Origin of the sequence: Vreelandella profundi, from assembly GCF_019722725.1 — a bacterium.
In the GTDB taxonomy this organism is placed as follows: Bacteria; Pseudomonadota; Gammaproteobacteria; order Pseudomonadales; family Halomonadaceae; genus Vreelandella; species Vreelandella profundi.
Map to the genome: position 1 here is coordinate 57,672 of NZ_CP077941.1, position 55,883 is coordinate 113,554.

Genomic DNA, 55,883 nt, shown 5'->3' on the forward strand with positions numbered 1-55,883 from the left:
AGGCCAACGCGCAGATCATTAGCCTGATAGATGTCGCGTCCGTCGACGGTTACCGTTCCGTCGGCGATACCCAAAATGAGGCGACGGGTAATAATACGCTTAATATTAATACTATAGGTCACTTTTTTAGCCTCAGGCAGGATCTGGCCGCTGAACTTGACCTCACCACAGCCTAGCGCGCGACCGCGACCGGGATGACCTAGCCAGCCCAAATAGAAGCCCACCAGCTGCCACATGGCATCAAGGCCTAAACAGCCAGGCATGACAGGATCACCGGGGAAGTGGCAGTCAAAAAACCACAGGTCAGAGGCGATATCCAGCTCAGCGATCAGTTCGCCCTTGCCATGCGCACCGCCTTCTTCGTGAATGTGCTTGATGCGATCAAGCATCAGCATGTTAGGAGCTGGAAGCTGTGCATTTCCAGGGCCAAAGAGCTCGCCACGCGAGCAGGCCAGCAGTTCTTCGCGATTAAAGGAATGTTGCTTGGTCACTGAATCGTTCCGAGTATCAAAATGGTTGTTGGCCGCATGCGGCACCTAGAGCCGAGGCATAGCACCGGAGCATAACACGTGAGTCTAGCGTCGAAGCTCGGTCCGCAAGGCAAAGCCTAGTCTACTTCCCGAAACCGCTGAATGCACGCCATCCTCTACCCACCATGTATTTTTACCACTCCCTTGCTGCGTCTGAAAGTGCGCAATAAGGGATGATTATTCCATTAAATAGGAGGAGGTTGAGATCTCGTACTTTAAATAGAGCGTTATGGATTGCTAAAGGCGAGGTAATCATTAGAAGCTACTTTGCCGGGTAGTAATATACCGGCTAATGCCATAGCACAGCGTTGCCCATACGAGCGCATGAACGGGAAGAAGCCAGGGGGCTAGACTCACGCCTGCCAACAGTGCGCCGCCGTAATAAGACAGCGGTGCGCTGACGGCGCCGCACAGTGCAGCCAGCCACGGAAGGCGCCATAGCCAGGCAAGCGAGTGATAAACCAGCGTGGCAAACAGTGGCCATAGCATCCACAGCCAAAGCGGTACTAGGCCAAGCACTAGCGCTTGGCTATGAAAATCAAAGCCGCCTAGTAAGCGTAAGCTGCCATCAATGACCAGCCCGAGCAGCGTAAACACTGCGATAAACTGCCATTCTCCTGGCTGCCTGCAGCGCCACAGGTGCCACGTTAATAATCCGCCTCCTGCAACCGCTGCGACCCATGAGCCACCTAGCACGCAGAGCAGCCAGCCCGCCTCAAAGCGCAGGGCGTTAAACAGCAATGCTTGCCATCGGCGAGCTGCCATTTACAGCGCTCCTGTTAAAGGCGTCGGTTTAGCCCCTGGTTTAGCAAGCAGCAGGTGGCAGGTACCAATAGAGCGTTCAATAAAGCCGCCCTCGCAGTAGCACAGATAATAGCGCCACATGCGGATAAAGCGCTCGTCATAGCCTAGCTTGCGCACTTGCTCAAGGCTGGCTTCAAAACGGTGGCGCCATTCGCGCAGCGTGCGCGCATAGTGCGGGCCGATTTCGTCTAATGCCAACACGTTAAACGACGTTTTGCGCATAACGCTGCTTAGCATGGCATGGTGCGAAGGTAGAAACCCGCCGGGGAAGATATAGCGCTTGATAAAATCCATGTCGCGTTTTGCATCTTCAAAACGCTGATCACGAATAGTAATGGCCTGCAGCATGGCCTGACCATCGTCGGTCAGCAGGCTATCCAGCTTGTTGAGGTAGGTGTCGAGATACTGATGACCCACTGCCTCGATCATCTCCACCGAAATGAGCCGGTCATAGCGGCCGGTTAATTCACGATAATCCTGCTTTAGCAGGGTGATTCTGTCGGCCAAGCCCTCTTCCTGAATGCGGCGCTGGGTGTGAGCGTGCTGTTCATCCGAAATAGTCGTCGTCGTGACACGGCAGCCGCGGGTTTTTGCTGCGTGAATCGCCAAGCCTCCCCAGCCCGTGCCAATTTCTAACAGATGATGCTCTGGCTGTACGTCGAGCTTTTCAAGCATCAAATCAAGCTTATAGGTCGAGGCTTCTTCCAGGCTGGCTTCTGGATGAGGGAAAACTGCGCTTGAATACATCCAGTGAAGACGATCTAAAAAAGTCGAAAATAGATCGTTACCAATGTCGTAGTGAGCGGCGATGTTGCGTTTAGAGCCGCTGAGGCTGTTACGCTGAAAACGATAGGCCGCGCCCAGCAGCCAGCGGGCGAATCGGGCGCTGCCGTTTTCCATTTTGCCATTCACCTGCTCAAGGTTGGCAGCAAACAGGCGTACCAGAGCGACCAGATCATCGGCGTCCCAGTCGCCGTCCATATACGACTCGGCAGCGCCAACGGTGCCCCCGAAAGCAAGCCGCTTCCAGGCCCTGGAGTGGCGAATGACCACGGTGACCTGCAATGCGCCTTCCTGGCCCAGGTGGTGGCACTGGTCACCTTCAATCAGCGTGATGCGGCCGCCGCGAAAAGTATTCAGTTGAGCCATCAACCGTGGTTTTAACCAGCGAGTAAAGCGGTCCTGGATCACCGGCTGAACATCAGGTGGTGTGGAATTCAGGGTGGTCATTTTGAGCTCTCCTTGCGCTTAGGGTGGTTATGAATGGGGACACCCTTTAACCATACGCGCAGCGCTTCAAAATGGATGCCTGAGATCGTTTTTAAGCTCATCCATGGCTGGCGAAGCAGTGTTTTAAGTAGCACGGGGCGGGTCGCCGGGGCGGCCGTGAGCATCAGCGTGGCGTCAAAATGGCGCTGCTCGTTTTGCCAGTTTTCCATATGTAAAAAAAGCATGTCTTCCGGGGTATTAAATTTCCAGCGGTAGGTCATGTCCATAGGATTGAAAGGCGATACATGAAGATCTTTATCAAAATGCGCATGATGGCTATGCCGTAAAGGATCCACGGCGCTAGCGTAGCGAGTCCGTTCACGCCAAGGGGTGTTAGTCACTTCGCTTAACACTGCTGCCAGTCGCCCCTGCTGATCAAAGGCGTAATAGACTGAAATAGGGTTAAACATGCAGCCTAACGTGCGCAGCTGGGTCAATATGCAGATTCGGCCACTTGGCGCGCTACCCAGTTGGCGAACGAGCTCTTCGCGTACGGCCGTTTTAAGCGGGCGATCTACCGGGCCGAGATAGTCTTCGCGGCGAAAACGCGCCAGTGCCGGCCGTCGGGCGCTAAATCCCGGCACCTTATCGAACAGTTCTGGCAGCTCATCAAGGTCCAGCCACGCCATCCACACCTGATAGCTGAAGGCGTGCGACTTAGGCATAAAACGGCGGTGGCGCAGAGTGCCGCGATAAATGCGCGAGCGGGGTGTCTCGATCATCCCAGCCCCTCAGCACCTGGCGGCGTCACCAGCTCATGGGCAGGCAGCGCGGAGGGCTCATCGGGTGTCGGAGCCGACTCATCACACCCCAGCGCCTGAGCAACTCGCAGTGCACTCCATACGCCGTCTTCATGAAAGCCGTTACGCCAATAGGCACCGCAAAAGTGAGTGCGCTGAGCCGTGGACGATATCTCTGCGTGGCGAGCCTGGGCGGCCTGACCCTCCAGGGTGAACTGTGGATGCGCGTAGCGATAGCGCCCCAGCACTTTGCTGGGGTCAATGCTGGCGCTGTCGTTCAAGGTGACGCAAAATGTGGTATCGCTTTCTATGCGCTGAAGAATATTCATGTCGTAGGTAACGGAGACACGCTCGTCGCTATCGCGCTTATCCAGGCGGTAATTCCAGCTCGCCCAGGCGCGCTTACGGCGCGGTAGAAGGGCGGTATCGGTATGCAGTACCACCTCGTTAGTTTGATACGGCATGGCGCCGAGCACGTCGCGCTCGGCGTCACTCGCGTCGCCCAGCATCGCCAGTGCCTGGTCGGCATGGCAGGCCAGCACTACCTGATCAAAGTGCTGAGAACCGGACGCGGTGGTAATCGTGACCCCCGCGTTTTCGCGGGTAATACGTGTGACCGGCGTGTTGAGATGAATGCGTGACGCGTAGGGCGCCGTCAAGCTGGGAATGTAGCTTTTTGAACCCCCGATCAGGGTGTACCACTGCGGTCGATGACTGACCGACAGCAGTCCGTGATTGCGAAAAAAGCGCACAAAAAAAGCCAGCGGGAAGGCGCGCAAATCGCTAATGCTCGCCGACCAAATGGCGGCCCCCATGGGCAGCAAATAGTGGCGCTGGAAATCGAGGCTGTAATGATGTTGGTCTAGATACTCGCCCAGCGTCATGTGATCGGGAAGCTGCTGACTGTCTAGCGCTTTGGTCGCCTGTTTATTAAAGCGCATGATGTCGCTTAGCAGGCGATAGAAAGACGGATTGAACAGATTACGCCGCTGGGCAAATAGCGACGTTAAGGTGTGCCCGTTGTACTCAAAGTCGCGCGCCGTTTCGTGCACCGAAAAGCTCATCTCTGTCGCCTGAGCGGCAACGCCCAGCGTCGCCAGCAAACGCTGAAAGTGCGGGTAGGTCCAGTCGTTGAATACAATAAAGCCGGTGTCGATAGCGTATGAGCGACCCTCAACGTCCACGTCCATGGTGGCGGTATGGCCACCCAGGCGCGAGTCGGCCTCAAACAGCGTAACGTCATGCTGGGCGGACAGATACCAGCCAGCGGCCATGCCGCTAATGCCGCTACCGACAATCGCAATGCGTTGCGAGGCCACTGTTTCATGGGCTGCCGTCAAACTCATGACGATTCCTTCTGAGCGCGGGTCATGCGCAGGCCAATTTGGCGGCGTACGGCGGTGGGCAAAATGCCCAGAAACTTGACGAGATACGTGAAGCGGCGCGGAAAATGAATGTCCAGGCGGCCTTTCACTAGCCCTGCAATGATGGCATCGGCCGCTTGTTCCGCGGTTACCTGCATTGGCATGGGAAAGTCATTGCGTTCGGTCAGCGGTGTCTTCACAAAACCGGGGTGGATCACGCTGACATCAATGCCTTCCTGGTCAAGATCTAGGCGCAGCGATTCCAGAAAGTAGCTCACGGCAGCTTTAGATGCCCCGTAAGCTTCCGCACGGGGCAGCGGAAGATAGGCGGAGGCACTAGACGTTGCCGCTAGTCGCGCGGGGAGGCCTTCTTTGCGTGCAGCACGAAGCAGCGGCAGCGCGGCTTCAACGCCGTACAGCGTACCGAATAAATTCGGCTTGAATACCCGCTCGACTAAATCCATGTCGAACTGCTGAGCATTAAGGTATTCGCAGGTGCCAGCGTTAAACAGCGCCAGATCCAGCGCGCCTAAGCGCTCGCGAATGGTCTCACCAGCATCGAGCACCGCCTGACGATCGCTAACGTCCAGCGCCAGATAAGAGGCGTTAGGATGACCCTCGCAAAGCGCCTCCAGCGCTTCAACGTTACGTGCGCTGAGCACCACATGATGGCCTTGGGCAACGAATTTGCGTGCCAGCGCCTCACCAATGCCGGATGTCGCGCCGGTTAACCAAATGCGTTGGGGCGTTTTCCATGTGCTCATCAAACCTCCTAATGCGCCCCAACGCTATATTTAAGCTTAGTTAAGGCGTTTTTTTAACCAGCGAATGATGCTGCCCATCAGCGGTAAATGCTCATAAAGCATGGCGCCAGCATCAAAGTAATCGCGATGTTTAGAAACGCGGCCATCTTCAGCAAACGTTAATGCGCTGCATCCGTCTATTTCTATCGTACGGCCGCCCGCTAGCTTTGGATGCACAAACGCCATGGTCCAAGTCACAAAACCTTGATCGCCCTGACATTGTTGAACGTGATAGGTGAATTGGCAGCGCTCAACGTTTTCATACATGGTGGCAAAATAGCGCTCTAAGGCGTCGCGACCTTCAATGTGATGCAGCGGATCGTTGAAAACAATGTTGTCAGTATATACCTCGTATAGTTTTTCTGTACAGGTGTTGTCTAGCTTGTTGAAGAAGTTACAAAATGCTGTCAGCGCCGCAGAATCAGCCATAAAAGTCTCCCTAACTGCACAGTGAATATAGTAGTGGCTATTTACTGAGCGCTTTAAAGGCATCTAAGGCGCGCAGGCGAGCCGCCTTGTGATCGACAATCGGGGCAGGGTAGTCCACATCGGTGAGTAGATCCTGGCGGGGCGCATGGCGCACCTTTGCCGGCAGCTCAGCCAGTTCGGGCAGCCAATGAGCAATAAACTCACCGTCTGCATCAAAGCGGGTCGACTGGGTCGTGGGGTTAAAAATACGAAAATAGGGCGCGGCGTCCGTGCCCGTTGACGCTGCCCACTGCCAGCCGCCGTTGTTGGCGCAGAATTCACCATCGACTAAGTGGCGCATAAAGAAGGCTTCGCCGCGCCGCCAATCAATCAAAAGATGCTTGCTCAAAAACATCGCCGTGACCATACGCAGGCGATTATGCATCCAGCCTGTGTTGACGAGCTGGCGCATGGCCGCATCGACGAGAGGATAGCCGGTGCGGCCCTCGCACCAGGCCTGAAAGCCTTCGTCGTCATCACGCCAGGCCAGCTGTTTGGTGTGTTCCTGAAAGGGTTGGTAGCGACAGACCTGGGGGAAACCCACCGCAACGTGCTGATAGAATTCGCGCCAGATCAGCTCATTGATCCAGGTGGTTAAGCCCAGGTCGCCATCGCCTAAATGACCGCTATTTTCGGCCATTACCGCTTGTAAACACTGGCGATGAGAGATCATGCCGAGCGCTAAGTAAGGGGAAAGTTCGCTGGTGCCGCGCACCTTAGGCAAGTCACGCTGGGCCTTATAATGGCGCCCACGAAAGCGCAAAAAACGCGCCAAGTTATCGGCCGCAGCGTTTTCTCCTGCCGGCCAAAGGCGCCCATCGACCGGCGTCTCGTTAAGTTCGGGCAGTGAGGGCAGCGGATCGCTGTTAATCGCCAGTTTGGCCTGTACGCTTGGCGTATCGCGCAGCGCAAGCTTATCGGCGGTGATGTTCTTATGCCACGCGTTGGAGAACGGTGTAAAGACGCCATAGTAGCTGCCTTTACCTGTTAGCAGGCTGCCAGGTGCGAATGCCACGCCATCGTGATAGCCATGTGCCGCAATGCCGGCCTGCTTAAAGGCATCCTGTACGGCCTGGTCTCGGCGCCGTTCGTTGAGCGCGTATTGATGATTAAAGTGCAGCTGTTCTACATCGTGCTCACGCGCGATTTCAAGCAATACCGCTGGCGCCTGATCATAGCGCTCAATGTCGCGATGAAGCAGCGGAATATTTAAGCCATTGAGCGCCGTTTTCAGCGCTGCTACGCCGCGCGCCCAAAAATCCAGCTTATTGGCACCGTGGCCGTGGTCTTGCCACTGAGGAATGCTGCGCAAAAAAACCGCTATTACAGGGCCTTTAGCCGCAGCGGCGGCGAGGGCGCTGTTGTCATCAATGCGCAGATCGCTGCGCAGCCAAATCAACTGTCGTTTCATAGGATCTCCGGCGCGGCATAAACAAAAAAAATGGCCGATCACCGCGAGGGCGAACGGCCAAGATAAAAATGAGTGGTTTACAGTACGCCCGCCTCGCGTAGCAGAGGGCGCAAGCGAGCAATCGCCTGGGGCAGATCATCACCCAGCAGGTGTAGCGGCCCATCGCGTAAATCTTCAGCACGCAGGCGAGCAACCTCGCCACACACCCCAATAGGTACGTTGAGCGCCTTAGCCGCGTTAGGCAGCTCGTGCTGGATGTAGCTATCGCTTTCACGCTGGCCACTGGAAAGCAGCACCATCGATGAGTGCAGCCGAGCCACGGCCTGGGGTAGCGCGTCTAGCGGCAATGAGTGATCCAGCATTTGCACGCGGTAGCCCTGCTCGCTGGCCATTAATGCGGACATCAGCACCCACAGAGGCCCCGGATCATCGGGCATCGCATTGAGTAAAATCAGCGGCCCGCGAGTGGTTTGATTGGCATAGTGCAAGCGAATGCCGACCTGGCTGCGTAAAAATGCTTCCAAGGTGCGGCGCACTAGCAGGTCTGAGCTAATCGCCCATTTAGCTTCTAGCGTTAAAATAACCGGTTGCCACAGCTCGTCGATCGCAATGCTTAGCGGGTAGAGCGCCAGACTTTGATGATAAAACGCCTCTAATTTCGCAAGATCTAGCGCTTCTATAATGCCTTGCAGCTGCTGGCGCTGGCTGGACCAGTCACCGGCATCTGTCGCAGGGGCTTCAATTGTTTCTGGCTGGTCAAGCAAGTCGACGACTTGACTGACCGGCACACCACGATTTAACCACTGCAGAATACGTTCGATGCGGGTGATATCGTCCTGGGCATAGAGACGGTGGCCTTTCGGCGTGCGCTGTGGGCGAATAAGCCCATAGCGTCTTTCCCAAGCGCGTAGGGTGACTGAGTTCACACCGGTTAAACGAGACACTTCCCGGATGGGGTAAAGCGGTGTGTCGGGTGGGTGGGTCGCCTTGAAACTCATGGGCGCCAATACCTCTTGTTAGTTAACTGCCGCCGAGTCGTGAGCGTCGGCATCGTCGTGAGCTGCAGCATAGGGCTACAGGCGCCTCGCATTGTTCGCCGCGGCGAAGATGATTCATATCCCATGTAACGTTGTCCGATTAAAAAGCTGAACATGAACACGCTACTTTATGCCCATTTGTACAACTTGTCGCTACTCGGTACAACCTTCATAAGAATTCTTCTTATTAGTAAATATTTGTAACTATTAAACCGACCGGCCTATTAGCGCTTCTCCCAAACGGTGTCCTGATAGCCAGGCATCTTCAACGCGGCCATTGCGAAAACTGTCCCCACATAGCGCCAGCCCGTCTTGGCTGTATAAGTATTCACGGTCGCAGGGCATTGCCGGCTCTGCGTAGCGCCAGCGGTGGGCGCCCATATCTATGATCGATGGCAGCGTGGCAGCGGGTGGAAGAATACTGGTCAGGGCTGCTAATAATTGCTCAGCGACGGCCTGCGATGGCTGCTCAAGATGGGCTTCGCTCCAGTCCAGCTGTGCTAGCAGGCTGATACTTTCCGGCTGAGCGCTGCGCGCAGGCTTGGTATGGTTGCGTGACACTAGGCGCAGCGCGGGGTGCGCGACGCGCGCCATTTGCCAGCCGGGGTCAACGCCATTGATAGCCGGCAGCGGGCCATCAAAAATGGCCCAGGCTGCCCAGCATGGTCTTGGCTTACGCGCTTCACAAGCCGCGGCAAGATCGGCACTCCAGGGCGCAACGAGTTGCTGAGCTTGGGGCGGCGGTGCACTAATGACAACGCGGTCGAAAGGGCCGTGGGTGGCACCGTTCACTTCTACCAGCTGCCAGCCGTTAGGCATTCGCTCAAGCGATGCAATGGGGGTGCTGACATAAAGCGCGACGTTAGCCAGGGCCGTCAATTCGTCCGCAAGATGGCGCGTAATCGCACTCATCCGCGGCATGCCGGCGTAGCGCATTTGGCCATCGTTTAGTCGCTGCCAACCATTTGAGCTAGCCTGATAAGTGCGGGTAGGCCACGCGGCGGCGCAGCCGACAGAGCGCCATTGATCCACCGCACGCTGGAAACCTTCATCGCGAACGCTAAATGCCTGGGCGCCCAAATCCAGCGTTGCGCTTGGCCGGCGTTTGCTCGACATACGGCCACCTGGACCACGCGCTTTATCAAATAGCGTGATGCGGGCTCCGCTGCTCGCCAGTACCTTAGCGCAGGCAAGGCCGGATATGCCTGCGCCGATAACCGCAACGGAGTGGTTAGCCGACAGGGGCGCTTGCGGTGTCGTCATCGTTTCTCTCAATATTTAGACGCGTGTTGGGCGAATTGTAGCAGGTTGGTATAAATGTCGTACAATATAAGAGTCACTTTACGATGCCGCGTGACGCGGTGATGAGTTTGCTCAGGCGACACCCAAACGGCATCAACAGGAGTAATAGCATGCGCGTATTGATAACCGGCGGCAGTGGCTTTGTTGGCCAGCGACTATGCCAGCAGCTTACCGAGCAAGGCCACGAGATACAGGTGGTTTCGCGTAACCCTCATCAGGTACGCGAACGCCTGCCCAGCGGCTGTGACATCCGCGATAGCGCTCAGGCATTTATCGAGTCGCCGCCGGATGCGTTGATTAATCTAGCCGGCGAATCGATTGCTGCCAAACGCTGGAGCGATGAGCAAAAAGCCAAGCTGATTAATTCGCGAAAGGCGGCAACACAACAGCTAGTGGCGCTGTGTGAGCAGCTACAGGCTAACGGCCAGCCGCTGCCTAAGGTGATGGTGTCGGGCTCGGCAATGGGCTATTACGGCGACCAGGGCAACCGTGTGGTGAGCGAAGACACGGTGCCCAACGAGGAGTTTGCCCATCGGCTATGCCAGCAATGGGAGGCCGCGGCCCAGCCGATTGAGGCACTGGGTGTGCGCTTAGCGATTGTGCGGATTGGGCTGGTGTTAGAGGCAGGAGGAGGCAGCCTGCAAAAGATGCTGCCGCCATTCAAGCTGGGTTTAGGGGGCCGTTTTGGCAGTGGCGAGCAGTTTATGCCGTGGATTCACCGCGACGATTTAGTCGCAGCGCTGATATTTCTGGTTAATCAGGACAGCCTCAGCGGTGCCTTTAATGCCAGCGCGCCGCATCCGGTCACCAATGCTATGTTTACCAAAACCTTGGCCAAGCAGCTTAACCGCCCGGCCATTTTCCCGGTACCCGCCTTTGTACTCAAAGCGGGATTTGGTGAAATGTCACGGCTGCTGCTGACCGGTGCCGACATGCGCCCCGCACGCCTGGAGGCCGCTGGGTTTACTTTCCAGTATCCCAGCTTGGACAAGGCGCTTGGGGCTATACTTTGAGCAACAAAAAAGCTTAGCGGTCGGCGTCGACGGTGATAATCACCCGTACTGAATCAAGCCGCAGCCGGGTATTTTCAATCGCGTCGCTGAGCGCTTGGCGCTCGTCCTTTAGTGCCTCAATTTCACCACTGCGCACCGCCGGGTTATGCTCGGCCAGCGCGGTTAAACGAGCCAGCTCAGCATCCAACTGATCGCGCATACGCGCTTCTGCGTTTTCCACAATGCTGGGCAGCTGGCGCTCAGCTTCGCTTTCACCCTGTGTGAGTAGCCCGCGCAGCTGATCGTGACGGCTTTTGATCAGGTCGCGCGCCAGCGATTTATTAACCTTCTGCAGATTTTTACTCAGCCCGGTGAAAGATATTTTGCTGGTCAGGTTAGCGCCTGATTCATCCAACAATATGCGCACGGCGGTGGGTGGCAAGAATCGGTTTAGATGCAGTTTTTTGGGCGCAGGACACTGGGTGCGAAACACCAGCTCGGTCATCAAACGGCCGCTGGGAATAGCGTCGTGGCGCAGCAGCGCGAGCGCCGAGTTACCCATAGTGCCGTCCAGTACGCGCCCCATCATTTCGCGTACCAGCGGGTGTTCCCAGGAAAGCCGCTGCACATCGTCGCGCGCTAGCGCTTGGGCACGGCTATAGGTGGCGGTAAAGCCTTCTTCGCCTTTCACCAGACCGGGCAGCCCATCCAGCATGTGCTGGCTGGGCTGCAGATGCATCAGCCCCTTGCCAATCTCCTGGCTGTCCACTCCGAAAATATCCAGCGCGCGCTCAAGATAGCGCGGCAAGGCGGTGTCGTCGTCGAGCTCGCGGACAGCGTCTATCACCTGCTGAGCGCGGGCAGGGCGGCAGGCATTCAGCTCTAACAGGCGATTGCGCCCCGCGTCATGCTCGGCGAGCTTGGCGTTAAACAGCGTGCGCGTTTCGGCGATGATCTCATTAAGCGATTCGTCATCCAGCAGTGCATCCGCCAGAGCGTCGCCAAAGGCATCATACAAATCGTTGCCGACCCCGTGAGGCGCGCTAAAAGCATCCATACCTTCGTGATACCAGCGCAGCAGGCGCTCGCCAGGGCTGCCTTCAAAGGTAGGAACGTGCAGCTCAATGGCGTGGCGCTGGCCGATACGATCCAAACGGCCAATGCGCTGCTCCAGCTGGTCCGGGTGCTGTGGCATGTCGAACATAACCAGATGGCGGCAGAACTGAAAGTTGCGCCCCTCTGAGCCAATTTCCGAGCACACCAGCACTTGTACGCCTTCATCTTCATCGGCAAAGGCCGCCGCTGCACGGTCACGCTCTATCAGTGAAAGATCTTCGTGGAACACCGGTGCATGGTAGCCACCCAGTACGCGAAGCCCTTCGGCGAGACCTTCTGCAGTTTCACGATGGTGAGCAATGACCAGGACTTTTTCGTTAGCGAAGCCGCTGTCGCTATCATCGCTAAGCTTTTCCAGCAGCCAATTAACCCTAGGGTCGATGTGCCACCAGTCTTCGCTATTGAGCGGGTCGTTACGGAGTTCGCGATAGGCGGCATCCGGATAGATCAGCACATCAGGGTGATCCATCCCGGTCTCGATGAGCAGTTCATCGAGGTAATCGTCGTCACGCTCCAGGCGGCGCACGACGCGGCGGTAAGCTGAGGGCAGCGCAAGCGGGGCTAGGTTTAAGCGCCGCTCAGGAAAGCCCCCTACGTGGCGTCGGCTGTTGCGAAACATCACGCGGCCCGTACCGTGACGGTCAAGCAGTGCTTCGCTCAGCTGCGCGCGCGCGGCATCTTGCTGTTCGCTGCTGGCTTCCACGTTGCAAAGGGTGGCCAGCAGCGCTTGGCTATCACGGTCATCGGCGACCGCGGAAACGACAGCGCGCGCGTCAGGGTTGCCTGGCAGCATCTCTAACGCATCGATGGCGCGGGCAACGTCGGTGTAATGGCCTTCTTCTGCCTGAAAGCGCTCCAGATCGTGGTAGCGCTCGCTATCCAGCAGACGCAGACGGGCAAAGTGGCTCTTGATGCCCATCTGCTCAGGCGTAGCGGTAAGCAGTAATAGGCCGGGAACGGTCGCGGACAGCTGCTCTACACACCGATAGCCGGGGCCGCTGCCTTCCTCGTTCCAGTCGAGGTGATGGGCTTCATCGACAATCAAAAGGTCAAACTGGCTGGCCAGCGCCTGTTCTTGGCGCTTGGGGTTGGCAAACAGCCAGCCTTGGCTTGCTAGTACCAGCTGGGCATTTTCAAACGGGTTCTCGCTGCCGTAGGCCTGGCTTTGGGTTTCATCTAACAGCGAGACCTTGAGCGAGAAGCGGCGCAGCAGCTCGACCAGCCATTGGTGAGTAAGGCTGTCGGGCACCAGGATCAGCGCGCGTTCAACGCGACCGTTCAGCAGCAGGCGGTGCAGAATCAGGCCGGCTTCAATCGTTTTACCCAGACCCACTTCGTCCGCCAGCAGCACACGCGGGGCGTGGCGATGGGCGACTTCATCAGCGATATAGAGCTGGTGAGGAATTAAATCGATGCGTGGCCCAGAAAAGCCCAGCGCGCTGTGCTGCTCAACGCGTTGATAGTGGTGCAGGGTACGAAAACGCAGATCAAACCAGTCGTTACGATCGACTTGGCCGGTCAGCAGGCGGTCGCGGGCCTGGTCAAACTGCATGGTGTCGGCGAGCTTGGCTTCGGGCAGCTCGCGCGTGTTGCCCTCTTTGTCTTCACCGATGTAGGTGATCAGGCCGTGAGATTCTTTGCTGTCATTGACCACGATCTGCCAGCCGTCGGCTGACAGCACGCGGTCGCCGCTACCGAACATCACGCGGGTGAGCGGGGCTTGGCGGGTATTGTAGGTACGGGTTTCCTGGCTGGCACTGAACAAAATGGTAACGCTACGGGCGTCGCAGTTAAGCACGGTGCCAAGCCCAAGCTCAGCTTCGCCGTCACTAATCCAGCGTTGGCCGGGAGAAAAATCGCTCATGATGCCTCGGAGGAGTCTGCAAAACGGGTCGTATACCGCCGGTGGGGAAACCGGCGGCAACAGGGCGGGGGATTCTAACGCAAAGCAGCGGGGGGATTAAGGTGTATCGGTATCAATCTTCTAACCAGCGATCCAAATGGGCGCGGGTAAGTTCACCCACGTGAACATCCAGCGTATTGCCCTGGCGGTCGAACAGCACAGTGGTGGGTAGCCCCGGCGCTTCAAAAAGCGCCATTAATTGCTGGCTGGGATCGCGCAGCGCATAGCGAAAAGTAAGCTGCTGATCGTCCAGGTAGCGCACCGTGGGCAGCAGGTCTTCGCCCTGGTTGACGACGACGACGCTAATCCCCTCACGCTGTGCGGCGGCCTCAAGCAGCGGCATTTCGCGCCGACACGGTGGGCACCAGGTGGCCCATAAGTTGACGATAATGAGATCACCAGTTTCCGTCAGCGAGGGTAGATGCACGTCATTACCGTCCACATCTTCCAGGGTCATGTCCGGCAGGCGATCAACGGCAAAGTCATTGCCCAAAGGCCCAAGCATGACCAGCATCAGCCATAGACTAGATGCAGCGGCCAGCAGTGCCATCGCACCACCCATCGCCATTATCCGTGCGCGCAGGTTCCATGCGGTCCAAGCCAATCCTGCGGCGAGGCCCCAAAGGCCGTGATAACCCGGTTGCCAAACTTTTAGTATTTCAAGCGGTGCGTCGCTGTAGCTATCAAGATTGAGCAGTATGTGACCTGCGCGCGCGCCGATAAGCCAGGCAATAATCAGCCCGTAAAACCAGCGCTGATGGGCCTGGCGTGAAAGTCCTAATAACCATCCGGTGCACAGCAAAAGCAGCAGTGCACAGCCGATGGCATAAAGACGAGGCAGCGAAATTAACAGTGGCCCAAGAGCAATGGCGTTCATGAGTTTCCAATTAAGTTTTCCGTGAAGCAGGTACACTAGCAGACGATACCCTGCGAGCAGAACATTACGGAGACGTTATGCCCCCACCCGCTTTTGATCGGCTGCGCGCGTTAGCGATCGGCTCCCAAGCGATTGGCTTGATCTTGATTATTACCCTGGAAACCGTCATGGGGGACGCTGCCCGTCCCTGGCAGGGCGGTGTGCTCGTCGCTATGCTTGTTACAGCGTCAGCAATCGCGCTGATGCGCCTTTATCGACGTAATCAAGCTCGCAAACGTTGGGCTCAGCGCCTAAAGGATCATGACGATGCCTAGCGCTTGGCGCTGGTCTCAATGGTTCTGCTTATTGTGGCTGTGCAGCCTGCTGGCAGGCTGCACGCACGCGGTGGTGCGCGAACATCATAGCGCGCTTTCCTTAGCCGACGCGCGGGATACTTGGCTCGGCACGCGAGCGCATCAGGCGCTGGCGGAGCAAACAGAGCCCGATGGTTTTGCGTTACTGGCCAATGGTCAGCAAGCGTTTGCCGCCCGGGTCGGATTGATTCGTCAAGCACAGCGCGAGTTAGACATTCAAACCTACCTGCTGGGCGATGGACAAACCACGCGCTTGATTTTATCGCAATTGCTTGAGGCGGCTGAAGAGGGTGTTCGCGTGCGGCTGCTGGTCGATGATATCGGCGCGGTTGGGCAAGGTGAACGCCTAGCGGCACTATCAAGCCACCCAGGGATTCACGTGCGCGTTTATAACCCGCTGCCGGTAGGACGTGGGCATATGCTCACGCGGGTATTGGCGTCCGTTGTGAACCCCGCGCAGCAGCATCGGCGTATGCATAACAAGCTGTGGGTGGCCGATAACAGCGTCGCTATTGTGGGTGGGCGTAACCTAGGCGACGAGTATTTTGATGCCAACGACTCGCGCAATTTTGCTGATTTAGACTTTGCGACCATTGGCGCCGTCGTGCCCGAGCTTTCGCGCAGTTTTGATGTGTATTGGAATCACGGCTTGGCGCAGCCGATTGAGCGCTATCACGCGGTCAATAGCGGTGCTTGGCAAGCGCTTAAAGCCGAGCTTGCGACGTGGTTAGATGATAATGCCGACTCGGAATACTTTAATGAGCTGCGCCACCGGTCGCGTAATGCTCCGCCTTGGGAGACGTTGCACTGGGGAGAAGGGCTGGCTATGTGGGACTCTCCGGGCAAGCTGTCGTCCGCGACACCTGACTGGTCTGACACTCTGCTTGGTGAGTTAACCGAGGCCACCGAACTTAGCCAGCGGCTGGTGATTATTTCGGCCTACTTTGTGCCCACCGAGCCCGGCGTTAAACGCTTAATCGAGCTGGCAGACCGCGGCGTGAGCGTTGAGATTATTACCAATTCACTGGAGTCCACGGATGCCGCCGTGGTGCACGGCGCCTATGCGCCCTGGCGTAAAACGCTGCTAGCGCACGGTGTCCGGCTGTACGAGCTGCGACCAGAGCAAGAAGCTGGCAGCGACGATGGTATGCGCGTGCCCGGCGCCTCTGCCTCAGCGCTGCATATCAAGGCGCTAAGCTTTGACGATCAGCTGTTCGTAGGGTCGTTTAACGCTGACCCGCGGTCTATCTATTGGAATACCGAGCTTGGCGTGCTGGTGCGTAGCGAGTCGTTAATGCAGGCATTTAACGAGCTGGTGGCCGTAGGGCAAGCGCCGTCGTTAAGCTACCGAGTTGATCTGACGCCGGACGGTGAGCTGAGCTGGCGCCTTGAGCGCGAGGGTGAAATGGAGATTTTAACCGCTGAGCCCGGCAACGCTTGGCGTCATTTCAACGCATGGTTAAGCCATACGCTCAAGCTGGAGCGCTGGCTGTAGTGTGTTTGCCGCTGGCTGTAGTTTGTTTGTCAAAGTAGCGTTAGAAACCGGCGCTTGTATTTTTGGCGTTCCAGTTCCAAATTAATAGCAGCCCCGCATATGAGCAGTGGGGCGCATTAAAAAAACAGGCAGGTTTTTTCACTGGGAGCGACAAACAATATGATCAATAAGCGCGTATTAGCCACCGCTGTGGCGGCCTCTTCGCTGGCAATGGCCGGACTCGCTCAGGCCGAGGTGAAAGTTGGCTTTTTGGGCGGCTTCACAGGCGGTATTGAAAGCTTAACGCCACCGATTTTTGCCGGCGCGCAGCTGGCCGTTCAGCAAGTGAATGAGCAGGGCGGCATTTTAGACGGCCAAACGTTAGTAATGCCGTCTGGCGACACCACCTGCTCCGATGCGTCGGCTGCCTCTAATGCCGCCGACCGTATGGTCAATTCTGAGAACGTTACCGCTATTGTCGGGGCGCTATGTACCGGTGCCACGATTGCCGCGGCTAATAACGCTGCCGTTCCTGGCGACGTGCTGATGGTCTCGCCAGCCTCAACGGCACCGGCAGTCACTGAGCTTGATGACAATGACTTAGTCTTCCGGACAGTTCCCTCGGATGCTTTCCAAGGTGAGATGCTCGCCAAGCTATTGCTCGACAAAGGCATCGATGCGGTCGCCGTCACCTATGTCAATAACGACTACGGCCAGGGTCTGTCGGATGCCTTTGGCACGGCCTTTGAAGCCGGCGGCGGTGAAGTGGCTGAAAACCTTGCCCACGAAGATAATCGCGCGGACTACCGCTCTGAGCTGGGTTCGCTCTCGGCCAGTGGGGTTGAGACGCTGGTAGTGCTGGCCTATGCCGATACCTCGGGTCAAACGGTGCTGCGTCAAGCCTATGAAAGCGGCATGTTTACCCAATACGTGGGCGCTGACGGCATGGTGGGCGACAGCCTAATTGAGGCCATTGGCGCTGACGTGCTTGATGGCATGATCGCTACTCGCCCCGGTAGCCCCGACCTGCCCGGTACGGATCTCTTTATTGAAGCGGCGCAGGCTGCAGAGTTAGACCCGAGCGCGGTGTTTGCCGCCCAGGCCTATGACGCCGCGTTCCTGGTGGCATTGGCCATTGAGCAAAATGGCAGCGCTGATCGCGAAGGGCTTTCTGAAGCGCTGCGCAGTGTTTCCAGCGCACCGGGTGAGGTCATTCTGCCCGGCGAGTGGGGAAAAGCGGTTGAGCTGATTGCGGCAGGTACTGACATCAACTACGAAGGCGCCTCCGGCTCCCATGAGTTCGACGACAACGGCGATGTACCCGGCGTAGTCGTTGAAATGGTGGTTGAAGATGGCACCTTTACCAGTAAAGGGCTGGTTGATCTTTAAGCGCACAGTGCCCGTAGTGTGACCACAGGGGCAGTGCCAAACGATCGGTGCTACATGTAGAAATACCCGGCTGAAGCAGCCGGGTATTTTTTTAGCTCAACATTGGCAAGGCTTAGCTGTGGTTCTTGATCTTTTCCGGCAGCAGGCCTTTGGGCGCAAAGCGCAGCACCATCGTGATCAGCAGGCCAATCACCAGTACGCGTGCCTGTAGGGCGCGGCTATCCATATTGCTGGGTGCATCCCAGCCGAAGACGCCCTCACCGAAAGCAACCGCAAGCTGCATCAAAAACAGCGCGAGCGGCTCGGACATAATCCAGATGATGTACACCGCCACGGCACCGAAAATAGTGCCCAGGTTATTGCCCGGCCCGCCAAGAATCACCATGACCAGTACCAGGAAGGTATGATTGAGTGGCAGGTAGCCTTGGGGGTCAAAAAGGCTGTTAAAGGTGCCCAGCATGCCGCCACCTAAACCCATTAGCACGCACCCCAGTACAAAGATTTCTAAGCGGCGCTTATTGATATCTTTGCCCATCGCGGCGGCGGAGACTTCGTTATCGCGAATCGCCCGGATCATGCGCCCCCAAGGGGCATGATAGGCGCGATGAAGAAGAAAGAAGATGGCGGCAATCACTACCGCGGTAAACGAAAGATAAATGGCCCGAGAGAGCGTGAAGCCTAGCTCAGCTGGCCCCGGCGTCGGCCAGGGCAATGGGGATACCGTCGCGGTGCCGCGCGTGAGCCAGTCCGAGTTTTTCAGAAACGCTTTAATGATCTCGGCAATGCCTAGCGTGGCGATGGCAAGGTAGTCGCTGCGTAAGCCTAGGCATATATGGCCGATAAAGTAGCCCACGCCGCCGGCTAATGCGCCGCCAACGATCCAGCCGGTCCAGGCGGGCAGGCCAAAGCCGCCCACAAATCCTGCCCGCGATTGAATTTCACCGGTGACCTCGCGCAGCAGGCTGATCACCACCATATAAAGCACGAGTGCCAAGACAACGGCGATCAATGTACGCAGCTTCTTAGGCACGCCCAGGCGGTCAAGTTTGGTGGCTGCGACGACCAGAAGCGTGGCAGCGATGCCATAGAGCAATACGCGCCCTAGCTCGCCCGGCAGCTCGGTTCCCCAGAAGGCATCGTTCACCGGTACGCTGAACAGCATCGCGCAAAAACCGCCGAGCGCGACAAAGCCCATGACCCCGGCGTTGAACTGGCCGGCGTAGCCCCACTGAATAGTGAGCCCAAGGGCGAGAATGGCGTAGCAGGCAGCTTCCACTAACATTCGCGTGCTGTAGGCGGCGCCCATGGTGGCGTACACCGCTAACACGGCGATTAACAGCACCCCGAACAGAATGAGTTCGCGCAGCGGGAAACGCCGCTCCTGAGTGGCGTCTTTAGGGGTATAGGCAGGGTTGCGCGTTTTGGCTGAATTGCTCATTAGATCACCTTGCCCTTAAAGAGTCCGGTGGGACGCCATACCAAAATGGCCACGAGAATGAAAAACGGCACCACGATTTTGTATTCTGTGCCTACAAAGGCCAGGTTCGACGGTAGCTCCAGCCAGGTCGGCAGGCTGTCGCGGAAAGGGCGCAGCAGTACGTTCCAGTTAAACACCGCTAGGGTTTCTGCAAACCCCACCACAAAGCCCCCGGCAATTGCGCCATAAGGATGGCCCACGCCGCCCACAATGGCCGCAGCAAAAATAGGCAGCAGCAAAAAAAAGCTTAGGTCGGGCTTAAAGGTCACGTCGAGAGACAGCAGGGTGCCGGCAATCGCGGCCAGCGCCCCTGCAATCATCCACGTCACGGTCACAATGGTATTGGTATTAATTCCCGATGCCTGGGCAAGCTCAGGGTTGTCCGACATCGCTCGCATCGCCTTGCCAAGTCGTGAGCGGTGAAGAAAGAGATGCAGTGTGACCACGGCAACCAGCGTCAGCACAAACAGATAGATTTGCGGTTCGGTAATCACGATGGGCGCCCGGGCGCCTTCAAAGGGCAGGGCGAGGCGGAAGATTTCTTTACGGTCATCCACATACAGGCTTTGTCCGCTGGTGCCGGCAAATAACCGGATAAGTCCCTGCAGGATGAGCGTGACGCCCAGCGAGCCAATAACCAGCACGATAGGCTTTACCCCATGGGCACGCAGTGGTTTGTAGAACGCTTTGTCGATGCCTACCGCTAATACGGCGGTCAGCAGCATGGCCAGTGGTAGCATTAAGATCGCGGTGGGAACGCCAATGCTTGCACCTGCGGCTGGAAACAGGGTGGTAAGCAGTAGCACCATGAAGGCGCCGAAGGTCATCATGTCGGCATGGGCAAAATGGGCAAAGCGCATAATGCTGAATATCAGCGTAACGCCGACGGCACCTATGGCATAGATGGAGCCGCTCACGCTGCCCGCAATCACCACATTATTAATAAAAAAAGCCAGTTCGTTCACGTGTTTCTCCCTGAGGCTAGCCGCCCAAAAAGCTTTTAGCGACGTCCGGATCAGCCAGCAGTGCGGCCCCTGTGTCGGTAAAGCGGTTTTGGCCCGCGGCTAGCACAAAGCCTTTATCGGCAATCGCCAACGCCTGTTTGGCATTCTGTTCCACCATCAAAATGCCAACGCCTGCGGCATTGATCTGTTTGACGCGGTCGAAAATTTCATTCATGTACAGCGGTGAAAGCCCGGCGGTGGGCTCATCGAGTAACAGCAGGCTAGGTTCGGCCATGAGCGCACGTCCCATCGCGACCATTTGGCGCTGACCGCCAGAAAGCTCGCCCGCGGGCTGGCGGCGTTTCTCATAAAGCGGCGGGAAGAACTCATATACCTGCGCGAGCATTCGCTTGACGTTTTGCGGCTTTAAAAATGCGCCCATCTCCAGGTTTTCTTGCACCGATAGGCTAGGAAAAATATTTTTCTCCTGAGGCACAAAGCCCATCCCTCGCTGCACCAGCTGGTTGGGCGGCAAGTTGTGAATCGGCTGGCCGAGGAGCAGGATCTCGCCCTGATTGACATGCAAAAGGCCAAAAATTGCCTTGAGCATGGTGGATTTACCTGCCCCGTTAGGGCCGACGATAACGCCAATTTCATCCGCGGCCAGCGTCATGTTTACCCCGTTAAGGATATTCATGCTGCCGTAGCCGCCGTGCACATCGCGTGCGTCGATTAATGGCCGGTGTGCCGTTTCAATGGTTGAAGCCCCGTCTGTTGCAGGGCCGATGTTTGCAGGCATAGTGTAAGGCGTCTCTGCTAGGTCACTTACAGGAAGCGACATCATTGTAATCATTGGGTGTGGCTAGATTAGGTCACGCTCAGGCGGCATCGGTGCCAAAGTACGCTTCGATGACTTCAGGGTTAGTCTGAATATCGCTAATGTGGCCTTCCACCATGACGCTGCCTTGAGCCAGCACAATGACCGGGTCACACAATCGGGCAATCATCTCCATGTCGTGCTCAATGACTAAAAAGGTGTAGCCCATCTCACGATTCAAACGCTCAATATTGCCTATTAAATCGCCCAGCAGCGTACGGTTTACCCCGGCGGCGATCTCATCTAAGAGCACGACTTTGGCATCGCTCATCATGGTGCGGCCTAGCTCAAGCAGCTTTTTCTGCCCGCCCGACAAATTACCCGCCAGCTCGTTACGCACGTGATGAAGGCCAACGAAGTCGATGACCTCCAGCGCGCGGCGGCGCACCTCGGCTTCTTCGCGGCGCACCGTGGCAGGCCGTAACCACGCGCTAAACAAGTCCTCACCGGCCTGTTTGGGCGGCACCATCATCAGGTTTTCCAGTGCGCTCATCTGGCTAAACTCATGGGCAATCTGAAAGGTGCGCAGCAATCCTTTATGAAACCGCTGGTCGGCGCTGAGCGCGGTTATATCCTCACCATCAAGCAGCACACGACCGCTGTCGGGCGATAGTGAGCCGGCAATCAGATTAAACAGCGTCGATTTGCCCGCGCCATTGGGGCCAATCATGCCGGTAATAGAGCCTTTCTCTACTTGAATAGAGCAGTCGTTAATCACTTGTAAGCCGCCGAACGCTTTGTTGACTCGCTGTACTTCAATAAGAGGGGTCATGGTGTCTCCACGCGATGCAGGCGGCTAAGAAGCCGCCTGCGCATTGTTATTAAGTTGTTTGTCGTGGTTTTTTGAGCCACCGCTGGCTGGCAGCAAAGGCGCCAACGATCAGCAGCGCGCCAAAGGTGGGGATAAGATAGCCATTCACCTGGGGAATCGTGCGTAAAAACACAAAGGCGACCGCAGCGGGCGCAACAAAGCGCACGAGGAACCGCCAGCATTTAAACCAAGTGACGTTGGTGCCCAATTCTTTCATGACTTCGCTTTGGGTCAGCGCCCAACCCGCAAACAGGGCAATCATCAGGCCCCCGACGGGCATAAAGATATTGGTCAGCAGCTCAATGAAATCAAACGCAGTGCGCCCAAAGAGAAGGTGGAAAATCGTACCCTTGGCCCACACGTTAAAGCTCACGACGGTTAATAGCCCCATCGCCCAGGCGGCGGTGGCCATAATAGCGACCGCCTGCGGGCGGGTCATATCAAAGCGCTCCACCAGAAAGGCCGCCACCGGCTCAATAAGCGAAATGGACGAGCTGATCGCAGCGCCAAGCACCAATATAAAGAACACGCCGCCCACCAGCGCCCCCAGCGGCATGTTGGAGAACGCTAACGGTAAGGTAACAAACATAAGCCCAGGGCCTTGTCCTGTTTCCAGGCCTGCGCCAAATACCAGCGCGAAAATAGCTAAGCCGGCCACCATCGCCACGGCGGTATCAACAATGGCCACGGCAAAGGCCGTGCGGGTCAGCGAGACGTTGCTGGGCATATAGGCGCCATAGGCCATGATCGCCCCCATCCCTAGGCTCAGGGTGAAGAATGATTGCCCCATTGCCTGAAGCCAGCCCTCTAAGCTGAGGTCGGCAAGATTGAAGGTGAACAAGAACGTTGCGGCGGCGCCCACGTCACCATTGATCACGCTGTAGGCCAGCACTACCAGCAGAATCACAAACAGCGCGGGCATCATGATGCGTAGCCCGGCTTCGATGCCGTTATGAATGCCCATGCCGACGATAAGCGCCGAGGCGGCAATAAATATAGTGTGGTAGAGCGTCATCAGGCCCGGTGCCGCCAGCAGCGCGTCAAAGCCTTGGCTAATCGTTTGCGCGTCGGCCCCGACGAGTGAGCCGGTGAGCATCAGCCAGGTGTAGTGAATCGCCCAGCCGGCAATCACGGAGTAGAAGCTTAAAATTAAAAAGGCAGAGACCGCGCCCAGCCAGCCAATCGATTCCCAGGCGCGGGAAGTGCGGTGGGTTTTAGTGAGGTGGCGCATACCCATAATTGGGCTTTGGCGGCTGGTGCGCCCAAGCATGATTTCGGCAATCAGAATAGGAATACCGACCGCAAAAATCGTCAGCGCGTAAACCAGAATAAAAGCGCCGCCGCCGTTTTCACCGACCAGATAAGGAAAGCGCCATAGATTGCCCAGGCCGACGGCAGAGCCAACGGCGGCCAGAAGAAACGTGCCTTTGTGCGTCCAGACGTTATGACCGCTCATGGGTAAGAGTGTCCAGGTTTGGGTGCAAGAACGGGGATAAGTATCCAAACACCTGTATGAATATCGATAGGCCAGCGTGCCGTGGACGCGCCGAAGCTAACGTTACTGTGCGATAGAATGCGCCGTCTTTCCAGAGCACTAGCGTTTAGGTTGCGTTAAGGGGAGTGGCTTGGCAATTGGCTAGCGGTTAATGAAACCTTGAAAAGCGCGGCGTACAGGCACAAAAAAGCCCGCTTGCGCGGGCTTTCATGGCTTACCTATACGACTAATAGGCTTACTTTTTGCTGTAACGCTTGCGCTCGGTTTCTTTCAGCAGCTTTTTACGCAACCGAATGTGTACCGGCGTTACTTCGACTAGCTCGTCGGAATCAAGGAACTCGATCGCCTGCTCCAATGAGAACTTCACCGGCGGCGTTAACACGATGTTCTCGTCGTTACCGGTAGAGCGCATGTTGTCGAGCTTCTTACCTTTAGTGGGGTTAACCACCATGTCGTTAGCGCGGTTGTTGATACCAATCAGCATGCCTTCGTAAACTTCCGTGGCGTGATCGATAATCAGCTTGCCGCGCTCTTGTAGTGCAAACAGCGCGTAGGCAAGGGCTTTACCGTCGACCATCGAGACCAGCACACCGTTACGACGCTCGATAGAGGCATCAGGCTTTAACTGACCGTAATGATCAAAGCGGCTAGTCAAGATGCCGGTGCCCGACGTGAGCGTCAAAAACTGGCCGCGGAAACCGATCAAGCCACGCGCAGGAATAATAAAGTCGAGACGCACTCGTCCTTTACCATCGGGCAGCATGTTGGTCATCTCGCCTTTACGATAGCCCAGCTCTTCCATGATTGAGCCCTGATGCTGCTCTTCACAGTCGATGATGACTTCTTCGTACGGCTCTTGCTTCTCGCCGTCGATTTCTTTGATGATAACTTCTGGGCGGCCAACGGCCAGCTCAAAGCCTTCACGACGCATGGTTTCGATCAGCACCGAAAGGTGCAGCTCGCCACGGCCCGACACTTTGAATTTCTCAGGGGTTTCGCCCTGTTCAACGCGCAGTGCTACGTTGTGAATCAGCTCTTGCTCAAGGCGATCCTTGATATTACGGCTGGTCACAAACTTACCGTCTTTACCCGCAAACGGTGAATCGTTGACCTGGAAGGTCATCGAAACGGTCGGTTCGTCAACAGACAGCGGCGGCAGTGCCTGGACATTCGCAGGATCACACAGGGTGTCAGAAATCGACAGATCATCGATGCCGGTGATGCAAACGATGTCGCCTGCGGTGGCTTCGTTGGTCTGCACACGCTCAAGACCCATGTGCGTCATGACCTGGCCGATTTTGCCCTTGCGTACGTTGCCGTCAACGCCGATCACTGAGATCTGCTGATTCGGCTTTACCGCGCCGCGCTTGATGCGGCCCAGGCCGATAACGCCTACGTAGCTGTTGTAATCCAGTGCAGAGATCTGCATCTGGAAGGGGCCATTAAGCTCAACTTGAGGCGGCTCAACGATATCGACGATGGCTTGGAACATGGGGTCCATGTTGTCAGCCAGCGCGTCAGGATCCATACCGGCAATGCCGTTTAGGGCAGAGCAGTAGATGATCGGGAAGTCGAGCTGTTCGTCGGATGCGCCCAGGTTGTCGAAAAGATCGAAAATCTGGTCGATAACCCAGTCAGGACGAGCGCCGGGGCGGTCAATTTTATTGACGACCACGATCGGCCGAAGGCCCTGGGCGAACGCCTTTTGAGTTACAAAGCGAGTCTGCGGCATCGGACCATCGACGGCGTCTACTAATAGTAGTACCGAGTCGACCATCGACATAACGCGCTCAACTTCACCGCCGAAATCGGCGTGCCCAGGCGTATCCACGATGTTGATGTGGTAGTCATTACCGTGGCTATCTTGCCACTGGATGGCCGTATTCTTGGCCAAAATAGTAATGCCGCGCTCTTTTTCCTGATCGCTTGAGTCCATGACGCGTTCTTGACCTTCCGCTTTGCGGTCAAGAGTGCCGGACTGGCTCAGGAGTTTGTCGACCAGTGTCGTTTTGCCGTGGTCAACGTGGGCAATGATCGCTACGTTGCGCAGGTTATTAACCGCGCTGGAATTTTGCTGGTTTTGCATGCTGGGAGAGAACTCTTGTGAACACCCGTTTGTCCACGGGTCGGAAAATGCGGGTCGCAAGGGCTGGCAAATGCCGACCATCTTGGCTCAGGGCTTGCGTCCAACGATTATTCTACCATGTTGAAGGCGTCGCTGATATTACTGGCGCACTTATCGACCTTAGTCGCCCCCAGGAAAGTTTTCGGACGGCGGCTCCATCCGCTAGAATAGCGCTTTTCCCACTGGGGCAGGAGCATGACCATCGGTAATCTGATGCGTTTATTAAGCGATGGCGAGGTTCATTCTGGCGAGCAGCTGGGTGAAACGCTGGGTATTTCTCGTGCTGCGGTGTGGAAGCAGTTAAAAAAATTAGAAGTGCTGGGCGTCGATATTATCGCAGTAAAAGGCCGCGGCTATCGACTCTCGCAGCGGCTGGAGCCCTTAGAGGGCGCCAAAATTGTTGAGCGGCTGCCTGCGCAGGCGCGTCATCACCTGACGCGGCTGTTTGTTGAAGACCAGCTACCCTCCAGCAATGAGTATCTGCGCACGCGCTTTGAGCAGGGTGCTGGGCATGGCGAGGTGTGCTTGGTTGAACTGCAAACCGCCGGGCGCGGCCGGCGTGGGCGCGTTTGGTCGACGCCCTGGGGGCAAAGTCTCATGCTTTCGCTAGGCTGGCGGTTTGAATCTGGTGTTGCGGTGCTGGAAGGGCTGAGTCTGGCGGTAGGCGTGGTCGTGGCCCAGGTGCTTGAGCAGCACGGCGTAGCGCCGAAGTTGAAATGGCCGAACGATATTCTGCTCTCTGAGCAGGCGGACGCGGGCGATGCTACCTCGCACAGTGAGCTTGGCAAGCTGGCCGGTATTCTTATCGAAGTCACGGGCGATGCTGGCGGCCCGTGTGAGGTAGTGATCGGCATGGGCATGAATCTATGGCTACCGGCGGCCCAGCGTGCCGCGATTGATCAGCCCGTAGCGGCGCTTTTCGAGCGCCTGCCCGATATCTCGCGTAACCAGCTGGCCTCTGATGTGGTAGCGGGTTTATTGTCCATGCTGGCTGATTTTGAGCGCGTCGGCTTTAGCGCTTGGCGCGATGGCTGGAATGATCGCCATGCCTATGCGGGGCTGCCCGTTCGCGTTATTCAAGGACAGCAAATCAGTGATGCCGTCGCCGGGGACGTGGATGAGAGTGGTAATCTATGGGTTACTGAAAATGGTCACTCTCGACGCCTGGCTGGCGGTGAGATCAGCGTGCGTAGGCGTTTATGATTCTGGATCTTGATATCGGCAATACGCTGTCTAAATGGCGGCTGAAGGATGCCGAGAGTAGCGAGATACGTTCGCGCGGAGCGGTTTGGACGCGTGAGGAGTGGCGTCCCGGGGCCGATATCCCCGATCTTGATGTCGTCGAGGCGGTGCGTATTTCCAGCGTGGCACGAGCGGCGGTGTTAGAAGAGACGGTCGCGTTATTGCGTCGCCGCGTTCGTCATGTGCATGTCGCCCACTCTACGTATGAAGCGCTGGGCGTCATTAATGGCTATGAAGAGCCGGGGCGCTTGGGCGTCGATCGCTGGATGGGGGCGCTGGCCGGCTATCAGCTGGCCGGTGGCTGCTGCGCGGTCGACTGCGGCAGCGCGATTACTATCGACTTTGTACTGCCAGGCGGCAGCCACCTCGGTGGCTATATTATTCCCGGCCTGCGGCTGATGAAAGAAAGTTTAAAGCTGGGCACTCGCAACGTGGCGATTGATCCGGAAAGCGAGGCCGATGAGCTGCTAGAGCCGGGCCGGCGGACGGTTGACGCTGTGAATCACGGTATCTATATGGCGGCGGTCAGTGCGATCAACCGCATTTATAGCGAAGTGTGCGACCAGGAAGGCATTGCGCTGCCGATGCTGCTAACCGGTGGCGATGCGCGGGTAGTATCGCGGGGCGTGCAGGTGCCGCATGCGGTATGGCCCGATATGGTTTACGGCGGATTAGAAGCCTGTTTTCCGATGACCTTGGCTGAACGAGCGGGGAAAATGTCCGGTGCGCCGCGAGTGCCTGAACCCGTTTCGCTAGAAAAGATTCGCGCAGGACTTGCATTCTCAATGCTGCTTTGACAGAATGCAGCGCGCTCTAGGGCGTGTCACAGGCGCACTGCTTTGCTAATAGCGATGCAGTAAGCTTTGATAAATAAGTGGTTATCTGGCTTGACACTGTGATAGAGGTTGGCATAATGTGCCGCCACGTTGGAGAGATTCCCGAGTGGCCAAAGGGAGCAGACTGTAAATCTGCCGCGTAAGCTTCGAAGGTTCGAATCCTTCTCTCTCCACCAGAATTATATGTTATTGACTGTTTTCGATGAGATTACTTTCGATAATATAGAATGAAAAGCCGGTAGCGGGCACGGTTTACAGCCTAGAATTACCAAGCTGTAAATTGGCAGAGCGGCGCAGCGGGTTGTCATTCAAGACAGGTTCGCGGGCGTAGTTCAAAGGTAGAACCTCAGCCTTCCAAGCTGATGGTGCGGGTTCGATTCCCGCCGCCCGCTCCAGTTTTATGTGTTTCGCTCATGTAGCTCAGGGGTAGAGCACACCCTTGGTAAGGGTGAGGTCGACGGTTCAATTCCGTCCATGAGCTCCATATTGCGAAGAAAGCGAGCCAAGCTCGCTTTTTTTGTCTCTGCAGTTAGGCGAAGATTGGTGCCTGAGTGCAGGGTAGGGGTTGCCAGGAGTGGTTTTCTCCGCTACCATGGCGCCCGCTGTTGTCTAGGCGTTTTGTAAAGCGCTTGTGCAGCAGACGATACAGGCCAGTGGCTCAATTGGCAGAGCAGCGGTCTCCAAAACCGCAGGTTGGGGGTTCGAGTCCCTCCTGGCCTGCCAACCTTCCCCAGGTTGGCATGTTATTTTCCAGAATTCCTTTACTGTAGCTGCACCCTAAGGAGTCTCGTTTTATGAAGCCTGGTTCTGTAAAGCACGGTACCGAGGTGCAACAGGCGCGCCATGACGGGCTCAAGTGGGCAGCGGTTATAGCGCTGCTTGTCGTTGCTGTCGTTGGTAATACCTATTTCGCCGATATTGGCCTGCTCTACCGCGTCATTGGCGTAGTTGTGTTGTGTGCGATTGCGGGTTTGATCGCGCTGGCCACTACCAAAGGTCGTGATTTAGTAGAGCTAGCCGTTAGCGCCAAGAAAGAGATTCAGCGCGTTGTATGGCCGACCCGTCCTGAAACCATTCAGACCACAGCCATTGTGCTTGTTGCTGTCGTGGTGGTGGGGCTTATGTTGTGGTTGATCGACACTCTTCTTGGCTGGGCGATGTCCGGCGTCATTGGTTAGGAGTTTTCATGTCCAAACGTTGGTACGTCGTTCACGCATATTCTGGGTTTGAAAAGCATGTCATGCGCTCACTGATTGAGCGTGTGAAGATGTATGGCATGGAAGATCGCTTTGGCGAAATTCTAGTGCCGACAGAAGAAGTCGTCGAAATGCGTGACGGTAAGCGACGCAAGAGTGAGCGTAAATTCTATCCCGGCTATGTATTGGTCGAGATGGAAATGGCCGACGAAACATGGCACCTGGTTAATGAAACTCCGCGCGTCATGGGCTTCATTGGCGGTACCAAAGAAAAGCCGGCGGCTATTACCTCTCGCGAAGCGGATGCTATTTTGCTGCGCGTTAAAGATGGTACTGACAAGCCGCGGCCCAAAACAATGTTTGAGCCGGGTCAGTCAGTGCGTGTTGTCGACGGTCCGTTTGCCGATTTCAACGGCGTCGTTGAAGAAGTTAATTATGAAAAGAGTCGCCTGCAGGTCAGCGTGCTGATCTTTGGGCGCTCTACGCCTGTTGAGTTAGAGTTTTCTCAGGTTGAAAAAGAGTAAGTTCGCAGGTTGAGAAAGAGTAAGCACGATATTCGTGCGAGGCGGCTTAATAGTCGGCTCGCTGGTACCGGGGAGCCTTCGGGCGTTATTACCCAATTGGAGTAAAAACGATGGCCAAGAAAGTACAGGCTTACATCAAACTGCAGGTTGCTGCAGGTAAAGCCAATCCAAGTCCGCCGGTAGGCCCAGCACTGGGTCAGCACGGCGTGAACATCATGGAATTCTGTAAAGCGTTCAACGCCGCGACTCAAGAAATTGAGCCGGGCCTGCCGACGCCAGTCGTGATCACTGTCTACTCAGACCGTAGCTTCACGTTCGTCACCAAAACACCGCCTGCTGCCGTGCTGCTGAAAAAAGCCGCTGGTATCAAGTCGGGTTCCGGTGAGCCGAACAAGAAGAAAGTCGGTACCGTTACGCGTGAGCAGCTTGAAGAGATCGCCAAGACTAAAGAGCCTGATTTAACAGCTTCTAATCTCGACGCCGCAGTGCGCACCATTGCTGGCAGTGCTCGCAGCATGGGCCTAAACGTGGAGGGTCTCTGATCATGGCTAAACTGTCTAAGCGTGCGAAGGTAATTCGCGAGAAAGTAGACACCAATAAAGCTTACTCTATTGAAGAAGCCGTAGCGCTGCTTTCTGAGCTGTCTACCGTTAAATTCAAAGAGTCTGTTGATGTTGCCATCAACCTAGGCGTTGACCCGCGTAAATCTGACCAGGTAGTGCGTGGCGCTACGGTTATGCCTAACGGCACTGGTAAAGATGTGCGTGTAGCGGTCTTTACTCAGGGTGCCAATGCCGAAGCCGCTAAAGAAGCCGGCGCCGACATTGTGGGCATGGAAGATTTAGCTGAGCAAGTGAAAAAAGGCGTGATGGATTTTGACGTCGTTATCGCTTCTCCTGACGCAATGCGCGTTGTGGGTCAGCTGGGTCAAATCTTAGGCCCGCGTGGCCTGATGCCTAACCCTAAAGTTGGCACCGTGACGCCTGACGTCGCAACAGCGGTTAAGAATGCTAAAGCTGGTCAGGTGCGTTTCCGTACCGACAAAAACGGCATCATCCACACTACCCTGGGTAAAGTGGATTTTGACGTAGCAGCGATTAACGGTAACTTGGAAGCACTGGTTGCCGACCTTAAGCGCCTCAAGCCGAGCGCGTCTAAAGGCATTTACTTCAAAAAAATGACGCTGTCCACTACTATGGGCCCGGGTCTAACAATCGATCACTCTGCTTTCGCGTAAAGCAGGCGGTCATTGGTTTTTTGAAAGAATAGAGCAAGAACTTTGCGGTCCCCCGTTTGGTGACTACCACTGGCCGGGGCATCGTCAAAGACCGCAGGTGCCGCACTTAGTACGTACAGCTTGTACGCACAAGGGCGGCTTAATTGCCCCATAAGCGCCTGCGCAGATGGTGTGGCCGCCAGTTGGTTAAAGCTTTAAGCAGCTTTCTGGTGAGCACCATCCCTAAGGCTTCTCACGCTGTTTAGCCGTATGGCAAGCCAGCGTGGGGAGAGATGGTAACCACCGGAACCTTCTTGGGTTCCGGCACGAAGGAGTGATCACTGTGCCACTAGCACTTGAAGGCAAGAAAGCGATTGTTGCCGAGGTCAGTGAAGCGGCCAAGGGCGCACTCTCCGTCGTAGTTGCTGATTCTCGCGGCGTCACGGTTGGTAAAATGACCGATCTGCGTAAGCAGGCGCGTGAGAACGGTGTAGAGCTTCGTGTTGTTCGTAACACGTTGGCTCGCCGCGCACTCGAGGGCACTCAGTGGGAGTGCTTAAACGATAGCTTCGTTGGTCCTACGTTGTTGGCCTTCTCTACTGAACACCCGGGCGCTGCCGCTCGACTGTTCAAAGAGTTTGCTAAAGTAGACAAAAACTTCGAAGTGAAAGCGCTGGCCTACGAAGGTGAGCTGATTCCGGCTGCTGACATCGATCGTCTAGCAACCCTACCGACTTACGACGAAGCAATTGCCAAGTTGATGTCGGTAATGAAAGAAGCCTCCGCTGGCAAGCTGGTTCGTACTCTGGCCGCCCTGCGCGATCAGAAGCAAGAAGCAGAAGCTGCATAAGCAGCGTTTCTTGCAGGCAGCGTGAACTGTTTTATCAGCGTGCTGCCTGAGCCAAGCAATGAATCCTGAGTTCTCGGCTGACCGAGACTCCCGCAAAGTTAGGAATGAGACAATGGCACTGACCAAAGACGATATCATCAATGCAGTAGCCGACATGTCCGTAATGGAAGTTGTCGAGCTGATCGAAGCAATGGAAGAGAAATTCGGCGTTTCTGCAGCGGCTGCCGTTATGGCTGGTCCTGCTGCTGGCGGAGAAGTTGCTGAAGAACAGACTGAGTTTGACGTTGTTCTGACCTCTGCTGGTGAGAAGAAAGTTAACGTGATCAAAGCCGTTCGTGAGATCACCGGTCTTGGCTTGAAAGAAGCTAAAGGCGCTGTTGATGGCGCTCCTGCGACCATCAAAGAAGGCCTGTCTAAAGACGACGCTGAAGCTGCTAAAGCTAAGCTGGAAGAAGCGGGCGCCACCGTCGAGCTCAAGTAATTTTTGTGCGGACGGCTTTGCGCGCTGCGTAAGCTTCCACGGCTGGCGGCGGGATATCCCGCTGCCGGCCTTTTTCTGTTGTAACTGATGTTTAATAGCAGCAGCGACAGAAATGTAAGAACGTTATTGAATATAGTGTTATCGACTACAGTGTTATCGAACTAGATTTTCGACGGCGAGCTACCGATTTAGGAGCTTGCTGTCTGCGTCTGACGAAGCCCGCCGGGCAGCGATGACCACGCATCGGTCACCCATGGTGAACAAGCTGGGGAATACAGATGGCTTACTCATATACTGAGAAAAAACGCATCCGCAAGGATTTCGGCAAACTGCCCCAAGTGATGGATGTGCCTTACTTGTTGGCTATCCAGCTTGATTCCTATTACGACTTCCTCCAGCAAGATCGTTCGCCCGACGAGCGTCACGAAGTCGGCCTGAACGCGGCGTTTAAGTCCGTGTTTCCGATTGAGAGCTTTTCCGGCAATGCGGCGCTTGAGTATGTCAGCTACCGTTTCGGCACGCCGGCGTTCGATGTAAAGGAATGCCAGCTACGCGGCGTCACTTACTCCGCTCCGCTGCGCGTCAAGGTTCGCTTGATCATCTATGATCGCGACTCTTCGAACAAAGCAATCAAAGATATTAAAGAGCAGGAAGTCTACATGGGGGAAATCCCCCTGATGACCGAGAACGGTACCTTTGTTATCAACGGTACTGAGCGGGTTATCGTTTCCCAGCTCCACCGCTCGCCCGGTGTGTTCTTCGATCACGACAAAGGTAAGAGCCACTCTTCCGGCAAACTGCTCTACTCAGCCCGCGTTATTCCTTACCGTGGCTCCTGGTTAGACTTTGAGTTTGATCCCAAAGACAACGTCTTTGTGCGTATTGACCGTCGCCGTAAACTACCGGCTTCGGTACTGATGCGTGCGTTGGGAATGAACACCGAAGAGATTCTTGCTGAATTCTTTGAAACCAGCGTCTTCCACATTGAGAAATCAGGTTTCTCTGTGGAGCTGGTGCCGTCGCGTCTACGCGGTGAAACCGCTACGTTTGACATCAAAGATACCGCCGGTGAGACGATTGTTGAAGAAGGTCGCCGGATTACCCAGAAGCACATTCGTCAGCTTGAAAAAGCCGGCCTTGAGCGCCTGGACGTGCCGATGGAGTATCTCTTTGGTAAAACGCTAGCCAAAGACCAAATCGACACTAAAACCGGTGAGCTGATCTGCCCGTGTAACACCGAGATCACCCCGGAAGTGTTGGAGCGTATGGCTCAGGGCGGCATTGCGCTGATTGAGACCCTGTACACCAACGATCTAGACTGCGGTTCTTTCGTTTCCGATACCCTGAAGCTGGATGCTACTAACTCCGCGCTTGAAGCATTGGTCGAAATTTATCGCATGATGCGTCCCGGCGAGCCGCCTACTAAAGAGTCTGCCGAGACGCTGTTCAACAACTTGTTCTTCTCTGAGGACCGCTACGACCTGTCGGGCGTTGGCCGCATGAAGTTCAACCGTCGCCTGCGTCGTGAGACTGACACAGGATCCGGCGTACTGGATCGTAAAGACATTCTTGACGTGCTGCGCGAGCTGATCAGTATTCGTAACGGCTTCGGTAACGTTGACGATATCGATCACCTGGGTAACCGCCGTATTCGCTGTGTAGGCGAAATGGCTGAAAACCAGTTCCGCGTTGGCTTAGTGCGCGTAGAGCGCGCCGTTAAAGAGCGTCTTTCCATGGCGGAAAGCGAAGGCCTGATGCCCCAAGACTTGATCAACGCCAAGCCCGTAGCGGCGGCGGTGAAAGAGTTCTTCGGTTCCAGCCAGCTTTCGCAGTTTATGGACCAAAACAACCCGCTTTCTGAGGTTACCCACAAGCGTCGTGTGTCCGCACTCGGCCCCGGTGGTCTGACCCGTGAGCGCGCTGGTTTTGAGGTGCGTGACGTACACGCCACGCACTACGGGCGTCTATGCCCAATCGAAACGCCAGAAGGCCCGAACATCGGCCTGATTAACTCCTTGGCGACGTATAGCCACACCAACAGCTACGGCTTCCTAGAAACGCCGTACCGGAAAGTGGTTGATCGCCAGCTGACTGACGACATCGTTCACCTTTCGGCGATCGAAGAGGGCGATTTCGTTATCGCTCAGGCGTCGGCAGCGGTCGATGAGTCTAACAAGCTGACCGATGACCTGGTGCAGGTGCGTCACCGCGGTGAAACCACCTTTATGCGTCCCGAGCAGGTCACCCTGATGGACGTATCACCTCGTCAGGTAGTTTCGGTCGCTGCGGCATTGATTCCGTTCCTGGAGCACGATGACGCCAACCGTGCCTTGATGGGTTCTAACATGCAGCGTCAGGCGGTACCGACACTGCGTGCTGATAAACCGCTCGTGGGTACCGGCATGGAGCGCTTTGTTGCTCGTGACTCCGGTGTCTGTGCGGTCGCGAACCGTGGCGGTGTGATTGACTCCGTTGACGCTCGTCGCGTGGTCGTACGTGTCAATGAAGATGAAATCATCGGCGGTGAAGCCGGCGTTGATATCTACAACCTGACCAAGTACACCCGCTCGAACCAAAACACCTGTATGAACCAGCGCCCTATCGTGCGTCCTGGTGACAGCGTGGCGCGTGGCGATATTCTTGCCGACGGCCCGTCAGTGGATATGGGCGATTTGGCGCTTGGCCAGAACATGCGCATCGCGTTCATGCCTTGGAACGGTTACAACTTCGAAGACTCCATCCTGCTTTCTGAGCGAGTGGTTCAAGAAGACCGTTTCACCACGATTCACATTCAGGAACTGACCTGCGTGTCTCGCGACACCAAGTTGGGCTCGGAAGAAATCACCGCCGATATTCCTAACGTAGGCGAATCCGCGCTCTCCAAACTGGATGAAGCCGGCGTCGTTTACATCGGTGCAGAAGTAGGCCCCGGCGACATTCTGGTCGGTAAGGTAACGCCGAAGGGTGAAACCCAGCTGACGCCAGAAGAGAAGCTGCTGCGTGCCATCTTCGGTGAGAAAGCGTCTGACGTTAAAGATACCTCGCTGCGTGCCCCTACCGGCATGAAAGGGACGGTCATTGATGTCCAGGTCTTCACTCGTGATGGCGTAGAGAAAGATTCGCGCGCGCTGACCATTGAGCGGATGCAGCTTGATGAGGTTCGTAAGGACCTTCAAGAAACATACCGTATTGCCGAAGAAGCGACGTTTGAGCGTCTTCAACGCACCTTGGAAGGCCAAGCGGTTAACGGCGGCCCGAATCTTAAGAAAGGCGATGTGCTTGACGATGCCTATCTTGAAGAGTTGCCGCGTCAGCAGTGGTTCAAACTGCGTATGCAGGATGAGTCGTTTAACGAGCTGCTTGCCCAAGCCGACGAACAGCTAGAAAACCGTCGTAAAGAAATGGACGAACGCTTTGAAGATAAGAAGCGCAAGTTAACCCAGGGCGATGACCTCGCGCCGGGCGTACTGAAAATCGTCAAAGTCTATATGGCCGTCAAACGTCGCATTCAGCCAGGCGACAAGATGGCCGGTCGTCACGGTAACAAAGGTGTTATCTCGGCGATTATGCCGATCGAAGATATGCCGTTCGATGAGAAGGGCGAGCCGGTCGACGTGGTGCTTAACCCGCTGGGCGTACCGTCACGTATGAACGTGGGTCAGATTCTTGAAACCCACCTAGGTATGGCGGCACGTGGTTTAGGCGTCAAGATTGAAGCCATGCTGCGCGATGCACGCGGTCAACAAGTTGCCGAGATTCGCGACTTCTTGGGTCAGATCTACAACACGCCAGGTACTCGCGTTGAAGATCTCGATTCGCTGACCGACGATGAAATCATCGCGTTAGCGAAGAACCTGAAAGGCGGTGTGCCTATGGCAACGCCGGTGTTTGACGGTGCTAAAGAGCACGAAATCAAGCATCTGCTGAAACTGGCGGACATTCCTGAGTCGGGTCAGATGGCCCTGTTTGATGGCCGTACCGGTGACGTCTTTGATCGTCCGGTTACCGTCGGCTACATGTACATGTTGAAGCTTAACCACTTGGTAGACGACAAGATGCACGCGCGTTCTACCGGTTCTTACTCGCTGGTTACCCAGCAGCCCTTGGGTGGTAAGGCGCAGTTCGGTGGTCAGCGCTTCGGTGAGATGGAAGTGTGGGCGTTGGAAGCTTACGGCGCGGCATACACGCTACAAGAAATGCTCACCGTCAAATCGGACGACGTCGAAGGCCGCACCAAGATGTATAAAAACATCGTGGATGGCGACCACACCATGCAGGCAGGCATGCCGGAATCCTTCAACGTACTCGTGAAGGAAATCCGCTCGCTGGGCATCGATATCGAGTTAGAGAGCTAGGAGCCGTCCCCATGAAAGATTTGGTGAAAGTACTCAAATCGCAGTCTCAGTCCGAAGAATTTGACGCGATCAAGATTACCCTGGCGTCGCCGGACATGATTCGCTCCTGGTCGTTTGGCGAGGTGAAGAAGCCTGAGACCATTAACTACCGTACCTTTAAACCGGAGCGGGACGGCCTGTTCTGCGCCAAGATTTTTGGCCCGGTAAAGGACTACGAGTGCTTGTGCGGCAAATATAAGCGCATGAAGCATCGCGGTATTATCTGCGAAAAATGTGGCGTTGAAGTCACCAAAGCCGCCGTGCGCCGTGAGCGCATGGGGCACATTGAGCTTGCCTCACCGGTTGCTCACATTTGGTTTCTGAAGTCATTGCCGTCACGTATCGGCATGTTCCTCGATATGACGCTGCGTGATATCGAGCGCGTGCTGTATTTCGAAAGCTTTGTGGTGATCGATCCAGGCATGACCACGCTAGAGCGCGGTCAGCTGTTGAACGACGAGCAGTACTTCGAAGCGCTAGAAGAGTTTGGCGACGACTTTGATGCCCGCATGGGTGCCGAAGCCGTTCAAGAACTGCTGAAAGACATCGATCTGGAAGAAGAGATTAATCACCTGCGTGAAGAAATTCCGCAGACTAACTCCGAAACCAAGATCAAAAAGCTTTCTAAGCGCCTGAAACTGCTTGAAGCGTTCTACCACTCCGGCAACGCGCCGGCGTGGATGGTCATGGAAGTGCTGCCCGTGCTGCCGCCGGATCTTCGTCCGCTGGTACCGCTGGACGGTGGCCGCTTCGCGACCTCTGATCTGAACGACCTTTACCGTCGTGTGATCAACCGCAACAACCGTTTGAAGCGTCTGCTGGATCTTAATGCGCCGGATATCATCGTGCGCAACGAGAAACGCATGCTTCAGGAAGCCGTTGATGCGCTGCTCGATAACGGTCGTCGTGGCCGTGCGATCACGGGCTCTAATAAGCGTCCGCTGAAATCACTTGCCGACATGATCAAAGGTAAGCAGGGCCGTTTCCGTCAGAACTTGTTGGGTAAGCGCGTCGATTACTCTGGTCGTTCGGTGATTACCGTGGGCCCGACGCTGCGCCTGCACCAGTGTGGCCTGCCGAAGAAAATGGCGCTTGAGCTGTTCAAGCCGTTTATCTACTCGAAGCTTCAGTCGCTGGGCTATGCCTCAACGATTAAAGCCGCTAAGAAGATGGTTGAGCGCGAGCTGCCGGAAGTATGGGACATCCTTGCCGATGTTATCCGCGAGCACCCGGTACTGCTTAACCGTGCGCCGACGCTTCACCGTCTGGGTATCCAGGCGTTTGAGCCGCTGCTGATCGAAGGTAAAGCGATTCAGCTGCACCCGCTGGTCTGTGCTGCCTACAACGCCGACTTTGACGGTGACCAGATGGCGGTACACGTACCGCTGACGCTGGAAGCGCAGCTTGAAGCGCGTGCGCTGATGATGGCGACCAACAACGTGCTGTCGCCTGCTAACGGCGAGCCGATTATCGTACCGTCGCAAGACGTTGTTCTGGGTCTGTATTACATGACCCGCGAAAAGATCAACGCCAAAGGCGAGGGTATGGTGTTCTCTGACCTCAACGAGGTAGAGCGCGCCTTTGGTACTCAGTCGGTCGCGCTACACGCCCGTGTTAAGGTGCGTTTAGACGAGATTGACGTAGAAGAAGAAACCGGCAAGCGCAGCTTCCACCGCCGCATTTACGACACCACGGTGGGTCGTGCCATGCTGTTCCGTATTCTACCGGAAGGCGTGCCGTTCGAGCTGATTGATCAGCCGATGAAGAAGAAGGCGATTTCTAGTCTTATCAATGAAGTATACCGTCGCGCTGGTCTGAAGCCGGCCGTTATCTTCGCTGATCAGCTGATGTATACCGGCTTCCGTCTGGCTACTTGGTCAGGTGCCTCAATCGGTGTAAACGACTTCGTTATTCCCGAAGAGAAAACCGCGATTGTTGACGCCGCTGAAGCCGAAGTAAAAGAAATTGAAGACCAGTTCTCTTCTGGCCTGGTAACAGCGGGTGAGAAGTACAACAAGGTTATCGATATCTGGTCAAAGGCCAACGATAAAGTCGCCAAGGCGATGATGGTGGGTATCTCTAAAGAGACCGTCATCGATCGTGATGGCAACGAAGTTGAGCAGGATTCGTTTAACAGCGTTTTCATCATGGCTGATTCCGGGGCGCGTGGTTCTGCTGCCCAGATCCGTCAGCTGGCCGGTATGCGTGGCCTGATGGCCAAGCCCGATGGCTCGATCATCGAAACCCCGATCGTCGCCAACTTCCGTGAAGGTTTGAACGTACTCCAGTACTTCATCTCTACTCACGGTGCGCGTAAAGGTTTGGCGGATACGGCACTGAAAACGGCTAACTCCGGTTATCTGACTCGTCGTCTGGTCGACGTGGCGCAAGACTTGGTAATTACCGAAGTCGATTGCGACACCGAAAATGGTTTGACGCTGCACCCGATCATCGAAGGCGGCGACATCATTGTACCGCTCTCTCAGCGTGTGCTGGGTCGCGTGGTTGCACAAGAAGTCGTGCATCCGGGCACTGGCGAAATTTTGATTCCTCGCACAACGTTGCTGGATGAGAAGTGGTGTGCCGAGCTTGACACCATGGGTGTCGACGAAATTGTCGTGCGCTCCACCATTACATGTGAGACTTCTCACGGCGTATGTGCTTCTTGTTACGGTCGTGACTTGGCGCGTGGCCATCAGGTCAACATCGGTGAAGCAGTCGGCGTTATCGCTGCTCAGTCGATCGGTGAGCCGGGTACCCAGCTGACCATGCGTACGTTCCACATCGGTGGTGCGGCATCGCGTTCATCTGCGGTTGACAGCGTACAGGTTAAGCACGGCGGCAAGGTTCGCCTGCACAACATCAAGCACGTTGAGCGTGCCGACGGCAAGCTGGTAGTGGTTTCGCGGTCTAGCGCTTTGGCCGTTGCCGACGATCATGGGCGCGAGCGTGAGTACTACAAGCTGCCTTACGGTGCCGAGCTTTCCGTACGTGACGGTGATGTAGTCGACGCCGGTGCCATTGTTGCTAAATGGGATCCGCACACTCATCCCATCGTTGCTGAAGTAGAAGGTAAGGCGCAGTTTATCGATCTCGACGAAGGTGTCACCATGCACCGTAGCGTCGATGAGATGACGGGCCTGTCCTCTATTGAAGTTATCGAATCTGCGGCACGTCCGATCTCTGGTCGCGACAAGCGCCCGATGGTTATGCTGCAAGACAGCGCGGGCGAGTACGTGTCTGTTTCCGGTTCCAACACGCCGGTACAGTACCTGCTGCCAGGTAACTCGATTATTTCGGTCGATGACGGTGTCACTATCGGTGTGGGCGAAGTGGTTGCCCGTATTCCGGTAGAGGCCTCGGCTAACAAAGATATCACCGGTGGTCTGCCACGGGTTGCTGACTTGTTTGAAGCGCGTAAGCCGAAAGAGTCGTCTATCCTGGCGGAAATCAGCGGTGTTGTTAGCTTCGGTAAAGAGACCAAAGGTAAGCGTCGTCTGATGATTACCCCGGAATCTGGCGATCCGTTTGAAGCCTTGATTCCGAAATGGCGTCAAATCGCCGTCTTCGAAGGCGAAGCCGTCGAGAAGGGTGAAGTGATTTCTGATGGCCCGAGCAACCCTCACGATATCCTGCGTTTGCTGGGTGTTGAGGAACTTGCCAAGTACATCACTGCCGAAGTGCAGGACGTTTACCGTCTGCAGGGCGTAGGCATCAATGATAAGCACATCGAAGTTATCGTGCGTCAGATGCTGCGCAAGGTAGAGCTTACCGATTCAGGTGACTCTGATTTCATCACCGGCGACCAAGCTGAGCTGGTCCGCGTGTTGGAACAGAACATTCGTCTCGAAAAAGAGAAAAAATTCCCGGCTAAGTATCAGCGTATGCTGCTGGGTATCACCAAGGCCAGTTTGGCCACCGAGTCGTTCATCTCTGCCGCCTCCTTCCAGGAGACGACACGAGTACTGACCGAAGCAGCGGTGACCGGCAAGCGCGATTATTTGCGCGGCCTGAAAGAAAACGTGGTGGTTGGTCGTCTCATACCAGCAGGTACGGGTTTGACTCACCACGCAGAGCGTCGTCGCAAACGCGAAGACGTAGAGCAACTGCTCAATCCCTCGGCGACCGAGGTAGAGCAGGAGCTAGGTGCTCAGCTAACCGCTCTCGACTCTGACGATGAGCTGTAACGTTGACGCCAGAAAAAGTAAGTGAAGAAAGTACGTGAAGAAAGTAAGTGGAAAAGTAGGTAAAACGAATAGCTGACCTGAAAAGCGCAGTCTTGCCGGTTAAACCGCCGGCAAGGCTTGACGCCACCTAGGGTCAGCCTTTAGAATGCGCAGCCTTTAACAGTGGGGTGGGTGCGCCCGCATCCGCTGCTTGTATTTGTTAAAAGGCTAAGGCAACCATTGGAGTCAGCTAAACACCATGGCAACGATTAATCAGCTAGTGCGCAAGCCGCGCAAGCGCCCCGTCACCAAAAGTGACGTGCCAGCGCTGCAGGCCTGTCCGCAAAAACGCGGCGTATGTACGCGCGTTTACACTACCACCCCGAAGAAGCCTAACTCGGCCCTGCGTAAGGTTTGCCGTGTGCGCCTTACCAACGGTTTCGAAGTGTCTTCTTACATCGGTGGTGAAGGTCACAACCTTCAAGAACACTCTGTCGTTTTGATTCGTGGCGGCCGTGTAAAGGATTTGCCAGGTGTGCGTTATCACACCGTTCGTGGCGCCCTTGACACCTCCGGCGTTCAAAACCGTCGTCAGGGTCGTTCTAAATACGGTACTAAGCGTCCTAAGTCCTAAGCTTAGGGGTTGCTGAGTAACGTTTTTCACGAATTTGACGGTCTGATAAGAGTAAGGTCGGGCGCCGCGAGTAGTAATAGGCGCAGCACGAGTCCCGGGTTTACCTGAAAGATCCTTAATTGAGGGCTTATCATGCCTAGAAGAAGAGTAGTAGCTAAACGCGACATCCTGCCGGATCCTAAGTTCGGAAGTGAGCGTCTGGCGAAGTTCATGAACCACCTGATGGTCAGCGGCAAGAAGTCCATAGCTGAGCGTATCGTCTACGGTGCGTTGGACAAGGTTGCCGAGCGTAGTAAAGAAGATCCGCTGGAAATCTTCGACAAAGCGCTGGAAGCCATCCAGCCTATGGTCGAAGTGAAGTCGCGCCGCGTTGGTGGTGCGACCTATCAGGTGCCGGTTGAAGTTCGTCCGTCACGCCGTCAAGCGCTTGCAATGCGCTGGCTGGTAGACGCTGCGCGTCGTCGCGGTGAGAAAACCATGGTGCATCGTCTGGCGGGTGAAATGCTGGATGCTGCTGAAGGTAAAGGTTCTGCCGTTAAGAAGCGCGAAGACGTGCATCGCATGGCAGAAGCCAACAAAGCCTTCTCGCACTACCGTTTCTAGATTTCGCGTTTTTATAGTTTTTTTAAATTCAGCGTTTCTAAATTCGGCGTTTTTAAACTCGGCGTTTTTGAGTACGACGTTTTTAAGTTCGGGTTTATATATGCACGTAGTTCAGCATGCGAATGTACGCTGAGTCGCTGTGTTGCAATACTTAGCCGCTATCCTTCTAGGGTAGTGGCGGTAGCATAAGCCTCGCTTGCATGCGCCGCTAAATTAACGAGCATCGCCAACAAATGGGAGTTTCATCGTGGCACGCAAGACTCCACTGAATCGTTATCGCAATATCGGTATCGTTGCTCACGTTGACGCGGGTAAAACCACGACAACTGAGCGCGTACTGTTCTACACCGGCCTTTCCCACAAAGTGGGTGAAGTGCACGACGGTGCTGCGACGACAGATTGGATGGAGCAGGAGCAGGAGCGTGGTATCACTATCACCTCTGCTGCTGTTACCACCTTCTGGCAAGGCATGAGCAAGCAGTTTCCTGAGCACCGCATCAATATCATTGATACGCCTGGGCACGTTGACTTCACCATTGAAGTTGAGCGTTCTTTGCGTGTACTTGATGGTGCGGTGGTTGTGCTGTGTGGCTCTTCCGGCGTTCAGCCGCAGACCGAAACTGTATGGCGTCAAGCCAACAAGTATGAAGTTCCGCGCATGGTGTTCGTCAATAAGATGGACCGTACCGGCGCTGACTTCTTCATGGTTGTTGAGCAGCTTAAAGAGCGTCTAGGTGCTAACGCTGTGCCAATCCAGATTAACTGGGGCACGGAAGAAGACTTTAAAGGCGTTATCGACCTTATCCAGATGAAAGCCATCCTTTGGGATGAGGCAAGTCTGGGTATGAACTATGAGCTCGTCGATATTCCGGCTGAATTGCAAGAAACGGCTGAGAAGTATCGCGAAGAAATGGTTGAAGCCGCTGCCGAAGGCTCTGATGAGCTGATGGAGAAGTATCTCGACGGTACTGAACTCAGCATCGAAGAGATCAAGGCTGGTCTGCGCGCGCGTACTCTGCGTAATGACATCGTGCTGGTCACCTGTGGTTCTGCCTTTAAGAATAAGGGCGTTCAAGCAGTGTTGGACGGCATTATCGAATACATGCCTTCGCCGACTGAAGTTAAGGCGATCGAAGGTGAGCTTGACGATAAAGACGGTACTATTGCTACACGTATCGCCGATGACAGCGCACCGTTTGCGGCGCTGGCGTTCAAGATCGCGACCGACCCCTTCGTTGGTACGCTGACCTTTATCCGCGTCTATTCGGGTGTTCTGAAATCTGGTGACGGCGTTTATAACTCCGTTAAGCAGAAGAAAGAGCGCGTTGGCCGTATCGTTCAGATGCACGCTAACTCACGCGAAGAGATCAAAGAGATCCTGGCTGGCGATATCGCTGCCTGTATCGGTCTGAAAGACGTCACTACCGGTGATACCCTGTGCGACATCGATAACAAAATTGTTCTCGAGCGCATGGAGTTCCCGGATCCGGTTATCTCGGTTGCTGTCGAGCCGAAGACCAAGAGTGACCAAGAAAAGATGGGTGTTGCTCTGGGCAAATTGGCCCAGGAAGATCCTTCTTTCCAGGTTAAGACCGACGAAGAAACCGGCCAGACGATCATTTCTGGTATGGGTGAGCTTCACTTGGACATCATCGTTGACCGTATGCGTCGCGAGTTCAAGGTTGAAGCTAATATCGGTAAGCCTCAAGTAGCCTACCGCGAAACTATTCGCGGCAGCGTTGAGCAAGAAGGCAAGTTCGTACGTCAGTCCGGTGGTCGTGGTCAGTATGGTCACGTTTGGCTACGTATCGAGCCGCTGACTAAAGAAGAAAAGGGTGAAGGCGAAGACGAAATCTTCTTCAAATTCAACTCTGAAGTCGTGGGTGGTACGGTTCCTAAGGAATACATCCCCGCGGTTGAGAAGGGTGCTTATGAGCAGCTCAAAAACGGCGTCATCGCGGGTTACCCGATGATCGACGTTAAAGTGTCGCTGTTCGATGGCTCTTTTCACGACGTGGACTCTAACGAGACTGCGTTCAAGATTGCTTCTTCTATGGCCGTTAAAGAAGGTGCCAGGAAGGCCAAGGCCGTGCTGCTGGAGCCGGTGATGAAGGTCGAAATCGTGACCCCCGAAGAGTTTATGGGTGACGTCATGGGCGACCTGAGCCGTCGTCGCGGTCTGGTGCAGGGTATGGATGACTCTTCCGCAGGTAAAGTCATTCGTGCAACGGTGCCACTGGGTGAGATGTTCGGTTACGCAACCGACCTGCGCTCGCAATCCCAGGGCCGTGCGAGCTACTCTATGGAGTTCTCGAAGTACGAGGAGGCGCCCTCCAGCGTCGTTGAAGCCGTCATCAATCAAAACGGTTAACCGTTAGCTAACGTAAAGAGGTTATAGCAGTGGCTAAGGAAAAATTTGAACGTTCCAAACCGCACGTCAACGTCGGCACCATTGGTCACGTCGACCACGGTAAAACGACTCTGACAGCGGCCCTAACCCGCGTGTCTGCTGAAGTTTTCGGCGGCGACTGGAGCGAGTTTTCGTCTATCGATAACGCTCCTGAAGAACGCGAGCGCGGTATCACGATCGCTACGTCACACGTGGAATACCAGTCAGAAATGCGCCACTACGCGCACGTTGACTGCCCAGGACACGCTGACTACGTCAAGAACATGATCACCGGTGCTGCGCAGATGGACGGCGCGATCCTGGTATGTTCTGCCGCTGATGGCCCGATGCCGCAAACGCGCGAGCACATCTTGCTGTCTCGTCAGGTTGGCGTACCGTTCATCGTTGTGTTCCTGAACAAAGCGGACATGGTTGATGACGAAGAGCTGCTCGAACTGGTAGAGATGGAAGTTCGTGAGCTCCTCGACCAGTACGACTTCCCGGGCGACGACACGCCGATCATCACTGGTTCTGCGCTGATGGCGTTGAACGGTGAAGATGAGAACGGCATGGGTACTACCGCCGTTGCTAATCTGATCAAAGCTCTGGATGAGTACATTCCTGAGCCAGAGCGTGCTATCGACCAGCCGTTCCTGATGCCGATCGAAGACGTGTTCTCTATCTCTGGCCGCGGTACTGTTGTAACCGGTCGTGTAGAGCGCGGTATCGTGAAAGCGGGCGAAGAAGTTGAAATCGTCGGTATTCGTGACACCACTAAAACGATCGTAACGGGCGTTGAAATGTTCCGCAAACTGCTCGACGAAGGTCGTGCTGGTGAGAACGTTGGCGCCCTGCTACGTGGTACTAAGCGTGATGACGTTGAGCGTGGTCAAGTACTGGCCAAGCCAGGCAGCATTCATCCGCACACTACCTTCGAAGCAGAAGTTTACGTTCTGTCCAAAGAAGAAGGTGGTCGTCATACGCCTTTCTTCAAGGGCTACCGTCCTCAGTTCTACTTCCGTACCACCGATGTAACGGGTACCTGTGAACTGCCGGAAGGTGTTGAAATGGTCATGCCTGGTGACAACGTGCAAATGGTTGTTACCTTGATCGCTCCGATTGCCATGGACGACGGTCTACGCTTCGCAATTCGCGAAGGTGGTCGTACTGTCGGTGCTGGCGTTGTAGCTAAGATCGTCAAGTAAGCTTTTTACTTGAATGATGAAGGGGGCTCTGATGAGCCCCCTTTTCTGCGCACCATCAGCAAATGTTTGACATGGGCTTGTGGCGTGCCTATAATGCGCATCCTTTGAATGCGTGGGTAGACGGCTCGCGCCGTCGACATCCATTGGAGTTTAGGGCAAATGCAGAACCAAAAGATTCGCATTCGGTTGAAAGCGTTCGACCATCGCCTGATCGATCAGTCCACAGCGGAGATTGTTGAAACCGCTAAGCGTACTGGTGCTCAGGTTCGTGGGCCGATCCCGCTGCCAACCAACCGTGAGCGCTTCACCATTCTGATCTCGCCGCACGTCAATAAAGATGCGCGCGATCAGTATGAGATTCGTACTCACAAGCGTGTGCTCGACATCGTTGAGCCGACTGAGAAAACTGTTGATGCACTGATGAAGCTCGATCTCGCCGCTGGCGTAGACGTGCAAATCAAGCTCAACTAATTACACTAGTCACTTTGCGGCCCAGCGCTCATCGCTTGTTTTAGACAAGCTTAGTATGAGCAGCAGCCGCTCACGCCGTGAGGCGCAATACAATGTGCTAGTGGAATGCTCTGGAAAGGGCAGCCATAGCGGGTGATAGCCCCGTACACTATAGGAGACTGAGTATGACTATCGGTTTAGTCGGTAAAAAGGCCGGGATGACCCGTGTCTTTACCGAAGACGGCGCGTCTGTGCCCGTAACCGTTATTGAAGTTGATCCTAATCGTGTTACACGCGTTAAATCTGTCGAGTCTGACGGTTACGCAGCGATTCAGGTCACATCTGGTTCTCGTAAAGCCAAGCACCTCACCAAAGCGCAAGCTGGACAGTTTGCCAAGGCGGGTGTTGAGGCTGGTCGTGCACTGATGGAATTCCGTCTTGCAGAAGGCGAAACGATTCCTGAGGTGGGTGGCGAAATCACCGTATCCCTCTTCGAAGCTGGTCAAATGGTTGACGTGACTGGCACCTCTAAGGGTAAAGGCTTCCAGGGTGCTGTTAAGCGCTGGAATTTCCGTACCCAAGACATGACTCACGGTAACTCTCTGTCGCATCGCGCGCCGGGTTCCATCGGCATGTGTCAGACTCCGGGTCGCGTTTTCAAAGGCAAAAAGATGGCCGGTCAAATGGGTAACGCCCGTTGCACCGTTCAAAGCCTTGAGATCGTCCGTGTCGACGCCGAGCGTAACTTGCTGCTGATCAAAGGCGCAGTACCGGGTGCTCCCGGTAGTGACGTTATCGTTCGCAGCGCCGTGAAAGCTGGCTGATAGGGGATAATTACCAATGAATCTGAATCTTGCTGCAGGCACGGGTACCGTTGAAGTAGCCGACGCCACTTTTGGCAAAGAATTCAACGAAGCGCTCGTTCACCAGGTGGTTACTGCCTATTTGGCTGGTGGTCGTCAGGGAACTCGCGCACAAAAGAGTCGTTCCGACGTTCGTGGCGGTGGTAAAAAGCCTTGGCGTCAGAAAGGCACCGGTCGTGCACGTGCCGGTACTATCCGCTCTCCGCTATGGCGTAGCGGCGGCGTAACCTTCGCGGCTCGTCCGCAAGACTACACCCAGAAGGTTAACCGCAAGATGTACCGCGCAGCGATGCGCTCCATCCTGTCTGAACTAGTACGTCAAGAGCGCCTAGTCGCGATTGAAGAGTTCAGCGTTGATGCGCCTAAGACCAAGCAGGTAGCTGCCAAGCTGAAAGAGCTCAACCTTGAGAAAGTGTTGATCGTCACTGAAGAAGTTGACGAGAAGCTCTATTTGGCCGCACGCAACCTTCCCCACGTTGACGTGGTGGATGTCGCGGCAGCTGACCCGGTAAGTCTGGTAGCCTTTGATAAGGTCCTGATTACCGTCTCCGCCCTGCGTAAATTCGAGGAGAAGCTGGCATGAACCAGGAACGCGTATTCAAGGTTCTGCTTGGACCGCACGTGACCGAAAAGGCCGCGATGGCAGCCGAGCGCAACCAGTACGTTTTCAAGGTGGCACGCGATGCTACCAAGCCCGAGATCAAGAAAGCCGTTGAAACACTTTTCGGCAAGAAGGTCGGCAGTGTTCAAGTGCTGAACATGAAGGGTAAAACGAAGCGTACTGCGAACGGCGTTGGCCTACGTAAGGGTTACCGCAAAGCGTATGTGACCCTGGCTGCGGGTGAAACGCTCGAAGACTTCTCAGGCGCCGAATAAGGGCAGGAGTACGGATAATGGCAATCGTCAAGACCAAACCAACTTCCGCCGGTCGTCGCCACGTCGTCAAGATCGTTGGCGAGGAACTGTTCAAGGGTCGTGCTTATGCACCGCTTTTGGAAAAACAGTCCAAGTCCGGTGGCCGTAATAATAACGGTCGCATCACCACTCGCCACGTAGGCGGTGGTCATCGTCAACACTATCGGTTGATGGATTTCAAACGTACCAAAGATGGCGTTCCAGCCACCGTTGAGCGTTTAGAGCACGATCCCAACCGCAGTGCGCACATTGCGCTGCTGAAGTATGCTGATGGTGAGCGTCGTTACATCATTGCACCTAAAGGTGTCAGCGCGGGTGACGTGCTGGAATCTGGTGTTAATGCGCCGATCAAGAAAGGCAATGCATTGCCGCTGCGTAACGTCCCTTTGGGTTCTACGGTGCACTGCATCGAACTCAAGCCGGGCAAAGGTGCGCAGATTGCTCGCAGTGCCGGTACAAGCGCCCAGTTGGTAGCTCGTGAAGGTAACTACGCCACGCTACGTCTTCGCTCTGGCGAAATGCGTAAAGTGTTGGCAGAGTGCCGCGCGACGTTGGGCGAGGTGAGCAACTCTGAGCACAGCCTGCGTCAACTTGGCAAGGCCGGTGCGAAGCGCTGGAGAGGCGTGCGTCCGACTGTTCGCGGTGTCGCGATGAACCCGGTGGATCACCCACACGGTGGTGGCGAAGGCCGCACCAGTGGTGGTCGTCACCCGGTCTCCCCATGGGGTGTGCCGACTAAGGGTTACAAGACGCGTAAGAACAAGCGCACCGACAAGCTGATCATCCGTCGTCGTAATAAGACGCGCTGATCTAAATTGCCAAGACATTAAGAGGTAACGGCTGTGCCACGTTCACTAAAGAAAGGTCCCTTCATTGACCTTCATCTTTTGAAGAAGGTAGAGGCTGCAGTGGAGAAGAACGATCGCAAACCGATCAAGACTTGGTCGCGTCGTTCAATGATCCTGCCAAACATGGTAGGCCTCACTATCGCTGTCCATAATGGTCGTCAACACATCCCGGTGCACGTATCCGAGGAAATGGTTGGCCACAAATTGGGCGAATTCGCTGCTACTCGCACTTATCGCGGGCATGCTGCGGATAAAAAAGCCAAACGGTAAGCCAGAGAGGATTGAGAGATGGAAGTCACAGCTAAGCTGCTTGGCGCTCGTTTATCCGCCCAGAAGGCCCGTTTGGTGGCTGACCAGGTGCGCGGTAAACCTGTCGCCGAGGCACTCGACCTGCTGACCTTCTCACCAAAGAAGGCTGCTAAGCTGGTTAAGAAGGTGCTGCAATCCGCCATTGCAAACGCGGAAGAAAATAACGGCATGGATATTGACGAGCTGCGTGTCTCGACCATCTGCGTCGATGAGGGCATGACACTCAAGCGTATCAAGCCGCGTGCCAAAGGGCGTGCGGATCGTATCTTGAAGCGCACGTGCCACATCACCGTCAAGGTAGCCGAGAAGTAGGAGTCGACCGATGGGTCAGAAAGTCAATCCAACAGGCATTCGACTGGGCATCGTCAAAGACCATGCTTCTGTCTGGTATGCTGAGCGCGGCGCTTACGCCGATAAGCTCAATAACGATCTCGAAGTGCGTAGCTTCTTGGAAGAGCGTCTTAAAAGCGCTTCCGTGAGCCGCATCCACATCGAGCGTCCGGCTAACAATGCCCGCATCACCATTCACACCGCCCGTCCGGGTATTGTGATTGGTAAGAAAGGTGAAGATGTCGACCGTCTGCGTCGCGATCTCACCACGATGATGGGTGTTCCCGTGCATGTGAACATCGAAGAAGTTCGCAAGCCGGAGCTGGATGCCAAGCTAGTCGCTGCTAACGTAGCGGGTCAGCTTGAGCGTCGCGTGATGTTCCGTCGTGCTATGAAGCGCGCGGTACAAAACGCAATGCGTCTTGGCGCTGGTGGCATCAAGATTCAGCTGTCAGGTCGTCTTGGTGGCGCTGAAATCGCACGTACCGAATGGTACCGCGAAGGTCGCGTTCCGTTGCACACGTTGCGTGCGGATATCGACTACGCCACTTACGAAGCTCACACCACCTATGGCGTTATCGGCGTCAAAGTGTGGATCTTCAAGGGTGAAATCCTCGGCGGTATCGAGGAAGTACGTGCCAAGGCCAAACAGCCTGCCGGCAACGCGCCCAAGAAGAAAGGTTCCAGGTAAGGGGAGAGCGAGTCGATGTTACAGCCCAAGCGTATGAAATTCCGCAAGATGATGAAAGGCCGCAACCGTGGCCTGGCGCATCGCGGAAGCAAGATCAGCTTCGGGGAATACGGCCTTAAAGCTACCGGTCGCGGCCGCATCACTGCGCGTCAGATCGAAGCAGGCCGTCGTGCGATCACACGTCACGTTAAGCGTGGCGGTAAAATCTGGATCCGCGTCTTCCCTGATAAGCCGATCTCTAAGAAGCCGCTCGAAGTTCGTATGGGTAAAGGTAAAGGTTCTGTTGAGTACTGGGTTGCCCAGATCCAACCGGGTCGGGTCCTTTATGAAATAGAAGGCGTGTCGGAAGAGCTCGCTCGTGAAGCGTTTGATCTTGCCGCACAGAAAATGCCCTTATCCACCACCTTTGCGAAACGGACGGTGATGTGATGAAAGCCCAGGAAATTCGTGAAAAGTCCGCAGGAGAGCTCCAGGAGCAACTCCTCGAACTCCTCCGCGAGCAGTTTAACCTGCGCATGCAGAAGGCCACTGGCCAACTGAGCCAGACTCATCTGCTCAAGCAGGTCCGTCGGGATATTGCCCGCGTTAAGACTATGCTCAACGAGAAGGCAGGTGATTGAGATGGCCGAAGAGAAAACAACGCGTACGCTCACCGGTAAAGTGGTGAGCGATAAGATGGACAAGTCCATCGTCGTTATGATCGAGCGGCGCGAGCGTCACCCGATCTACGGAAAATACGTTAAGCGCTCCACCAAGCTGCACGCCCATGATGAGGCGAACCAGGCAAAGGCAGGCGATACGGTTTCCATTCAGGAGTGCCGTCCGCTTTCCAAGAAGAAAGCCTGGACGCTCGTCGAGGTGGTTGAACACGCCAAGGGTTAATCCCGAGGCTGTCCAATCAGTGTAGTCAGATTAGGTTTGGAGAAAACCGATGATTCAGACTCAGACAATGCTGGACGTCGCCGACAACAGCGGAGCGCGCCGGGTGCAATGCATCAAGGTGTTAGGCGGTTCACACCGTCGCTACGCTCGTATAGGTGATGTCATCAAGGTCACGGTTAAGGAAGCGATTCCGCGTGGCAAGGTCAAAAAAGGCCAGGTGCTAAAAGCGGTCGTGGTCCGGACCCGTAGTGGCGTCCGTCGTCCCGACGGTTCGCTCATCCGTTTCGATGGAAATGCGGCAGTTTTGTTGAATAACACCAACGAACAGCCAATCGGTACCCGTATTTTTGGGCCGGTGACTCGTGAACTTCGTAATGAAAAGTTCATGAAGATCATTTCCTTAGCGCCTGAAGTGCTGTAAGGAGCGAGGCGGATATGCAAAAGATCAAACGTGACGATGAAGTCATCGTCATCGCCGGGAAGGACAAAGGCAAACGTGGCACTGTTAAGCGGGTATTAGAAAGCCGCTTCTTGGTGTCCGGTGTGAACATGATTAAACGTCACACCAAGCCAAATCCCATGGCGGGTAATCAGGGCGGTATCGTCGAGCGTGAGGCTCCGATTCACGCGTCCAACGTAGCCATCTTCAATTCGGAGACCGGTAAGGCGGATCGCGTCGGCTTCCAGGTGAAGGAAGACGGTACCAAGGTACGTATCTACAAGTCGACGCAGACGCAGATCGACGCCTAACGCGAGTCGGGTAGCAAAATGGCGAACTTGAAAGAACGTTATCAAAACGAGGTAGCAGCTCAACTCAAAGAAGAGTTTAGCTATGCCAACGTTATGCAGGTACCCCGGATCACGAAAGTGACTCTGAATATGGGTGTCGGCGAAGCAGTCAACGATAAAAAGTTGATTGACAATGCCATCGGCGACCTAGAGAAACTCTCTGGTCAAAAACCGTTGGTGACCAAGGCACGTAAGTCCATCGCGGGCTTTAAGGTGCGCGAAGGTTGGCCAATCGGCATCAAGGTAACACTGCGCGCTGAGCGTATGTGGGACTTCTTGGACCGTTTGGTTTACATCGCGATTCCCCGCGTGCGTGACTTCCGTGGTCTCAACCCGAAGTCCTTCGACGGTCGCGGCAACTATTCTATGGGTGTGCGTGAGCAGATCATCTTCCCGGAGATCGAGTATGATAAAATCGATCGCATCCGTGGGTTGGACGTCACTATCACTACTACCGCCAAAACCGATGAGGAAGGTCGCGCGCTGCTAGCGGCGCTGAACTTCCCCTTCAAGAAATAAGGGTGGGATCATGGCTAAGAAAAGTATGATAGAGCGTGAGCTCAAACGTACGCAATTGGTGGCGAAGTATGCCACCAAGCGTGCCGAGCTCAAGAAGATCATCTCAGGCGTTGATTCGTCTGAGGAAGACCGCTTCGAGGCGACGCTGAAGCTGCAGCAACTGCCGCGCGACTCAAGCCCGGTGCGTCAGCGTAACCGCTGCCGCATCACTGGTCGCCCGCACGGTTTTTACAACAAGTTCGGCCTCGGCCGTAACAAGCTGCGTGAAGCCGCCATGCGTGGCGACGTCCCTGGACTCAAAAAGTCCAGTTGGTAACGCCACGTAGAATCATCAGGAGCGCACATTAAATGAGCATGCAAGATACTCTAGCGGATATGATAACTCGTCTCCGCAATGCGCAGATGGCCACCAAGGAGACGGCTACCATGCCGTCCTCCAAGTTGAAAGTGCAAGTGGCCCGAGTGCTAAAGGAAGAAGGCTACATTGCCGACTTTACGGTTGCAGAGGGTGTTAAGCCTGAACTGACCGTGACTCTCAAATACTTTGAGGGTAAGCCGGTTATTGAGCATATTCAGCGGGTTTCCAAGCCGTCCCTGCGCCGCTATATGGGCAAGGACAACCTGCCTAAGGTCGCCGATGGTCTTGGTATTGCGATTGTCACTACGTCAAGTGGTGTCATGACCGATCGTGCCGCGCGCCAAGCCGGTGTGGGTGGCGAAGTCATCTGCACCGTATTCTAGGAGGCTGGAATGTCCCGCATAGCGAAATATCCGGTTAAAGTGCCTGCTGGCGTTGATGTTAAAATCAATGCTGACCAGCTGACCGCCAAAGGCGGCCAGGGCACGCTATCTTTGACCATCCACTCAGATGTAGTGGTCGGTCAAGAAGATGGCCAGCTGACCTTCGCCCCGAGCGAATCTGCCAAGAGCTGGGCAATGGCCGGTACTACCCGCGCCTTAGTTCAGAACCTGGTAACGGGCGTATCCGAGGGTTTCACAAAATCCCTCGAAATTGTTGGCGTCGGTTATCGTGCCCAAGTTAAGGGCCAGACGCTCAATCTTTCACTGGGCTTCTCGCACCCGGTCGACTACGAACTGCCTGAAGGTGTCTCAGCGGAAACGCCGAAAAACACCGTGATCGTGCTGAAAAGCGCGAACAAGCAGCAGCTCGGTCAGTGCGCCGCGGAAATCCGCGCTTTCCGTCCGCCTGAGCCGTATAAAGGCAAGGGTGTACGGTACGCCGACGAGCAGGTGCGTCGCAAAGAAGCCAAGAAGAAGTAAGGCAGGGTTATGAACGCGAAGAAAGAATCTCGTCTCCGTCGTGCCCGCCGCGCTCGCGCAAAGATCCGCGAGCTGGGCGTGTATCGCCTGTGCGTCAACCGTACCCCGCGTCACATCTATGCGCAGATTATCTCGCCGGATGGTGGCAAAGTGCTAGCCAGTGCTTCTACGCTGGACAAAGCGCTGCGCGAGGGTGCGACCGGTAACTCAGATGCTGCCTCTAAAGTAGGTGCACTGATTGCCGAACGCGCTAAAGAAGCAGGCATCACCCAGGTGGCCTTCGACCGTGCTGGCTTTAAGTATCACGGCCGCGTCAAGGCTCTGGCCGACGCCGCACGTGAAGGCGGCCTGGAATTCTAAAGGGTTTTACGATGGCGAAGAACGAACAGCAAAGCGGTGATCTGCAAGAGAAGTTGGTGCAGGTCAACCGCGTCGCCAAGGTGGTCAAAGGTGGTCGTATTTTCGGCTTCACCGCACTGACCGTCGTTGGTGATGGTAAAGGTCGTGTCGGTTTCGGTCGTGGCAAGGCGCGTGAAGTGCCTGTCGCAATCCAGAAAGCGATGGATCAAGCTCGTCGCAACATGGTCAAGGTGAACCTTGCTGGCCACACGCTGCAGTACCCGATTAAAGCCCGTCACGGTGCTTCTAAGGTGTACATGCAGCCGGCTTCCGAAGGTACCGGTATCATTGCCGGTGGCGCCATGCGCTCTGTATTAGAGCTCGCCGGTGTCCACGATGTACTGGCCAAGTGCTACGGTTCCACCAACCCGGTTAACGTGGTTCGAGCGACTGTTAAAGGTCTCTCTTCCATGCAAGCACCGGAAGACATTGCCGCTAAGCGCGGTCTGTCTGTCGACGCGATCACGGGGTAAGACACCATGGCAGCAACGATCAAGTTTACTCAGATCCGCAGCACCATCGGCATTTTGCCTAAGCACAAGGCCACTATGAAAGGCCTGGGTCTGCGTCGCATCGGTCAGACGGTTGAACTGGAAGACACCCCTGCCGTACGCGGCATGATCAACAAGGTTAACTACCTTGTGCGCGTTGAGGGAGAGTAATCCATGAAACTTAATACCTTAAGCCCAGCACCGGGCTCCAAACACGCTGCAAAGCGCGTTGGTCGTGGTATCGGTTCCGGTCTTGGTAAGACCGGTGGCCGTGGTCACAAAGGTCAGAAATCACGCAGTGGCGGTAGCGTCAAGCCTGGTTTCGAAGGCGGTCAGATGCCTTTGCAGCGTCGTTTGCCGAAATTCGGTTTTACGTCTGCAAAATCACTAGTATCTGAAGAAGTACGCCTGGCCGAACTTGCTAAAGTAGCCGATGGTGAAGTCACCATGGCCACTTTGAAGCAAGCCAACGTGCTGAAGGACTCTACGCTACACGCGAAGATCATCCTTTCTGGCGAATTGAAAACGGCAGTTACCGTTCGCGGAATCAAGGTCACCAAAGGTGCCCGTGAAGCGATCGAAGCTGCTGGCGGCAAGGTAGAGGACTAAATGGCCAAGTCAGGAAAAATGCCGGCGATGGGCAGCGGTCTGAGTGAACTGTGGGCGCGTTTGCGCTTCGTGCTCCTCGCCATCGTGGTGTACCGTATTGGTGCCCACATTCCCGTTCCCGGTATCAATCCTGACCAGCTTGCTGCCTTGTTTAGGGAGCAACAGGGTACTATCTTGGGCATGTTTAACATGTTCTCGGGTGGTGCTCTGGAGCGCATGAGCGTCCTCGCCCTGGGCATTATGCCCTACATTTCGGCGTCGATTATCATGCAGCTCATGACTGCGGTCTCCCCTCATCTTGAGCAGCTCAAGAAAGAGGGTGAGGCTGGCCGCCGCAAGATTAGCCAGTACACCCGCTACGGCACGGTGATACTGGCGTTTGTCCAGGCTACCGGCATGTCCGTCGGTCTGGCTAGCCAAGGTATCGCGTACAGCGCTGACTTCAGCTTCTTCTTCACCGCCGTGGTTACATTTGTATCAGGCGCGGTGTTTATGATGTGGCTAGGTGAGCAAATTACCGAGAAGGGTATCGGCAACGGTATTTCGCTGCTGATCTTCGCGGGTATTGTCGCTGGGCTACCTAGTGCCGTGGGCCAAGCCTTTGAGCTTGCCCGTAACGAAGGCGCTTGGAATGTTCTGCCGCTGTTAGCGTTGTCTGTGTTAGGTATTGCGACTGTCGCCTTCGTAGTTTTCATTGAGCGCGGCCAACGCCGTCTCAAAGTTAACTACCCGCGGCGTCAGGTAGGCAATAAGATGTATGCAGGCCAAAGCAGTTACCTGCCTTTGAAGGTTAATATGGCTGGTGTTATTCCGGCTATCTTTGCCTCCAGTATTCTACTCTTCCCGGCCTCTATTGGTCAGTGGGTAGGTGCCGGTGAAGGTATGGAGTGGTTGCAGCGTGCATCCCAGGCATTAGGTCCAGGTCAACCGCTTTACATCTTGCTTTTCGCGGCGGCAGTGGTATTCTTCTGCTTCTTTTACACAGCGCTGGTCTTCAACCCCAAGGATGTGGCTGACAATCTTAAAAAGTCAGGCGCTTTCCTGCCGGGCATTCGCCCCGGCGAGCAGACCGCTCGCTATATCGACAAGGTCATGACACGCTTGACCCTGTTCGGTGCCTTGTATATCACTGCGGTTTCCTTGATGCCCCAGTTCTTGATTGTGGCGTGGAACGTGCCGTTCTTTTTCGGCGGTACCTCGTTGTTAATCG

58 protein-coding genes and 4 tRNA genes (2 of these 62 cut by a window edge) are annotated in these 55,883 nt (G+C 55.4%); 44 read left to right on the top strand and 18 right to left on the bottom strand.

What is annotated here, in order from left to right:
- The 10 genes from fabA to KUO20_RS00300 form a co-directional block, all read right to left on the bottom strand.
- Positions 1-491 carry the 5' portion of a 3-hydroxyacyl-[acyl-carrier-protein] dehydratase FabA gene (gene fabA, locus KUO20_RS00255; protein WP_235040966.1) on the bottom strand. It extends 25 nt beyond the left edge of the window, so only the first 491 of its 516 coding nucleotides appear in the window; its start codon is at positions 489-491; its stop codon lies off the left edge, out of view.
- Positions 492-785: 294 nt separating this feature from the next.
- Complete coding sequence (locus KUO20_RS00260) at positions 786-1,295, bottom strand: DUF2878 domain-containing protein (protein ID WP_235040967.1); 510 nt, start codon at positions 1,293-1,295, stop codon at positions 786-788.
- Positions 1,296-2,564 carry an SAM-dependent methyltransferase gene (locus tag KUO20_RS00265; RefSeq protein ID WP_235040968.1) on the bottom strand — a complete coding sequence of 423 codons (1,269 nt, stop codon included), beginning with the start codon at positions 2,562-2,564 and terminating at the stop codon, positions 1,296-1,298.
- Positions 2,561-3,325: a DUF1365 domain-containing protein gene (locus KUO20_RS00270; RefSeq protein WP_235040969.1), complete on the bottom strand. Its 765-nt coding sequence runs from the start codon at positions 3,323-3,325 to the stop codon at positions 2,561-2,563. The genes KUO20_RS00265 and KUO20_RS00270 overlap by 4 nt, the downstream gene beginning before the upstream one ends.
- The gene (locus tag KUO20_RS00275; RefSeq protein ID WP_235040970.1) at positions 3,322-4,689 is read right to left on the bottom strand and encodes an NAD(P)/FAD-dependent oxidoreductase; all 1,368 of its coding nucleotides are present in this window, start codon (positions 4,687-4,689) and stop codon (positions 3,322-3,324) included. The genes KUO20_RS00270 and KUO20_RS00275 overlap by 4 nt, the downstream gene beginning before the upstream one ends.
- The gene (locus KUO20_RS00280) at positions 4,686-5,471 is read right to left on the bottom strand and encodes an SDR family NAD(P)-dependent oxidoreductase (RefSeq protein WP_235040971.1); all 786 of its coding nucleotides are present in this window, start codon (positions 5,469-5,471) and stop codon (positions 4,686-4,688) included. The genes KUO20_RS00275 and KUO20_RS00280 overlap by 4 nt, the downstream gene beginning before the upstream one ends.
- A gap of 36 nt (positions 5,472-5,507) precedes the next feature.
- The gene (locus KUO20_RS00285) at positions 5,508-5,939 is read right to left on the bottom strand and encodes a nuclear transport factor 2 family protein (RefSeq protein WP_235040972.1); all 432 of its coding nucleotides are present in this window, start codon (positions 5,937-5,939) and stop codon (positions 5,508-5,510) included.
- Between the two features lie 37 nt (positions 5,940-5,976).
- Entirely contained in the window at positions 5,977-7,389 is a 1,413-nt protein-coding gene (gene phrB / locus KUO20_RS00290; protein WP_235040973.1) for a deoxyribodipyrimidine photo-lyase, read from the bottom strand.
- A 77-nt stretch (positions 7,390-7,466) separates the two neighbouring features.
- Positions 7,467-8,387 carry a MerR family transcriptional regulator gene (locus KUO20_RS00295; RefSeq protein WP_235040974.1) on the bottom strand — a complete coding sequence of 307 codons (921 nt, stop codon included), beginning with the start codon at positions 8,385-8,387 and terminating at the stop codon, positions 7,467-7,469.
- A gap of 246 nt (positions 8,388-8,633) precedes the next feature.
- A complete protein-coding gene (locus KUO20_RS00300; RefSeq protein WP_235040975.1) occupies positions 8,634-9,689 on the bottom strand; it encodes an NAD(P)/FAD-dependent oxidoreductase in 1,056 nt (351 codons plus the stop codon).
- A gap of 149 nt (positions 9,690-9,838) precedes the next feature.
- Here KUO20_RS00300 and KUO20_RS00305 point away from each other — a divergent pair, with 149 nt between their 5' ends.
- Positions 9,839-10,741 (top strand): TIGR01777 family oxidoreductase, encoded by a 903-nt coding sequence (locus tag KUO20_RS00305; RefSeq protein WP_235040976.1) that lies wholly within the window; start codon positions 9,839-9,841, stop codon positions 10,739-10,741.
- Between the two features lie 13 nt (positions 10,742-10,754).
- Here KUO20_RS00305 and rapA read toward each other — a convergent pair whose 3' ends face one another.
- Both rapA and KUO20_RS00315 read right to left on the bottom strand, forming a co-directional pair.
- On the bottom strand, positions 10,755-13,700 hold the full coding sequence (gene rapA, locus KUO20_RS00310; protein WP_235040977.1) for an RNA polymerase-associated protein RapA: 2,946 nt from the start codon (positions 13,698-13,700) through the stop codon (positions 10,755-10,757).
- A 112-nt stretch (positions 13,701-13,812) separates the two neighbouring features.
- Positions 13,813-14,616 carry a TlpA disulfide reductase family protein gene (locus KUO20_RS00315; RefSeq protein WP_235040978.1) on the bottom strand — a complete coding sequence of 268 codons (804 nt, stop codon included), beginning with the start codon at positions 14,614-14,616 and terminating at the stop codon, positions 13,813-13,815.
- Between the two features lie 77 nt (positions 14,617-14,693).
- Between KUO20_RS00315 and KUO20_RS00320 the strand changes: the two genes are divergently transcribed.
- The 3 genes from KUO20_RS00320 to KUO20_RS00330 all read left to right on the top strand — a co-directional run bounded on the left by KUO20_RS00320 (position 14,694) and on the right by KUO20_RS00330 (position 17,832).
- Complete coding sequence (locus tag KUO20_RS00320) at positions 14,694-14,930, top strand: hypothetical protein (protein ID WP_235040979.1); 237 nt, start codon at positions 14,694-14,696, stop codon at positions 14,928-14,930.
- Positions 14,923-16,464 carry a phospholipase D-like domain-containing protein gene (locus KUO20_RS00325; RefSeq protein WP_235040980.1) on the top strand — a complete coding sequence of 514 codons (1,542 nt, stop codon included), beginning with the start codon at positions 14,923-14,925 and terminating at the stop codon, positions 16,462-16,464. Before KUO20_RS00320 ends, KUO20_RS00325 begins: the two co-directional genes overlap by 8 nt.
- Before the next feature lie 159 nt (positions 16,465-16,623).
- Positions 16,624-17,832 (top strand): ABC transporter substrate-binding protein, encoded by a 1,209-nt coding sequence (locus tag KUO20_RS00330; protein WP_235040981.1) that lies wholly within the window; start codon positions 16,624-16,626, stop codon positions 17,830-17,832.
- Positions 17,833-17,944: 112 nt separating this feature from the next.
- Here the strand turns inward: KUO20_RS00330 and KUO20_RS00335 are convergent, their stop codons facing one another.
- From KUO20_RS00335 to typA, 6 genes are all read right to left on the bottom strand, one after another.
- Positions 17,945-19,270 (bottom strand): branched-chain amino acid ABC transporter permease, encoded by a 1,326-nt coding sequence (locus KUO20_RS00335; protein ID WP_235040982.1) that lies wholly within the window; start codon positions 19,268-19,270, stop codon positions 17,945-17,947.
- Positions 19,270-20,274, bottom strand: a complete 1,005-nt coding sequence (locus tag KUO20_RS00340; RefSeq protein WP_235040983.1) for a branched-chain amino acid ABC transporter permease — start codon at positions 20,272-20,274, stop codon at positions 19,270-19,272. The genes KUO20_RS00335 and KUO20_RS00340 overlap by 1 nt, the downstream gene beginning before the upstream one ends.
- Before the next feature lie 16 nt (positions 20,275-20,290).
- On the bottom strand, positions 20,291-20,950 hold the full coding sequence (locus KUO20_RS00345; RefSeq protein ID WP_225734381.1) for an ABC transporter ATP-binding protein: 660 nt from the start codon (positions 20,948-20,950) through the stop codon (positions 20,291-20,293).
- A 181-nt stretch (positions 20,951-21,131) separates the two neighbouring features.
- Positions 21,132-21,902, bottom strand: coding sequence for an ABC transporter ATP-binding protein (locus KUO20_RS00350; protein WP_235040984.1), 771 nt, complete (start codon positions 21,900-21,902; stop codon positions 21,132-21,134).
- A 49-nt stretch (positions 21,903-21,951) separates the two neighbouring features.
- A complete protein-coding gene (locus KUO20_RS00355; protein ID WP_235040985.1) occupies positions 21,952-23,397 on the bottom strand; it encodes a sodium-dependent transporter in 1,446 nt (481 codons plus the stop codon).
- A 274-nt stretch (positions 23,398-23,671) separates the two neighbouring features.
- Positions 23,672-25,522, bottom strand: a complete 1,851-nt coding sequence (gene typA, locus KUO20_RS00360) for a translational GTPase TypA (RefSeq protein ID WP_235040986.1) — start codon at positions 25,520-25,522, stop codon at positions 23,672-23,674.
- Between the two features lie 234 nt (positions 25,523-25,756).
- On the opposite strand from typA, the gene KUO20_RS00365 reads away from it, so the two are divergent.
- From KUO20_RS00365 to secY, 40 genes are all read left to right on the top strand, one after another.
- Entirely contained in the window at positions 25,757-26,764 is a 1,008-nt protein-coding gene (locus tag KUO20_RS00365) for a biotin--[acetyl-CoA-carboxylase] ligase (protein WP_235040987.1), read from the top strand.
- Entirely contained in the window at positions 26,761-27,600 is an 840-nt protein-coding gene (locus KUO20_RS00370) for a type III pantothenate kinase (protein WP_235040988.1), read from the top strand. Before KUO20_RS00365 ends, KUO20_RS00370 begins: the two co-directional genes overlap by 4 nt.
- Before the next feature lie 131 nt (positions 27,601-27,731).
- Positions 27,732-27,815: transfer RNA gene (locus KUO20_RS00375), tRNA-Tyr, on the top strand.
- 145 nt (positions 27,816-27,960) lie between these two features.
- A tRNA-Gly gene (locus tag KUO20_RS00380) sits at positions 27,961-28,034 on the top strand.
- Positions 28,035-28,048: 14 nt separating this feature from the next.
- Positions 28,049-28,123: transfer RNA gene (locus KUO20_RS00385), tRNA-Thr, on the top strand.
- A 163-nt stretch (positions 28,124-28,286) separates the two neighbouring features.
- Positions 28,287-28,362, top strand: a tRNA-Trp gene (locus KUO20_RS00390).
- A 71-nt stretch (positions 28,363-28,433) separates the two neighbouring features.
- Positions 28,434-28,817 carry a preprotein translocase subunit SecE gene (gene secE, locus KUO20_RS00395; RefSeq protein WP_235040989.1) on the top strand — a complete coding sequence of 128 codons (384 nt, stop codon included), beginning with the start codon at positions 28,434-28,436 and terminating at the stop codon, positions 28,815-28,817.
- Positions 28,818-28,825: 8 nt separating this feature from the next.
- Positions 28,826-29,359, top strand: coding sequence for a transcription termination/antitermination protein NusG (gene nusG, locus KUO20_RS00400; RefSeq protein ID WP_096276548.1), 534 nt, complete (start codon positions 28,826-28,828; stop codon positions 29,357-29,359).
- Positions 29,360-29,469: 110 nt separating this feature from the next.
- Entirely contained in the window at positions 29,470-29,901 is a 432-nt protein-coding gene (gene rplK / locus KUO20_RS00405; RefSeq protein WP_235040990.1) for a 50S ribosomal protein L11, read from the top strand.
- A gap of 2 nt (positions 29,902-29,903) precedes the next feature.
- On the top strand, positions 29,904-30,596 hold the full coding sequence (gene rplA / locus KUO20_RS00410) for a 50S ribosomal protein L1 (RefSeq protein ID WP_193063242.1): 693 nt from the start codon (positions 29,904-29,906) through the stop codon (positions 30,594-30,596).
- Between the two features lie 322 nt (positions 30,597-30,918).
- A complete protein-coding gene (rplJ, locus tag KUO20_RS00415; RefSeq protein WP_096276544.1) occupies positions 30,919-31,425 on the top strand; it encodes a 50S ribosomal protein L10 in 507 nt (168 codons plus the stop codon).
- Positions 31,426-31,537: 112 nt separating this feature from the next.
- Entirely contained in the window at positions 31,538-31,906 is a 369-nt protein-coding gene (rplL, locus tag KUO20_RS00420; RefSeq protein WP_096276542.1) for a 50S ribosomal protein L7/L12, read from the top strand.
- A gap of 278 nt (positions 31,907-32,184) precedes the next feature.
- A complete protein-coding gene (gene rpoB / locus KUO20_RS00425) occupies positions 32,185-36,261 on the top strand; it encodes a DNA-directed RNA polymerase subunit beta (protein WP_235040991.1) in 4,077 nt (1,358 codons plus the stop codon).
- Between the two features lie 11 nt (positions 36,262-36,272).
- Positions 36,273-40,487 carry a DNA-directed RNA polymerase subunit beta' gene (gene rpoC, locus KUO20_RS00430; RefSeq protein ID WP_235040992.1) on the top strand — a complete coding sequence of 1,405 codons (4,215 nt, stop codon included), beginning with the start codon at positions 36,273-36,275 and terminating at the stop codon, positions 40,485-40,487.
- 238 nt (positions 40,488-40,725) lie between these two features.
- Positions 40,726-41,100, top strand: a complete 375-nt coding sequence (gene rpsL, locus KUO20_RS00435) for a 30S ribosomal protein S12 (protein ID WP_008959173.1) — start codon at positions 40,726-40,728, stop codon at positions 41,098-41,100.
- Positions 41,101-41,232: 132 nt separating this feature from the next.
- Positions 41,233-41,703: a 30S ribosomal protein S7 gene (gene rpsG, locus KUO20_RS00440; protein ID WP_096276536.1), complete on the top strand. Its 471-nt coding sequence runs from the start codon at positions 41,233-41,235 to the stop codon at positions 41,701-41,703.
- A 247-nt stretch (positions 41,704-41,950) separates the two neighbouring features.
- Positions 41,951-44,074 (top strand): elongation factor G, encoded by a 2,124-nt coding sequence (fusA, locus tag KUO20_RS00445; protein ID WP_235040993.1) that lies wholly within the window; start codon positions 41,951-41,953, stop codon positions 44,072-44,074.
- Between the two features lie 29 nt (positions 44,075-44,103).
- The gene (gene tuf, locus KUO20_RS00450) at positions 44,104-45,297 is read left to right on the top strand and encodes an elongation factor Tu (protein WP_235040994.1); all 1,194 of its coding nucleotides are present in this window, start codon (positions 44,104-44,106) and stop codon (positions 45,295-45,297) included.
- A gap of 159 nt (positions 45,298-45,456) precedes the next feature.
- Positions 45,457-45,768, top strand: a complete 312-nt coding sequence (rpsJ, locus tag KUO20_RS00455; RefSeq protein ID WP_096276530.1) for a 30S ribosomal protein S10 — start codon at positions 45,457-45,459, stop codon at positions 45,766-45,768.
- Between the two features lie 164 nt (positions 45,769-45,932).
- Complete coding sequence (rplC, locus tag KUO20_RS00460) at positions 45,933-46,571, top strand: 50S ribosomal protein L3 (protein ID WP_008959169.1); 639 nt, start codon at positions 45,933-45,935, stop codon at positions 46,569-46,571.
- Between the two features lie 16 nt (positions 46,572-46,587).
- A complete protein-coding gene (gene rplD, locus KUO20_RS00465) occupies positions 46,588-47,193 on the top strand; it encodes a 50S ribosomal protein L4 (protein ID WP_235040995.1) in 606 nt (201 codons plus the stop codon).
- On the top strand, positions 47,190-47,486 hold the full coding sequence (rplW, locus tag KUO20_RS00470; RefSeq protein ID WP_235040996.1) for a 50S ribosomal protein L23: 297 nt from the start codon (positions 47,190-47,192) through the stop codon (positions 47,484-47,486). The genes rplD and rplW overlap by 4 nt, the downstream gene beginning before the upstream one ends.
- 17 nt (positions 47,487-47,503) lie before the next feature.
- Entirely contained in the window at positions 47,504-48,334 is an 831-nt protein-coding gene (gene rplB / locus KUO20_RS00475; protein WP_235040997.1) for a 50S ribosomal protein L2, read from the top strand.
- Positions 48,335-48,367: 33 nt separating this feature from the next.
- Positions 48,368-48,643, top strand: coding sequence for a 30S ribosomal protein S19 (rpsS, locus tag KUO20_RS00480; protein WP_096276522.1), 276 nt, complete (start codon positions 48,368-48,370; stop codon positions 48,641-48,643).
- 18 nt (positions 48,644-48,661) lie between these two features.
- Complete coding sequence (gene rplV / locus KUO20_RS00485) at positions 48,662-48,994, top strand: 50S ribosomal protein L22 (RefSeq protein ID WP_007112002.1); 333 nt, start codon at positions 48,662-48,664, stop codon at positions 48,992-48,994.
- A 10-nt stretch (positions 48,995-49,004) separates the two neighbouring features.
- Complete coding sequence (rpsC, locus tag KUO20_RS00490) at positions 49,005-49,703, top strand: 30S ribosomal protein S3 (RefSeq protein ID WP_096276520.1); 699 nt, start codon at positions 49,005-49,007, stop codon at positions 49,701-49,703.
- A gap of 15 nt (positions 49,704-49,718) precedes the next feature.
- Positions 49,719-50,132 carry a 50S ribosomal protein L16 gene (gene rplP, locus KUO20_RS00495; RefSeq protein ID WP_235040998.1) on the top strand — a complete coding sequence of 138 codons (414 nt, stop codon included), beginning with the start codon at positions 49,719-49,721 and terminating at the stop codon, positions 50,130-50,132.
- The gene (rpmC, locus tag KUO20_RS00500) at positions 50,132-50,323 is read left to right on the top strand and encodes a 50S ribosomal protein L29 (RefSeq protein WP_096276518.1); all 192 of its coding nucleotides are present in this window, start codon (positions 50,132-50,134) and stop codon (positions 50,321-50,323) included. Before rplP ends, rpmC begins: the two co-directional genes overlap by 1 nt.
- A gap of 1 nt (position 50,324) precedes the next feature.
- Positions 50,325-50,585 carry a 30S ribosomal protein S17 gene (gene rpsQ, locus KUO20_RS00505; RefSeq protein WP_096276515.1) on the top strand — a complete coding sequence of 87 codons (261 nt, stop codon included), beginning with the start codon at positions 50,325-50,327 and terminating at the stop codon, positions 50,583-50,585.
- A 49-nt stretch (positions 50,586-50,634) separates the two neighbouring features.
- Positions 50,635-51,006 (top strand): 50S ribosomal protein L14, encoded by a 372-nt coding sequence (gene rplN / locus KUO20_RS00510; RefSeq protein ID WP_096276513.1) that lies wholly within the window; start codon positions 50,635-50,637, stop codon positions 51,004-51,006.
- Between the two features lie 14 nt (positions 51,007-51,020).
- Positions 51,021-51,335, top strand: coding sequence for a 50S ribosomal protein L24 (rplX, locus tag KUO20_RS00515; RefSeq protein WP_096276511.1), 315 nt, complete (start codon positions 51,021-51,023; stop codon positions 51,333-51,335).
- An 18-nt stretch (positions 51,336-51,353) separates the two neighbouring features.
- Positions 51,354-51,893, top strand: a complete 540-nt coding sequence (gene rplE, locus KUO20_RS00520) for a 50S ribosomal protein L5 (RefSeq protein WP_235040999.1) — start codon at positions 51,354-51,356, stop codon at positions 51,891-51,893.
- A 10-nt stretch (positions 51,894-51,903) separates the two neighbouring features.
- Positions 51,904-52,209: a 30S ribosomal protein S14 gene (gene rpsN, locus KUO20_RS00525; protein ID WP_096276506.1), complete on the top strand. Its 306-nt coding sequence runs from the start codon at positions 51,904-51,906 to the stop codon at positions 52,207-52,209.
- A gap of 32 nt (positions 52,210-52,241) precedes the next feature.
- A complete protein-coding gene (gene rpsH / locus KUO20_RS00530) occupies positions 52,242-52,634 on the top strand; it encodes a 30S ribosomal protein S8 (protein WP_096276504.1) in 393 nt (130 codons plus the stop codon).
- A gap of 9 nt (positions 52,635-52,643) precedes the next feature.
- The gene (gene rplF / locus KUO20_RS00535; protein WP_235041000.1) at positions 52,644-53,174 is read left to right on the top strand and encodes a 50S ribosomal protein L6; all 531 of its coding nucleotides are present in this window, start codon (positions 52,644-52,646) and stop codon (positions 53,172-53,174) included.
- Between the two features lie 9 nt (positions 53,175-53,183).
- A complete protein-coding gene (gene rplR, locus KUO20_RS00540; protein ID WP_008959159.1) occupies positions 53,184-53,534 on the top strand; it encodes a 50S ribosomal protein L18 in 351 nt (116 codons plus the stop codon).
- 11 nt (positions 53,535-53,545) lie between these two features.
- Positions 53,546-54,046: a 30S ribosomal protein S5 gene (gene rpsE / locus KUO20_RS00545; RefSeq protein WP_096276500.1), complete on the top strand. Its 501-nt coding sequence runs from the start codon at positions 53,546-53,548 to the stop codon at positions 54,044-54,046.
- Positions 54,047-54,052: 6 nt separating this feature from the next.
- On the top strand, positions 54,053-54,235 hold the full coding sequence (rpmD, locus tag KUO20_RS00550) for a 50S ribosomal protein L30 (RefSeq protein WP_096276498.1): 183 nt from the start codon (positions 54,053-54,055) through the stop codon (positions 54,233-54,235).
- A gap of 3 nt (positions 54,236-54,238) precedes the next feature.
- Positions 54,239-54,673, top strand: coding sequence for a 50S ribosomal protein L15 (rplO, locus tag KUO20_RS00555; RefSeq protein ID WP_235041001.1), 435 nt, complete (start codon positions 54,239-54,241; stop codon positions 54,671-54,673).
- Positions 54,674-55,883: the 5' portion of a preprotein translocase subunit SecY gene (gene secY, locus KUO20_RS00560; protein ID WP_096276494.1), read on the top strand. 122 nt of this gene lie beyond the right edge of the window; the window shows 1,210 of its 1,332 coding nt (coding positions 1-1,210); the start codon lies at positions 54,674-54,676; its stop codon lies beyond the right edge, outside the window.

Bases quoted from the DNA above. Each gene is read 5' to 3' on its own strand.
- KUO20_RS00260 (WP_235040967.1), bottom strand. From the start codon at position 1,295: ATGGCAGCTCGCCGATGGCAAGCATTGCTGTTTAACGCCCTGCGCTTT.
- KUO20_RS00265 (WP_235040968.1), bottom strand. From the start codon at position 2,564: ATGACCACCCTGAATTCCACACCACCTGATGTTCAGCCGGTGATCCAG.
- KUO20_RS00270 (WP_235040969.1), bottom strand. From the start codon at position 3,325: ATGATCGAGACACCCCGCTCGCGCATTTATCGCGGCACTCTGCGCCAC.
- KUO20_RS00275 (WP_235040970.1), bottom strand. From the start codon at position 4,689: ATGAGTTTGACGGCAGCCCATGAAACAGTGGCCTCGCAACGCATTGCG.
- KUO20_RS00280 (WP_235040971.1), bottom strand. From the start codon at position 5,471: ATGAGCACATGGAAAACGCCCCAACGCATTTGGTTAACCGGCGCGACA.
- KUO20_RS00285 (WP_235040972.1), bottom strand. From the start codon at position 5,939: ATGGCTGATTCTGCGGCGCTGACAGCATTTTGTAACTTCTTCAACAAG.
- phrB (WP_235040973.1), bottom strand. From the start codon at position 7,389: ATGAAACGACAGTTGATTTGGCTGCGCAGCGATCTGCGCATTGATGAC.
- KUO20_RS00295 (WP_235040974.1), bottom strand. From the start codon at position 8,387: ATGAGTTTCAAGGCGACCCACCCACCCGACACACCGCTTTACCCCATC.
- KUO20_RS00300 (WP_235040975.1), bottom strand. From the start codon at position 9,689: ATGACGACACCGCAAGCGCCCCTGTCGGCTAACCACTCCGTTGCGGTT.
- KUO20_RS00305 (WP_235040976.1), top strand. From the start codon at position 9,839: ATGCGCGTATTGATAACCGGCGGCAGTGGCTTTGTTGGCCAGCGACTA.
- rapA (WP_235040977.1), bottom strand. From the start codon at position 13,700: ATGAGCGATTTTTCTCCCGGCCAACGCTGGATTAGTGACGGCGAAGCT.
- KUO20_RS00315 (WP_235040978.1), bottom strand. From the start codon at position 14,616: ATGAACGCCATTGCTCTTGGGCCACTGTTAATTTCGCTGCCTCGTCTT.
- KUO20_RS00320 (WP_235040979.1), top strand. From the start codon at position 14,694: ATGCCCCCACCCGCTTTTGATCGGCTGCGCGCGTTAGCGATCGGCTCC.
- KUO20_RS00325 (WP_235040980.1), top strand. From the start codon at position 14,923: ATGCCTAGCGCTTGGCGCTGGTCTCAATGGTTCTGCTTATTGTGGCTG.
- KUO20_RS00330 (WP_235040981.1), top strand. From the start codon at position 16,624: ATGATCAATAAGCGCGTATTAGCCACCGCTGTGGCGGCCTCTTCGCTG.
- KUO20_RS00335 (WP_235040982.1), bottom strand. From the start codon at position 19,270: ATGAGCAATTCAGCCAAAACGCGCAACCCTGCCTATACCCCTAAAGAC.
- KUO20_RS00345 (WP_225734381.1), bottom strand. From the start codon at position 20,950: ATGAATATCCTTAACGGGGTAAACATGACGCTGGCCGCGGATGAAATT.
- KUO20_RS00350 (WP_235040984.1), bottom strand. From the start codon at position 21,902: ATGACCCCTCTTATTGAAGTACAGCGAGTCAACAAAGCGTTCGGCGGC.
- KUO20_RS00355 (WP_235040985.1), bottom strand. From the start codon at position 23,397: ATGAGCGGTCATAACGTCTGGACGCACAAAGGCACGTTTCTTCTGGCC.
- typA (WP_235040986.1), bottom strand. From the start codon at position 25,522: ATGCAAAACCAGCAAAATTCCAGCGCGGTTAATAACCTGCGCAACGTA.
- KUO20_RS00365 (WP_235040987.1), top strand. From the start codon at position 25,757: ATGACCATCGGTAATCTGATGCGTTTATTAAGCGATGGCGAGGTTCAT.
- KUO20_RS00370 (WP_235040988.1), top strand. From the start codon at position 26,761: ATGATTCTGGATCTTGATATCGGCAATACGCTGTCTAAATGGCGGCTG.
- secE (WP_235040989.1), top strand. From the start codon at position 28,434: ATGAAGCCTGGTTCTGTAAAGCACGGTACCGAGGTGCAACAGGCGCGC.
- nusG (WP_096276548.1), top strand. From the start codon at position 28,826: ATGTCCAAACGTTGGTACGTCGTTCACGCATATTCTGGGTTTGAAAAG.
- rplK (WP_235040990.1), top strand. From the start codon at position 29,470: ATGGCCAAGAAAGTACAGGCTTACATCAAACTGCAGGTTGCTGCAGGT.
- rplA (WP_193063242.1), top strand. From the start codon at position 29,904: ATGGCTAAACTGTCTAAGCGTGCGAAGGTAATTCGCGAGAAAGTAGAC.
- rplL (WP_096276542.1), top strand. From the start codon at position 31,538: ATGGCACTGACCAAAGACGATATCATCAATGCAGTAGCCGACATGTCC.
- rpoB (WP_235040991.1), top strand. From the start codon at position 32,185: ATGGCTTACTCATATACTGAGAAAAAACGCATCCGCAAGGATTTCGGC.
- rpoC (WP_235040992.1), top strand. From the start codon at position 36,273: ATGAAAGATTTGGTGAAAGTACTCAAATCGCAGTCTCAGTCCGAAGAA.
- rpsL (WP_008959173.1), top strand. From the start codon at position 40,726: ATGGCAACGATTAATCAGCTAGTGCGCAAGCCGCGCAAGCGCCCCGTC.
- rpsG (WP_096276536.1), top strand. From the start codon at position 41,233: ATGCCTAGAAGAAGAGTAGTAGCTAAACGCGACATCCTGCCGGATCCT.
- rpsJ (WP_096276530.1), top strand. From the start codon at position 45,457: ATGCAGAACCAAAAGATTCGCATTCGGTTGAAAGCGTTCGACCATCGC.
- rplC (WP_008959169.1), top strand. From the start codon at position 45,933: ATGACTATCGGTTTAGTCGGTAAAAAGGCCGGGATGACCCGTGTCTTT.
- rplD (WP_235040995.1), top strand. From the start codon at position 46,588: ATGAATCTGAATCTTGCTGCAGGCACGGGTACCGTTGAAGTAGCCGAC.
- rplW (WP_235040996.1), top strand. From the start codon at position 47,190: ATGAACCAGGAACGCGTATTCAAGGTTCTGCTTGGACCGCACGTGACC.
- rplB (WP_235040997.1), top strand. From the start codon at position 47,504: ATGGCAATCGTCAAGACCAAACCAACTTCCGCCGGTCGTCGCCACGTC.
- rplV (WP_007112002.1), top strand. From the start codon at position 48,662: ATGGAAGTCACAGCTAAGCTGCTTGGCGCTCGTTTATCCGCCCAGAAG.
- rpsC (WP_096276520.1), top strand. From the start codon at position 49,005: ATGGGTCAGAAAGTCAATCCAACAGGCATTCGACTGGGCATCGTCAAA.
- rplP (WP_235040998.1), top strand. From the start codon at position 49,719: ATGTTACAGCCCAAGCGTATGAAATTCCGCAAGATGATGAAAGGCCGC.
- rpmC (WP_096276518.1), top strand. From the start codon at position 50,132: ATGAAAGCCCAGGAAATTCGTGAAAAGTCCGCAGGAGAGCTCCAGGAG.
- rpsQ (WP_096276515.1), top strand. From the start codon at position 50,325: ATGGCCGAAGAGAAAACAACGCGTACGCTCACCGGTAAAGTGGTGAGC.
- rplN (WP_096276513.1), top strand. From the start codon at position 50,635: ATGATTCAGACTCAGACAATGCTGGACGTCGCCGACAACAGCGGAGCG.
- rplX (WP_096276511.1), top strand. From the start codon at position 51,021: ATGCAAAAGATCAAACGTGACGATGAAGTCATCGTCATCGCCGGGAAG.
- rplE (WP_235040999.1), top strand. From the start codon at position 51,354: ATGGCGAACTTGAAAGAACGTTATCAAAACGAGGTAGCAGCTCAACTC.
- rpsN (WP_096276506.1), top strand. From the start codon at position 51,904: ATGGCTAAGAAAAGTATGATAGAGCGTGAGCTCAAACGTACGCAATTG.
- rpsH (WP_096276504.1), top strand. From the start codon at position 52,242: ATGAGCATGCAAGATACTCTAGCGGATATGATAACTCGTCTCCGCAAT.
- rplF (WP_235041000.1), top strand. From the start codon at position 52,644: ATGTCCCGCATAGCGAAATATCCGGTTAAAGTGCCTGCTGGCGTTGAT.
- rplR (WP_008959159.1), top strand. From the start codon at position 53,184: ATGAACGCGAAGAAAGAATCTCGTCTCCGTCGTGCCCGCCGCGCTCGC.
- rpsE (WP_096276500.1), top strand. From the start codon at position 53,546: ATGGCGAAGAACGAACAGCAAAGCGGTGATCTGCAAGAGAAGTTGGTG.
- rpmD (WP_096276498.1), top strand. From the start codon at position 54,053: ATGGCAGCAACGATCAAGTTTACTCAGATCCGCAGCACCATCGGCATT.
- rplO (WP_235041001.1), top strand. From the start codon at position 54,239: ATGAAACTTAATACCTTAAGCCCAGCACCGGGCTCCAAACACGCTGCA.